58 protein-coding genes and 2 tRNA genes (2 of these 60 only partly in view) are annotated in these 54,420 nt (G+C 69.6%); 36 read left to right on the forward strand and 24 right to left on the reverse strand.

Going from position 1 to position 54,420, the window contains the following annotated elements; all coding sequences use genetic code 11:
• Together VLG41_RS08750 and VLG41_RS08755 are read left to right on the forward strand one after the other, a co-directional pair.
• A protein-coding gene (locus tag VLG41_RS08750) for a copper chaperone PCu(A)C (protein WP_325349006.1) crosses the window boundary here: on the forward strand, window positions 1-389 show its 3' portion. Its footprint begins 91 nt before the window's first position; the window shows 389 of its 480 coding nt (coding positions 92-480); its start codon lies off the left edge, out of view; it ends in the stop codon at window positions 387-389.
• 21 nt (window positions 390-410) lie between these two features.
• Complete coding sequence (locus VLG41_RS08755) at window positions 411-1,637, forward strand: PepSY domain-containing protein (protein WP_325349007.1); 1,227 nt, start codon at window positions 411-413, stop codon at window positions 1,635-1,637.
• 93 nt (window positions 1,638-1,730) lie between these two features.
• On the opposite strand, the gene VLG41_RS08760 is transcribed toward VLG41_RS08755, so the two are convergent.
• Complete coding sequence (locus VLG41_RS08760) at window positions 1,731-2,843, reverse strand: ABC transporter ATP-binding protein (RefSeq protein ID WP_325349008.1); 1,113 nt, start codon at window positions 2,841-2,843, stop codon at window positions 1,731-1,733.
• 86 nt (window positions 2,844-2,929) lie between these two features.
• Between VLG41_RS08760 and VLG41_RS08765 the strand changes: the two genes are divergently transcribed.
• From VLG41_RS08765 to VLG41_RS08785, 5 genes are all read left to right on the forward strand, one after another.
• Entirely contained in the window at window positions 2,930-4,537 is a 1,608-nt protein-coding gene (locus VLG41_RS08765) for an iron ABC transporter permease (RefSeq protein ID WP_325349009.1), read from the forward strand.
• A 115-nt stretch (window positions 4,538-4,652) separates the two neighbouring features.
• Complete coding sequence (locus VLG41_RS08770; protein WP_325349010.1) at window positions 4,653-4,910, forward strand: type II toxin-antitoxin system prevent-host-death family antitoxin; 258 nt, start codon at window positions 4,653-4,655, stop codon at window positions 4,908-4,910.
• A gap of 9 nt (window positions 4,911-4,919) precedes the next feature.
• Window positions 4,920-5,339, forward strand: coding sequence for a type II toxin-antitoxin system VapC family toxin (locus VLG41_RS08775; protein ID WP_325349011.1), 420 nt, complete (start codon window positions 4,920-4,922; stop codon window positions 5,337-5,339).
• 102 nt (window positions 5,340-5,441) lie between these two features.
• Window positions 5,442-5,903 carry a twin-arginine translocation signal domain-containing protein gene (locus VLG41_RS08780; protein ID WP_414652472.1) on the forward strand — a complete coding sequence of 154 codons (462 nt, stop codon included), beginning with the start codon at window positions 5,442-5,444 and terminating at the stop codon, window positions 5,901-5,903.
• Window positions 5,904-5,939: 36 nt separating this feature from the next.
• The gene (locus VLG41_RS08785; protein ID WP_325349012.1) at window positions 5,940-7,193 is read left to right on the forward strand and encodes a nucleoside recognition domain-containing protein; all 1,254 of its coding nucleotides are present in this window, start codon (window positions 5,940-5,942) and stop codon (window positions 7,191-7,193) included.
• Between the two features lie 30 nt (window positions 7,194-7,223).
• On the opposite strand, the gene VLG41_RS08790 is transcribed toward VLG41_RS08785, so the two are convergent.
• The 7 genes from VLG41_RS08790 to VLG41_RS08820 form a co-directional block, all read right to left on the reverse strand.
• Entirely contained in the window at window positions 7,224-7,652 is a 429-nt protein-coding gene (locus VLG41_RS08790) for a VOC family protein (RefSeq protein WP_325349013.1), read from the reverse strand.
• Between the two features lie 152 nt (window positions 7,653-7,804).
• Window positions 7,805-7,879, reverse strand: a tRNA-Arg gene (locus VLG41_RS08795).
• A 55-nt stretch (window positions 7,880-7,934) separates the two neighbouring features.
• On the reverse strand, window positions 7,935-12,005 hold the full coding sequence (locus VLG41_RS08800) for a translocation/assembly module TamB domain-containing protein (protein WP_325349014.1): 4,071 nt from the start codon (window positions 12,003-12,005) through the stop codon (window positions 7,935-7,937).
• Between the two features lie 67 nt (window positions 12,006-12,072).
• The gene (locus tag VLG41_RS08805) at window positions 12,073-14,016 is read right to left on the reverse strand and encodes an autotransporter assembly complex protein TamA (protein ID WP_325349015.1); all 1,944 of its coding nucleotides are present in this window, start codon (window positions 14,014-14,016) and stop codon (window positions 12,073-12,075) included.
• A gap of 76 nt (window positions 14,017-14,092) precedes the next feature.
• Window positions 14,093-15,280 carry a VWA domain-containing protein gene (locus tag VLG41_RS08810; RefSeq protein ID WP_325349016.1) on the reverse strand — a complete coding sequence of 396 codons (1,188 nt, stop codon included), beginning with the start codon at window positions 15,278-15,280 and terminating at the stop codon, window positions 14,093-14,095.
• A gap of 16 nt (window positions 15,281-15,296) precedes the next feature.
• A complete protein-coding gene (locus tag VLG41_RS08815) occupies window positions 15,297-15,890 on the reverse strand; it encodes a GNAT family protein (RefSeq protein WP_325349017.1) in 594 nt (197 codons plus the stop codon).
• A complete protein-coding gene (locus VLG41_RS08820; RefSeq protein WP_070397356.1) occupies window positions 15,887-16,729 on the reverse strand; it encodes an AAA family ATPase in 843 nt (280 codons plus the stop codon). Before VLG41_RS08820 ends, VLG41_RS08815 begins: the two co-directional genes overlap by 4 nt.
• Before the next feature lie 127 nt (window positions 16,730-16,856).
• On the opposite strand from VLG41_RS08820, the gene VLG41_RS08825 reads away from it, so the two are divergent.
• Window positions 16,857-17,525: a c-type cytochrome gene (locus VLG41_RS08825; RefSeq protein WP_325349018.1), complete on the forward strand. Its 669-nt coding sequence runs from the start codon at window positions 16,857-16,859 to the stop codon at window positions 17,523-17,525.
• A 55-nt stretch (window positions 17,526-17,580) separates the two neighbouring features.
• On the opposite strand, the gene VLG41_RS08830 is transcribed toward VLG41_RS08825, so the two are convergent.
• Both VLG41_RS08830 and VLG41_RS08835 read right to left on the reverse strand, forming a co-directional pair.
• Entirely contained in the window at window positions 17,581-18,015 is a 435-nt protein-coding gene (locus tag VLG41_RS08830) for a DUF1841 family protein (RefSeq protein WP_288254898.1), read from the reverse strand.
• A 20-nt stretch (window positions 18,016-18,035) separates the two neighbouring features.
• Complete coding sequence (locus VLG41_RS08835; RefSeq protein ID WP_325349019.1) at window positions 18,036-18,674, reverse strand: trimeric intracellular cation channel family protein; 639 nt, start codon at window positions 18,672-18,674, stop codon at window positions 18,036-18,038.
• Between the two features lie 16 nt (window positions 18,675-18,690).
• Here VLG41_RS08835 and VLG41_RS08840 point away from each other — a divergent pair, with 16 nt between their 5' ends.
• From VLG41_RS08840 to VLG41_RS08850, 3 genes are read left to right on the forward strand one after another with little or no spacing between them, the layout of a single operon-like run.
• On the forward strand, window positions 18,691-19,455 hold the full coding sequence (locus tag VLG41_RS08840; protein ID WP_325349020.1) for a sulfite exporter TauE/SafE family protein: 765 nt from the start codon (window positions 18,691-18,693) through the stop codon (window positions 19,453-19,455).
• Between the two features lie 49 nt (window positions 19,456-19,504).
• The gene (locus VLG41_RS08845) at window positions 19,505-20,113 is read left to right on the forward strand and encodes a ParA family protein (RefSeq protein ID WP_325349021.1); all 609 of its coding nucleotides are present in this window, start codon (window positions 19,505-19,507) and stop codon (window positions 20,111-20,113) included.
• A gap of 59 nt (window positions 20,114-20,172) precedes the next feature.
• A complete protein-coding gene (locus VLG41_RS08850) occupies window positions 20,173-20,628 on the forward strand; it encodes a MaoC family dehydratase (RefSeq protein ID WP_325349022.1) in 456 nt (151 codons plus the stop codon).
• 9 nt (window positions 20,629-20,637) lie between these two features.
• On the opposite strand, the gene VLG41_RS08855 is transcribed toward VLG41_RS08850, so the two are convergent.
• The 3 genes from VLG41_RS08855 to VLG41_RS08865 form a co-directional block, all read right to left on the reverse strand.
• Window positions 20,638-21,045 carry a hypothetical protein gene (locus tag VLG41_RS08855; RefSeq protein ID WP_325349023.1) on the reverse strand — a complete coding sequence of 136 codons (408 nt, stop codon included), beginning with the start codon at window positions 21,043-21,045 and terminating at the stop codon, window positions 20,638-20,640.
• Between the two features lie 65 nt (window positions 21,046-21,110).
• On the reverse strand, window positions 21,111-21,584 hold the full coding sequence (gene trmL, locus VLG41_RS08860) for a tRNA (uridine(34)/cytosine(34)/5-carboxymethylaminomethyluridine(34)-2'-O)-methyltransferase TrmL (RefSeq protein ID WP_325349024.1): 474 nt from the start codon (window positions 21,582-21,584) through the stop codon (window positions 21,111-21,113).
• A 27-nt stretch (window positions 21,585-21,611) separates the two neighbouring features.
• Window positions 21,612-22,151 carry a ComF family protein gene (locus VLG41_RS08865; RefSeq protein WP_325349025.1) on the reverse strand — a complete coding sequence of 180 codons (540 nt, stop codon included), beginning with the start codon at window positions 22,149-22,151 and terminating at the stop codon, window positions 21,612-21,614.
• A gap of 249 nt (window positions 22,152-22,400) precedes the next feature.
• On the opposite strand from VLG41_RS08865, the gene VLG41_RS08870 reads away from it, so the two are divergent.
• The 7 genes from VLG41_RS08870 to VLG41_RS08900 all read left to right on the forward strand — a co-directional run bounded on the left by VLG41_RS08870 (window position 22,401) and on the right by VLG41_RS08900 (window position 28,237).
• Window positions 22,401-23,309 (forward strand): biotin synthase, encoded by a 909-nt coding sequence (locus VLG41_RS08870; RefSeq protein WP_325349026.1) that lies wholly within the window; start codon window positions 22,401-22,403, stop codon window positions 23,307-23,309.
• Between the two features lie 238 nt (window positions 23,310-23,547).
• Complete coding sequence (gene coxB, locus VLG41_RS08875) at window positions 23,548-24,684, forward strand: cytochrome c oxidase subunit II (protein WP_325349060.1); 1,137 nt, start codon at window positions 23,548-23,550, stop codon at window positions 24,682-24,684.
• A 39-nt stretch (window positions 24,685-24,723) separates the two neighbouring features.
• The gene (ctaD, locus tag VLG41_RS08880; RefSeq protein WP_325349027.1) at window positions 24,724-26,343 is read left to right on the forward strand and encodes a cytochrome c oxidase subunit I; all 1,620 of its coding nucleotides are present in this window, start codon (window positions 24,724-24,726) and stop codon (window positions 26,341-26,343) included.
• A 19-nt stretch (window positions 26,344-26,362) separates the two neighbouring features.
• Entirely contained in the window at window positions 26,363-26,473 is a 111-nt protein-coding gene (locus VLG41_RS08885; RefSeq protein ID WP_325349028.1) for a cytochrome oxidase small assembly protein, read from the forward strand.
• A 15-nt stretch (window positions 26,474-26,488) separates the two neighbouring features.
• Complete coding sequence (locus VLG41_RS08890) at window positions 26,489-27,085, forward strand: cytochrome c oxidase assembly protein (protein WP_325349029.1); 597 nt, start codon at window positions 26,489-26,491, stop codon at window positions 27,083-27,085.
• Between the two features lie 5 nt (window positions 27,086-27,090).
• Complete coding sequence (locus VLG41_RS08895; protein ID WP_325349061.1) at window positions 27,091-27,291, forward strand: DUF2970 domain-containing protein; 201 nt, start codon at window positions 27,091-27,093, stop codon at window positions 27,289-27,291.
• A gap of 64 nt (window positions 27,292-27,355) precedes the next feature.
• Window positions 27,356-28,237, forward strand: a complete 882-nt coding sequence (locus VLG41_RS08900) for a cytochrome c oxidase subunit 3 (RefSeq protein WP_325349030.1) — start codon at window positions 27,356-27,358, stop codon at window positions 28,235-28,237.
• A gap of 76 nt (window positions 28,238-28,313) precedes the next feature.
• On the opposite strand, the gene VLG41_RS08905 is transcribed toward VLG41_RS08900, so the two are convergent.
• A complete protein-coding gene (locus tag VLG41_RS08905; RefSeq protein WP_325349031.1) occupies window positions 28,314-28,550 on the reverse strand; it encodes a twin transmembrane helix small protein in 237 nt (78 codons plus the stop codon).
• Window positions 28,551-28,613: 63 nt separating this feature from the next.
• On the opposite strand from VLG41_RS08905, the gene VLG41_RS08910 reads away from it, so the two are divergent.
• Genes VLG41_RS08910 through VLG41_RS08930 form a run of 5 tightly spaced genes read left to right on the forward strand, consistent with a single transcriptional unit; the run spans window position 28,614 to window position 32,651 of the window.
• Complete coding sequence (locus VLG41_RS08910; RefSeq protein ID WP_325349032.1) at window positions 28,614-29,351, forward strand: SURF1 family protein; 738 nt, start codon at window positions 28,614-28,616, stop codon at window positions 29,349-29,351.
• The gene (locus tag VLG41_RS08915) at window positions 29,332-30,009 is read left to right on the forward strand and encodes a hypothetical protein (protein ID WP_325349033.1); all 678 of its coding nucleotides are present in this window, start codon (window positions 29,332-29,334) and stop codon (window positions 30,007-30,009) included. Before VLG41_RS08910 ends, VLG41_RS08915 begins: the two co-directional genes overlap by 20 nt.
• A gap of 1 nt (window position 30,010) precedes the next feature.
• On the forward strand, window positions 30,011-31,162 hold the full coding sequence (locus VLG41_RS08920) for a COX15/CtaA family protein (RefSeq protein WP_325349034.1): 1,152 nt from the start codon (window positions 30,011-30,013) through the stop codon (window positions 31,160-31,162).
• Window positions 31,159-32,061 carry a heme o synthase gene (gene cyoE, locus VLG41_RS08925; protein ID WP_325349035.1) on the forward strand — a complete coding sequence of 301 codons (903 nt, stop codon included), beginning with the start codon at window positions 31,159-31,161 and terminating at the stop codon, window positions 32,059-32,061. Before VLG41_RS08920 ends, cyoE begins: the two co-directional genes overlap by 4 nt.
• Window positions 32,055-32,651, forward strand: coding sequence for an SCO family protein (locus VLG41_RS08930; RefSeq protein WP_325349036.1), 597 nt, complete (start codon window positions 32,055-32,057; stop codon window positions 32,649-32,651). The genes cyoE and VLG41_RS08930 overlap by 7 nt, the downstream gene beginning before the upstream one ends.
• 64 nt (window positions 32,652-32,715) lie before the next feature.
• Here the strand turns inward: VLG41_RS08930 and VLG41_RS08935 are convergent, their stop codons facing one another.
• Window positions 32,716-33,678, reverse strand: coding sequence for a tripartite tricarboxylate transporter substrate binding protein (locus tag VLG41_RS08935; protein WP_325349037.1), 963 nt, complete (start codon window positions 33,676-33,678; stop codon window positions 32,716-32,718).
• Between the two features lie 28 nt (window positions 33,679-33,706).
• Window positions 33,707-34,738: a CDP-6-deoxy-delta-3,4-glucoseen reductase gene (locus tag VLG41_RS08940; RefSeq protein WP_325349038.1), complete on the reverse strand. Its 1,032-nt coding sequence runs from the start codon at window positions 34,736-34,738 to the stop codon at window positions 33,707-33,709.
• Window positions 34,739-34,823: 85 nt separating this feature from the next.
• On the opposite strand from VLG41_RS08940, the gene VLG41_RS08945 reads away from it, so the two are divergent.
• The gene (locus VLG41_RS08945; RefSeq protein WP_325349039.1) at window positions 34,824-35,744 is read left to right on the forward strand and encodes an SDR family oxidoreductase; all 921 of its coding nucleotides are present in this window, start codon (window positions 34,824-34,826) and stop codon (window positions 35,742-35,744) included.
• 63 nt (window positions 35,745-35,807) lie between these two features.
• Here VLG41_RS08945 and VLG41_RS08950 read toward each other — a convergent pair.
• A tRNA-Leu gene (locus VLG41_RS08950) sits at window positions 35,808-35,892 on the reverse strand.
• Window positions 35,893-35,927: 35 nt separating this feature from the next.
• Between VLG41_RS08950 and cysM the strand changes: the two genes are divergently transcribed.
• Genes cysM through VLG41_RS08970 form a run of 4 tightly spaced genes read left to right on the forward strand, consistent with a single transcriptional unit; the run spans window position 35,928 to window position 38,702 of the window.
• The gene (gene cysM, locus VLG41_RS08955; RefSeq protein ID WP_325349040.1) at window positions 35,928-36,830 is read left to right on the forward strand and encodes a cysteine synthase CysM; all 903 of its coding nucleotides are present in this window, start codon (window positions 35,928-35,930) and stop codon (window positions 36,828-36,830) included.
• Between the two features lie 4 nt (window positions 36,831-36,834).
• The gene (locus VLG41_RS08960; protein ID WP_325349041.1) at window positions 36,835-37,380 is read left to right on the forward strand and encodes an NUDIX hydrolase; all 546 of its coding nucleotides are present in this window, start codon (window positions 36,835-36,837) and stop codon (window positions 37,378-37,380) included.
• Window positions 37,381-37,416: 36 nt separating this feature from the next.
• Entirely contained in the window at window positions 37,417-37,644 is a 228-nt protein-coding gene (locus tag VLG41_RS08965) for a sulfurtransferase TusA family protein (protein WP_325349062.1), read from the forward strand.
• An 11-nt stretch (window positions 37,645-37,655) separates the two neighbouring features.
• Window positions 37,656-38,702, forward strand: a complete 1,047-nt coding sequence (locus VLG41_RS08970) for an NAD(P)-dependent oxidoreductase (protein ID WP_325349042.1) — start codon at window positions 37,656-37,658, stop codon at window positions 38,700-38,702.
• An 81-nt stretch (window positions 38,703-38,783) separates the two neighbouring features.
• Here the strand turns inward: VLG41_RS08970 and VLG41_RS08975 are convergent, their stop codons facing one another.
• The 4 genes from VLG41_RS08975 to VLG41_RS08990 form a co-directional block, all read right to left on the reverse strand.
• The gene (locus VLG41_RS08975) at window positions 38,784-41,663 is read right to left on the reverse strand and encodes a valine--tRNA ligase (protein ID WP_325349043.1); all 2,880 of its coding nucleotides are present in this window, start codon (window positions 41,661-41,663) and stop codon (window positions 38,784-38,786) included.
• A 237-nt stretch (window positions 41,664-41,900) separates the two neighbouring features.
• On the reverse strand, window positions 41,901-42,086 hold the full coding sequence (locus VLG41_RS08980) for a DUF2783 domain-containing protein (RefSeq protein ID WP_325349044.1): 186 nt from the start codon (window positions 42,084-42,086) through the stop codon (window positions 41,901-41,903).
• Entirely contained in the window at window positions 42,083-43,822 is a 1,740-nt protein-coding gene (locus VLG41_RS08985) for an FAD-dependent oxidoreductase (protein ID WP_325349045.1), read from the reverse strand. Before VLG41_RS08985 ends, VLG41_RS08980 begins: the two co-directional genes overlap by 4 nt.
• A gap of 352 nt (window positions 43,823-44,174) precedes the next feature.
• A complete protein-coding gene (locus VLG41_RS08990; RefSeq protein ID WP_325349046.1) occupies window positions 44,175-44,795 on the reverse strand; it encodes a VOC family protein in 621 nt (206 codons plus the stop codon).
• A 160-nt stretch (window positions 44,796-44,955) separates the two neighbouring features.
• Here VLG41_RS08990 and yaaA point away from each other — a divergent pair, with 160 nt between their 5' ends.
• The 4 genes from yaaA to VLG41_RS09010 all read left to right on the forward strand — a co-directional run bounded on the left by yaaA (window position 44,956) and on the right by VLG41_RS09010 (window position 48,063).
• On the forward strand, window positions 44,956-45,732 hold the full coding sequence (gene yaaA / locus VLG41_RS08995) for a peroxide stress protein YaaA (RefSeq protein WP_325349047.1): 777 nt from the start codon (window positions 44,956-44,958) through the stop codon (window positions 45,730-45,732).
• Window positions 45,733-45,746: 14 nt separating this feature from the next.
• Complete coding sequence (locus VLG41_RS09000; protein ID WP_325349048.1) at window positions 45,747-46,637, forward strand: 2OG-Fe(II) oxygenase; 891 nt, start codon at window positions 45,747-45,749, stop codon at window positions 46,635-46,637.
• Entirely contained in the window at window positions 46,634-47,485 is an 852-nt protein-coding gene (queF, locus tag VLG41_RS09005; protein ID WP_325349049.1) for an NADPH-dependent 7-cyano-7-deazaguanine reductase QueF, read from the forward strand. Before VLG41_RS09000 ends, queF begins: the two co-directional genes overlap by 4 nt.
• A gap of 218 nt (window positions 47,486-47,703) precedes the next feature.
• The gene (locus VLG41_RS09010; RefSeq protein WP_325349050.1) at window positions 47,704-48,063 is read left to right on the forward strand and encodes an RNA-binding protein; all 360 of its coding nucleotides are present in this window, start codon (window positions 47,704-47,706) and stop codon (window positions 48,061-48,063) included.
• 57 nt (window positions 48,064-48,120) lie between these two features.
• Here VLG41_RS09010 and VLG41_RS09015 read toward each other — a convergent pair whose 3' ends face one another.
• Complete coding sequence (locus VLG41_RS09015) at window positions 48,121-48,909, reverse strand: anti-sigma factor (protein WP_325349051.1); 789 nt, start codon at window positions 48,907-48,909, stop codon at window positions 48,121-48,123.
• A 44-nt stretch (window positions 48,910-48,953) separates the two neighbouring features.
• Window positions 48,954-49,499 (reverse strand): RNA polymerase sigma factor, encoded by a 546-nt coding sequence (locus VLG41_RS09020; RefSeq protein ID WP_325349063.1) that lies wholly within the window; start codon window positions 49,497-49,499, stop codon window positions 48,954-48,956.
• A 276-nt stretch (window positions 49,500-49,775) separates the two neighbouring features.
• Between VLG41_RS09020 and VLG41_RS09025 the strand changes: the two genes are divergently transcribed.
• Together VLG41_RS09025 and VLG41_RS09030 are read left to right on the forward strand one after the other, a co-directional pair.
• A complete protein-coding gene (locus VLG41_RS09025; protein ID WP_325349052.1) occupies window positions 49,776-50,345 on the forward strand; it encodes a ferritin-like domain-containing protein in 570 nt (189 codons plus the stop codon).
• Window positions 50,346-50,420: 75 nt separating this feature from the next.
• Complete coding sequence (locus VLG41_RS09030) at window positions 50,421-50,969, forward strand: DUF3455 domain-containing protein (RefSeq protein ID WP_325349053.1); 549 nt, start codon at window positions 50,421-50,423, stop codon at window positions 50,967-50,969.
• A 106-nt stretch (window positions 50,970-51,075) separates the two neighbouring features.
• Here the strand turns inward: VLG41_RS09030 and VLG41_RS09035 are convergent, their stop codons facing one another.
• Complete coding sequence (locus VLG41_RS09035; protein WP_325349054.1) at window positions 51,076-52,137, reverse strand: histone deacetylase family protein; 1,062 nt, start codon at window positions 52,135-52,137, stop codon at window positions 51,076-51,078.
• Between the two features lie 350 nt (window positions 52,138-52,487).
• Here VLG41_RS09035 and VLG41_RS09040 point away from each other — a divergent pair, with 350 nt between their 5' ends.
• Window positions 52,488-54,170, forward strand: coding sequence for a hypothetical protein (locus VLG41_RS09040; protein ID WP_325349055.1), 1,683 nt, complete (start codon window positions 52,488-52,490; stop codon window positions 54,168-54,170).
• A gap of 29 nt (window positions 54,171-54,199) precedes the next feature.
• The coding region annotated (locus VLG41_RS09045; protein WP_325349056.1) for a porin crosses the window boundary (this coding region is incomplete at its 3' end): on the forward strand, window positions 54,200-54,420 show 221 of its 975 nt. Its footprint extends 754 nt past the window's final position.

Consider the following 54,420-nt stretch of genomic DNA (forward strand, 5'->3'; position numbering starts at 1 on the left):
CCACCGTCGGCGCGCAATCGGCCACCGGCGCCTTCATGAAGCTCACCGCGCCGCAGGCCACGCGCCTGGTCGAGGTGCGCTCGCCCGCCGCCGGCATCGTCGAGGTGCACGAAATGAAGCTCGACGGCGATGTGATGCGCATGCGCGCCGTTGACGCATTGCCGCTGGCCGCGGGCCAGACCGTGGAGCTCAAGCCCGGGGGCCTGCATGTGATGCTGATGGACCTGAAGGCGCCCGTGAAGGCCGGCGAGGCCGTGCCGCTCACGCTGGTGTTCGAAGGCGCGGACGGCCAGCGCCGGACGCAGGATGTGAAGGCCACGGCCCGCGCGCTGTCGGCCGCGCCGGCGCCGGCGGCCGGCGGCCACGGCGGCGGCCACGGCAAGCACTGATCCGCGCCCGCGAGGTTTCCCATGCCCTCTCTGCCCGACGCCCCGGGCGTGGGCGCGCCTGCGCGCGCCCGCGTCGACCTGCGCGCCATCGCCTGGCGCTGGCACGCCATCGCCGGTCTGCTGGTGATGCCCTTTCTGCTCACGCTCGCCCTCACCGGCGCGGTGATGGTCTTCTACACCGGCTTCCAGACGCGCCTGGGAGTCGATCCCCGCGTGGCGCCGCTGCCCATGGCTCAGCCAGTGAGCGCGCAGGCGCTGGCCGCGCTGGCCGATGTGCCCGACGGCAAGCTGCGCACCTACGTCGCACCGCGCGCGCCCGATCGCGCCGCGTGGTTCGTCATCGAGCGCGACGGCCAGACGCTCGCCGCCGCGGTCGATCCCTATCGCGGCACCGTGCTGCACTGGGTGGACAAGGAGAACACGCCCTTCGCCTGGGCCCAGCGCATCCACGGCACCCTGCTCATCGGCGATCTGGGCGATCGCCTCATCGAGATCGCCGCCTGGGCCACACTGGTGATGCTGCTCACCGGCCTGGTGTTGTGGTGGCCGCGCGGCGGCCTGGGTTGGCGCTCGCGCCTGTGGCCCGGCGCGCGCCGGCGCGGCCTGGCCTGGTGGCGCGCGCTGCACGGCAGCCTGGGCCTGTGCACGGGGGCGGTGCTGGTGGTGTTCCTGCTCAGCGGCCTCACCTGGACCGGGGTCACGGGTGGGAAGTGGTTGCAGGCCTGGGGCAGCTTCCCCGCCGGGACGTGGGACGCCGTGCCGCTGTCCAGCGAGCCCCACGCGGCGCTCAACACCGCCGGCCTGCAGGAGGTGCCCTGGGGCCTGGCGCAGACGCCGCTGCCGGCCTCGGGCTCGTCTCAAGGCGCCGATGGCCTGGCCACCGGCACGCCGGTGGACCTCGACAGCGTCGCCGCCTTTGCGAAGCGCATCGGCTTCCATGGCCAGCACCAGATCGCGCCGCCGCGCGACGAACGCGGCGTGTACACGGTCTCGGCCAACACCATGAGCGGCGACCTCGGCCAGCCCACGGGCGACCGCACCGTGCACGTGGACCGCTACAGCGGGCGCGTGCTGGCCGACATCGGTTTCGCCGACTACGGCGCCATGGCCAAGACGATGGCCGTCGGCATCGCCTTGCACCAGGGCGACATGGGCGTGTGGAACGCGCTGCTCAACCTCGCGGCCTGCGTGGCGGTGGTGCTGCTGTGCCTGGCCGGTGTGGTGATGTGGTGGCTGCGGAGGACGTGAATCGCCCCCGCCGCGCGGCGCGCGACCCCCTCAAGGGGGCGGTGCCTGCGGCCCGGCCAAGCCGGTTGCGCGGCACCTCCGGGTTGCGTCACGTCATGCGCCGCGTTGGGCCACGCCCGGCGCGGGCGGCGAGGAGGCCGAGCCGTTGCGCTCGAAGGTGACCACGTGGTCCACCTCGGCGCGGATGCCGATCCACTCGCCCACCGCGTGGTTGTGGTGCGAGGGCACGTGCGTCATCAGCGTCTCGCCGCTGGCCAGGCGCAGGGTGTAGAGGAACTCCGAACCCCGGAAGGCCTTGCGCACGATCTGCGCCTTCACCGGCGCGGCGTCGTCGTGCACGATGTCGTCGGCGCGCAGCAGCACGTCGCACAGCCCGGCCTCGTAGGCGCTGGGCAGCGGGCACTCCTCCACGTCCTGCAGCGGGCCCAGCGGCGTCTGCACGGCCACCTGGCCGCCGTTGTGCAGGATCTGCGCGGGCGCGAACACACCGTGGCCGATGAACTCGGCCACGAAGCGCGTGGCCGGGCGGTGGTACAGCGCATAGGCCTCGTCCCACTGGTGCAGCCGGCCCTCGTGCATCACGCCGATGCGGTCACCGATGGCGAAGGCCTCCAACTGGTCGTGCGTGACGAACAGCGCCGTGGCGTTGGCCGCCTTCAGGATGCCGCGCACCTCGTGCGCGAGCCGCTCGCGCAGGTCCACGTCGAGGTTGGAGAAGGGCTCGTCCAACAGCAGCAGGCGCGGGTTGGGCGCCAGCGCGCGCGCCAGCGCCACGCGCTGCTGCTGGCCACCCGAGAGTTCGTGCGGGTGGCGCGCGCGCAGGTGCTCCAGTCCCACCAGGCGCAGCACCTCACCCACGCGCGCCTCGCGCTGCGCGCGCGGCAAGGCGTGGATGCCGAAGGCCACGTTGGCGGCCACGTCCAGGTGGGGGAAGAGGGCGTAGTCCTGGAACACCATGCCGATGCGCCGCCGCTCCGGCGGCAGGTGCAGGCCCGGGCTGCTCACCGTCTCGCCGCCGAGCACGATCTCGCCGCCCTGCGCCCGCTCCAGGCCGGCCACCGCGCGCAGCAGCGTGGTCTTGCCGCAGCCCGAGGGGCCGATCAGCACGCCGATCTCGCCCGCCGCGAGCCCGAAGCTCACGCCATCGACGGCCGGGTGGGGCGCGCCGGCGTAGCGCACCTGGAGTTGCGAGACCTGCAGGAACATGCGGACCATTGTAGATATCTACAATTCTCATTTGCGTTGATGCGGTTGAAGGCCTGAGCCACCGCGCCCATAACAAAACCCGAACCATGCCGCGCTGGCCCGCTCAGGTGCTCTTGTTGTCGCTGGCCGCCGTGCTGGTGCTGCCGGTGTTCGCGCTCGCCGCGTCCTGGTTCGGCTTCGACGCCGCCGCGCAGGACGTGCTGCTGCAGATGGCGCAGACCGTGCTGCCCGACTACACGCTCACCTCCCTGGTGCTGTGCGCGAGCGTGGCGATTGGTGTGGCGCTGGTGGGCGTGCTCACCGCCAGCGCGGTCACGCTGTTCGACTTCCCCGGTCGCCGCGCCTTCGAATGGGCGCTGCTGCTGCCGCTGGCCATGCCGGCCTACGTGGTGGCCTACGCCTACACCGACTTCCTGCAGTTCAGCGGCCCGCTGCAGAACGGCTTGCGCGCGAGCTTCGGCCTGAGCGGGCGCCTGCTGCCCGAGGTGCGCAGCACCGGTGGCGCCGTCTGGGTGTTCACCTTCACGCTGTATCCCTACGTCTACCTGCTGGCGCGCACCGCGCTGGCCGAGCGCGCCGCGCAATTGATGGAGGCCGCGCGCCTGCTGGGTGCGCCGCTGGCCCGGCGCATCCGCACCGTGGCGCTGCCGCTGGCGCGCCCGGCGGTGGCGGCCGGCGTGGCGCTCGCCTTGATGGAAACCCTGGCCGATTTCGGCGTCGCCAGCTACTTCGGCATCCAGACCTTTACCGCCGGCGTCTACAAGGCCTGGCTGGTGATGGACAACCGCCTGGCCGCCGCGCAACTGGCCACGCTGCTGTTGTTGACCGTGGCCGCGCTGCTGTGGGTGGAGCAGCGCGCGCAGCGGCGCATGCGCTTTGCCACGCTGCGCGGCCAGCGCGCCGGCAGCGCCGAGGCGCAGCCCGTGCGGCTGCACGGCGCCCGCGCCGCGCTGGCGGTGCTGGCCTGCGCGCTGCCGGTGCTGTTTGGCTTCGTGCTGCCGGTGCTGTTCATGCTGCACCCGCTGATCGGCGGCTGGGACGTGCTGCCCTGGGGCCAGTTCCAGCAGTGGGCGCTCAACAGCGTGCGGCTGGCGGGCCTGTCGGCGGTGCTGGCGGTGCTGATCGCTCTGGCCCTGGGCTTCGCGGTGCGCGCGCGGCCAACGGGGCTCACGCGCGGCGTCTCGCAACTCGTGAGCCTGGGCTATGCCATCCCGGGCGCGGTCATCGTGGTGGGCCTGCTGCTGCCGGTGGGCTGGGTGCAGGAACGCTGGCCCGACGCTGGCGTGGGCTACTGGGTCACGGCCACGGCGCTGGGCATCGTATGGGCCTACTTGGTGCGCTTCTCGGCGGTGGCGCTGCAGTCGGTGCAGGCGGGTTACGCGCGCATCCCGGGCAGCCTGGACGACTCCGCCCGCATGCTCGGCACCACCGGCTCGGCGCTGGCCGCGCGCGTGCACTGGCCGCTGCTCAAACGCGCCACCGCGGCGGCGGCGCTGCTGGTGTTCGTGGACGTGATGAAGGAACTGCCCGCCACCCTGGTGCTGCGGCCCTTCAACAGCGACACCCTGGCCGTGGTCACCTACAACCTGGCGCGCGACGAGCGCCTGGGCGAGGCCGCGCTGCCCGCGCTGGCCCTGGTGCTGGTGGGGCTGGTCCCGGTGGTCCTGCTGAGCCGCACGCTGCGGCAGAAATAGCGGGCAAGCAAGACCCGCCATAGCGCAGGCGCCAGCGGTCGTTGGCCCACTTTGGCGTTGTCTTGTCGTAACATGCAGTCATTTCCGCGGCCGCCTGACATCGAAAGGAACGCCCGTGTCCATCCACACCGTACCCAGCCGGGACTTCGCGCGCGACGTGGGTCATGCGAAGCGCCTAGCCGCTGAAGGCCCTGTATTCATCACGGACCGGGGCCGTCCGGCGTTCGCGCTGCTGACGATCGAGGACTACTACGCCCTGACCCACACCCAACCGCAAAGCCTGTTGCAGGCCATGGACGCGATTCCCTGCGGCGATATCGCTTTCGAGCCACCCAGGATCGACGGTGATTTCAAGCCCGCCGAGTTGGACTGAAGGGGCGGCATGTACCTCCTCGACACCAACGTCATTTCTGAATTGCGAAGTGGCAAGGCCCAGCAATCGCAGACCGTGCGGGCTTGGGCCGCCGGGCAGGCGATCAATGAGCTCTATCTGTCGGCCATCACCGTGCTGGAACTGGAGATCGGTGTCCAGTTGATGCAACGGCGCGATGCCGTGCAAGGCGCCATCCTGCGTGCCTGGAGCGAGCAGGTCCTGCTCCAGTTCGAGGGGCGCGTGCTGGGCTTCACGGCGCACACGGCGAAGTGGTGCGCACCCCTGCATGTGCCAGACAAGAAGTCGTTTCGGGATTCAATGATCGCTGCCACCGCACTCGAGCATCGCTTTGCGGTGGTCACCCGCAACGTCAACGACTTCCAGGTGGCCGGCTTGAAGGTCGTCAACCCTTGGGCACCTGAGGCGTGAGGATGCTGTTGCCGCTGGTCCGGGCGCGGCGGCGCTGACACGCTGCGTAAGTTCTTGTTGCGGCCCTTGTGTGGGCGCACGGGCGCTGCTTCAATCCCGCGCATGGATCGCACACCCCCTCACCCCCTGAGCGACCGGCGCCAGCTGCTGACCCTGTGCGCCGCCACCGGCGCCGCCGCGCTCATGGCCGGCTGCTCCTTCCCCTCGCTGCCCATGCCGGGCCGCCAGGCCCCTGCGGCCGACCCGGCCTACCGCCGCGCGGCGGCCAGCCACCTCTACCGCCGCTACCCCGAGCGCATCTACCCGGGCCGCCTGCCGGCCATGCTCTACGCCATCGGCGTGTTGGAGGTGGTGGTCGAGGGCAGCGGGCGCGTGGGCTCGTTCAAGTGGCTGCGCGCGCCCAGCCACGCACCCGAGGTGGTGACGCAGATCGAGCGCCTGGTGCGCGACGCGGCGCCGTTTCCGTCGCCGGGCAGCCGCACCAGCTACGTCGACACCTGGCTGTGGGACCGCAGCGGGCGGTTTCAGCTCGACACGCTGACCGAGGGGCAACTTCAGGTGTAGCCGGGCCGCTCGCCGCAGGCCCTACCATCGCCCCCCATGGCGATGAACTGGGCCTGGATCGGTCTCTTCACGGTGGCCTTCGCCACCGCCCTGGTGCGCTGGGCCCTGGGCGAGGACGGCATCCTGCCCGCCTTGCTCAGCGCACTGTTCGACGGCGCGCGTTCCGGCTTCGAGATCTCGCTCGGCCTGGCCGGGGTGATGGCGCTGTGGCTGGGCCTCATGCGTGTGGGCGAGCGCGCCGGGATGATCGAGCTGTTGGCGCGCCTGGCGGGCCCGCTGCTGCGCCGCCTATTCCCCGAGGTGCCGCAGGGCCACCCCGCCCAGGGCGCCATGACCATGAACATCTCGGCCAACCTGCTGGGCCTGGACAACGCCGCCACGCCGCTGGGCCTGAAGGCCATGCGCGAGCTGCAGTCGCTCAACACCGAGCCCGCCGGCACCGCCAGCCACGCACAGATCATGTTCGTGGTGCTCAACACGGCGGGGCTCACGCTGATTCCCACCTCGGTCATCGCCATCCGCCAGAGCGTGGCGCTCAAGCAGGGCCTGGGCGCGGACTTCAACGCCGCCGACATCTTCCTGCCCACGCTGCTGGTCACCTTCATCGCGCTGCTGGCCGGCGTGCTGGCCGTGGCCGTGTGCCAGCGCCTGCCGCTGTGGCGTGCGCGCCTCCTGCTGCCGGTGCTGGCCGTGGGCGGGCTGCTGGCCGCCGCCGTGACGGCGCTGGCCCGCCTGCCAGCCGATCAGGCCGCGCGTTTCGCCGGCACCACGGGCGCGGCGGTGATATTGGGCGTGGTGATGCTGTTCGTGGTCGCGGGCGCGGTGCGCCGCGTGAACGTGTACGACGCCTTCATCGAAGGCGCGAAGGACGGCTTCGGCGTCGCGATCCAGATCGTGCCCTACCTGATCGCCATCCTCGTCGCCATCGGCCTGTTCCGCGCCGCGGGTTGCATGGACTTCCTGCTCGCGGGCATCGGCGCGCTGGTGTCGGCGCTGGGTTTCAACACCGATTTCCTGCCCGCGCTGCCCGTGGGCCTGATGAAGATCTTCTCGGGCGCGGGCGCGCGCGGGCTGATGATCGATGTGATGCAGGCGCACGGCGTGGACTCCTTCGCCGGGCGCCTGGCGGCCATCGTTCAGGGCTCCACCGAGACCACCTTCTACGTGCTCGCGGTGTACTTCGGCAGCATCGGCGTGCAGCGCACGCGCTATGCGCTGGTGTGCGCGCTGTTCGCCGACGTGGTAGGGCTGATTGCCGCCATCGGCATCGGCTACGCGATGCTGCGCTGATCCGCCCGGGGGCGGACCGGCGGCGGATCGTCAGCCTTTGGGCATTTCTTTGGGCCCGCCGTTGATGCCCCAGGGCGTGCCGAAGCGGTCGGTGACCATGCCGAAGGTCTTGGCCCAGAAGGTTTCTTCCAGTGGCATGGTGACGTTGCCGCCTTCGCTGAGCGCCTTGAACACGCGCTCAGCTTCGGCGGTGGTGTCGAAGGTGATGGCCATCATCGCGCCTTCGATGCCCTTGAACGCCATGCCGGGCGGCGTGTCGCCGGCCATGAGGGTGAAGCCCGGGTGCACCAGGTAGGCGTGCATGACCAGCTTTTCACCGCCGGGCGGGCAGGGCATCTGGTCCTTCAGGTCGCCATAGGTCAACAGCGCTTCGAGCTTCGCGCCGAACAGCTTGGCGTAGAAGCTCATGGCTTCGGCGCAGTTGCCGTTGTAGGACAGGTAGGGGCTGAGCGAGGTCATGCGGGGTCTCCATTGAAGGGATGAAGGTGAAGGCCGGCGCGATGGCGCTGGCTGGCTTCATGCCCACGACGGATGGACCCGGCGCGTTTCGACACCGGCGCGGGGCCGGGCGACGAACGGCGCAAAGGGGGAGGGCGGGGCGGAAAGAGGGGTGGCGCCCCCGGCAGGAATCGAACCTGCATCTAGCGCTTAGGAGGCGCTCGTTCTATCCATTGAACTACGGCGGCGCGGGGAGCGGCGATTGTATCGGCGGGGCTTCGTGCGCCCCGTCGGGCGCACGGCCTAGTCGTAGCGCAGCGTGAAGATCAGGTCGATCGCGTTTTCGCTGCCCGCGCGTGCGCGCACCGTCACGTGGCGCGAGACGTCATAGAACATGGACACGGTGCTCAGCGTGCCCGCCAGGCTGCGCTCGTAGCTCAGGTACAGGTTGTCGGCGATCTGCTTGCCCAGCATGACGGCGGCCGAGCTCTCGGTGCCGTCGCCGGTGCTGCTGGAGCTGGTGCCGGTGAAGCTGAGCGTGTCCAGGCCCAGGGCCTGGGCCAGGCCGCCGTCGAGCGGGCCGCCGTCGCTGCCGGCGAGCAGGGCCAGCGCGGCCTGTTGCAGCACGGCGGCCTCGGCGCCGGCACCGCTGGCCGGGCGGCCCAGCACCAGCCAGGCGAGCTTCTCGCTGTCGGGCATCTCGGGATCGGAGAACAGGCGCACGCGCGGCGCCTGTGCGGTGCCGGTGATCTGCACGCCCACGCGCTGGGTGGTGTTGGGGCGCACGGCGTCGATCTCCAGGGCGGGGTTGTCGTAGGCGCCGTTGAAGCGCAGCACGCCGGTCTCGATGGCGAGTTGCTGGCCGTAGGCGCGGTAGGTGCCGCGCACGGTGCGCACCTCGCCGACGATGCGCGGTGCCGGGTCGGGCGGGTTGGTGCGGATCTCCAGTTGGCCTTGCAGCCGGGTCTGCAGGCCCTGGCCGCGCAGTTCGAAGGCAGGACCCAGGTCGACGGTGATGCGCACGTCGGGGATGACGGGCACGCCGCCGCGCCGGTCGATGGGGTATTCGGTGCCGCGCACCACCACGTCGTTGCTGAGGCTGGGCGCGGCCTCGTCGGGCAGCACGATGAGGGCTTCGTCGGCGCGCAAGTTGCCGCGCAGTTGCAGGGCCGCGCCTTCCAGGCGCGCGCGCACCTGGCCGCTGACGGTGACGCGCCGGTCGGGGCGCGAGGAGGCGCGCAGCTTGTCGGCGCTGACCTCGAGTTCGATCAGGGGTTCGCGCACGGTGGCGCCGTCGCGCTGCACGCGGCGCCACTCGGCGCTGCCGGTGGCCTGCAGCACGCCGCCGCGCTCGGCGCCGCCACGGCCCTCCAGCCGGAAGCGCTCAATGACGATGCGTTCGCCCGCGAGCGTGGCGCGCAGTTCGCCGCCGCGAAAGACGATGCCGTCGACGAGGGAGCGCAGGGCCAGGTCCTTGGCTTCCAGCAGGCCGGTGAGCTGGGGTGCGGCGCGCGTGCCGGCCACGCCCACCTCGGCGGTCAAGGCGCCGCGCACGCGCCAGCCGGGGGGCGCCAGCACGCTCCACACGCCCACCTCGGGCAGGCTGGCGCGCACGCGGCCTGACAGCGGCGCGTTCTCGGGCCAGTGCCAGGCACCGTGCGTCGCATCCGGCGGGCTCAGCTCGCTGGCGAGGTCGGCGCTGGCCGTGCCGAAGCGCTCGCTGTCCCAGCGCAGGCGCGCGGCGACGCGCCGGCCTTCGGTGCTCAGCTCCAGTTCGGCGGTCTTCACGCCGGCCTGTACGCGGTGGGCGCTGGCGCGTGGGTCGTCGAAGGCGCCGAGGGTCTGCACGGCCAGGTCGCCGCCGCGCCGCTGCAACTGCGCGCTCAGGCGCGGCGGCTCGCTGGCCTGCGCGGGCAGGCTCAGGTCCCAGCGGCCATCGAAGACCAGATCGCCGCCCAGTCCCGCTTGCGCCAGTGCGCCGGTGGGCCGGGTCTCGCTGATGGTGAGCGCGTCGGCCCAGGCCAGGGGCAGGCCGTCGATGCGCCCGCGCGTCTGCAAGGCGCCGCCGCGCCAGATGAGTTGCTCCCAACTGATATTCACCGGCGCGAGCGCCGCACCACCAGCGCGGCGCGGCTGCACCTGCAGGCTGGCGCCGTCCAGTTCGGCGTCGACGGCGTCGCCGCGCGGCTGCCAGCGCGCGCGCAGGGGCGATGCGCTGCTCAGCGCCCAGGACACGGCGGCGCCGTTGTCGCCGGGGGCCGTGGTGCCATCGCCATCGCCATCGGTTTTGCCCGTGGGCGTGGCCGACAGGCTGAGCCGGCCCAGGGCCATTTGGCCGCGCCGCGCGTCCAGGGGCAGGCCGATGAAGCCGAGCTCGCCGGCGGTGTCCAGGTCGGCGCGCCAGCCCGAGGATTCGACGCGCGTGCGCAGCGCCACGGCCAGGGCCTCGGGCGGGCCCTGCACGCTCAGGAGCGTGCCGCCCAGGTCCAGCCGCAGGGGCGATTCGCCCGCGCGCTCCAGTTGCAGGCGCTCGGTGCTGAGCGCCAAGTCCAGGCGCGGCGCGGCGGCGCGCGCGTGCGGACCGGGGAAGCCGAAGGCGCCCAGGCCGCCTTGCCAGCGCAGGCGGGCCTGGGCCTGGCCCTCGGCCTGCCAGTCGGCCAGCGGCGCCAGGGCGGGCTTCACGTACGCACCCAGCACCGGCGCGTCGGCCAGTGCGCGCAGCCAGGCCAGCAGCCGCGCACCGTCGGCCAGGGCCAGGTCGAGGTCGCCCTGGCCCTGCGCCTGCGCGAGCAGGCCGCTCCATCGCGCGCGCGCGCCGGGTAGCGCGACGCTGGCCTCGCCTTCGATCTGCGGGCGCGCGGTGTCGATGCGGCCTTGGGCGTCCACCAGGCCGTCGAGCGCGTCGATGTGGGCCTTGCGCACGGTGAGCTGGCCGTGGCCGGGCGTGTCGCCTGGCTGCCAGCGGCCCTGCAGCAGCACCTCGCGCAGGCGCCAAGCCTCGGCCGCACTGCGCCGGGGCTGGCGGCCCGCGGGGGCCACGCGGGCGTCGATGTCGATGGCCGGGCGGGCGGCGTTGGGGTCCACGGCGCGGGCGTCCACGCGGGCGTCGAGTGCGGCCGGCGCCAGCGCGCTCCAGGCCAGCGCGGGGTTCAGGCCGCTGGCGCGCAGGCTGCCTTGCCAGTCGCCCAGGGCCGAGGCGGCGCCCTCGGCGGGCGGATCGCGCCGGCCCTGGGCCTGCACGCGGCCACCGGCCAGCGCAGCCTCCAGGCGCTCCAGCGTCCAGCGCGCGCCGCTTTGCAGCACCTCGGCCTCGATGGACTCGAGCGGCAGGCGGCGCTTGTCCGCCGGCCCGGGGGATTCGTTGGCCAGCGCCAGGCGCGCGCGCCAGTCGGCGCCGTCGGGCCGGGCCTGGGCGGTGCCGGTGAGCGCGGTGGTGGGCGCCTGCGGCCACAGCAGCGCCAGGTTCAGGCGGAACAGGCGCAGGTCGGCCTCGGCCAGGGGTTGCGGCGCCCAGGGCCGCAGGCGCGCGGTGCCGGCCAGGGTGGGCGTGGCCTCGGCGCGGCCCACGGGTTCGATCTGGGCGACCAGGTCGAGCTTGGCGTCGGCCCCGGCCAACTGGCCTTGCGCGGTGGCGCGCGCGCGCAGGTTCAGGCGGCCGCCTTCGGGGACTTCGGCGCTGAGTTCGCCCTGGGCCTGCAGGCGCAGCGGCATGGGCGCCTGCGCGCCCAGGGTGGCCTGTGCGGTGTAGCGGCCTTCGGCCCATTGCAAGGAGCGCAGCAGCAGGGTGTGCGCGTGCTCCGTGCCCAGGCCGGGCTCCGCACGGCCGTAGCGGTAGCGCGCCTGCAGGCCGCGCAGCGCCATGGGTTCCCGACCCGGCAGCAGCAACTCGTCCACCGAGACCGTGGCCTCGATGTCCACCGGCAGCACCAGCGACTGCAGCGGCTCGCCGGGGGAGGTGGGGGTGGGCGCTCGCTGGTCGACGATGCGCAGGCGGTCGACATGCAGCTCGCTCACCAGCAGGTCGCCGCGCAGCAGGCCGAGCCAGAACAAGCCGCCCAGGCGCAGGCGAACGCCCTCGGCCTGCACGGCCAGGCCGCTCTGGTCCCAGGCGAGGGTGCGAAGCTGGCCGCCGCCGATCAGGCTGCCCTCGACGCCATCGGCGCTGATCGTGCCGGCTTCGGGGGCGTTCTCCGCCTGCCAGGCCAGGCCCCAGCGCAGCGCCTGCGCCAGCGAGCCCTCGCTGCTGGCCCAGGCGCCCAGCAGCAGGGCCCCGGCGAGCCCGGCGCCAGCGATCGAGCCGAACAGCCACATCAGGGCGCGACCGGCGCCGCCGGCCATCCCGCGCCAGCGCGGCGCGGCGGCGGGCGGTGCCACGGGCGCCATCGGAGACGCGGCGGGGGCTGCGGGCGCGTGGGGCGGTGTCGGTTCGACCATCGCCGCCTCAGAACACGAAGCCCACGCTCAGGTGCAGGCGCAGCTTGCGCACCTCCAGGCCATAGGCCAGGTCCACCTGCAGCGGCCCCACCGGGCTGTTGTAGCGCAGGCCAGTGCCCACGCCCCATTGGAAATCGAGGTCCTGCACGCGGTTGGCCACCGCGCCGCCATCGACGAAGAGCACGTGCTCGAAGGGCGAGCGCGACACACCGTCGCCCCACACCGGGCGCTGCCACTCCAGGCTGACCACGGCCTTGTAGCGGCCGGCGAGCACGCTGCCGTCGGGCTGCACCACGCCGATGTCGCGCAGGCCGTAGCCGCGCACGGAGGTGTCGCCGCCGGCGTAGAAGAGCTGGGTGTCGGGCACGGGCGTGGTGTCTTCGGCGACGACGGCGCCGCCTTCGAGCCGCAGCGCCAGGCGGCCCAGGCGCGTGGGCGGGCGGGCGGTGGGGCGCTCACCCGGCACGGTGGAGGGCAGCTCGGCCTCGCGGTCGAGCGGGAAGTAGCCCAGCCAGCGCGCCTGCGTGCGGCCGAAGGGCTTGCGCGTGATGCCCAGCGTGGTGCCCAGGCCGAGCTCCACCGCCAGGGCGTGGCCGCGGTTGGGCGAGACCGGGTCGTCGAAGCGCTCGCGCGTCCAGGCGTAGTTGGCCGTGAGGGAGGATTCGATGCGGCCCCGCACGCCGCTCAGGCGCTCGCTGTCGGTGAGGGTGCGCGCGCGGTCGTATTGCAGGTAGATGCTGCGGTCGTATTCCACGCCCTCCTGCGCCTGGCCGAAGCGCGCGCGCTGGCTGGTGGTCTCCACCTGGTTGTTCTCCAGGCGCGCCATCTGCAGCAGCGAGATCCAGCGCCAGCCGTCGTTGTTGAGCGGCGAGGACCAGTCGGTGCTGGCCAGGCTGTCCTGGCGTTCGAAGCGCAGGGTGGACAGGGCGCGCCAGCCAATGCCCGGCAGCCGGTTGTGGATGTGCTCCAGCGACAGGCGCGCGCCGTTGTCGGTGCTGGCGCCGATGCCCAGCACGAGCTTCTGGCGCAGCGCTTCGCGCAGTTGCACCTTCACCGGCAGCGGCTCGCCGCCCGCGCCGGGCTCGACGTAGACGAAGGCGGCGTCGTAGTAGCCGCTGTCGAGCAGGCGCTGCTGGGCCTGCTGCAGCTTGGACAAGTCGTAGTCGCTGCCCGGCGTGAGGCCGGTGAGGCGCACGATGCGCGCACTCGTCTCTGCGTCGTAGCGCTGCGCGCCGTCGACCTCGATGCCTCCGAAGCGCCGGTGCGCGCCGGAGTCCAGTTCCACGTAGAGCCGCGCGCTGGACGTCGCGCCGTCCACGTCGGCCAGGCTGCCGCTGATGCGCCCGCCGGGGTAGCGTTGGGCGGTGAGGCGGCGCAGCGCAGCGGTCTTGGTGCGGTCCCATTGGTCCTGCGTGAAGCGCTGGCCGGCGAGCAGCGCGGCCTCGCGCTGGATCTCCTCGCGCTGCGCCTGGGCGTCCGCGCTGCTGGCGATGTCGCCGAGGAAACTGACCTGAACGCTCTGCACGGTGGTGGGCGGGCCGGGGTCCACCCGCACGGGAATGCGGCCCAGCGGCACGGGCCCTTCGCCGGCAGCGGCCACGGCCTCGGGCGTGGGGGGCAGGGTCTCGCCGATCTCGATGCGCGGCGAGAAGTAGCCGCGCGTGGCGGTGAGCTCGCGCGCGTTGGCGGGCAGCTCGCTCAGCAGGCGCTCGAGTTCGGCCGCGTCCAGGCTGCGCTGCTCACGAAAGCGCTGGATGTCCAGGTGCCGCAGCAGGAAGGCGTGCAACTCCTCGGGCGCGTCGAGCGCGATCTCGAAGCGCGGCGTGACGGGCGGGCGTGCAGCCCGCGCGGCGCGGCGGGCCGCAGCGTCGGGGGCGCGGGCGTCGTCCTCGTCCGCGCTGTCGGGCACCGGCGCGGGGGTGCCATCCACCTGCGCCCAGGCGGGCGCCATGCCACAGGCGAGCAGGAACGCAAGCCGACACGCGGCCCGGCGGGGGCGGGCCGGAAACAGGAAACGCATTCGCCGATTATTTCGACAGCATGCGCATCGTGTCTTCCAGGCCCTTCAGGGTGAGCGGGAACATGCGTTGCCCCATGAGCTGCTGGATGATGCTGATGCTCTGTCGATACTGCCAGACGCCGTGGGGTTCCGGGTTGATCCAAGCGAACTTGGGAAACGCATGCGTGAGGCGCTGCAGCCACTCGGCTCCGGCTTCCTCGTTGTTGTATTCCACGCTGCCGCCGGGCTGCAGGATCTCGTAGGGGCTCATCGTGGCGTCGCCCACGAAGATCAGCTTGTAGTCCTTGTTGTACTTGCGGATGATGTCCCAGGTCGGGAATTTCTCCGCGTAGCGGCGGCGGTTGTTCTTCCACATGAAGTCGTAGACGCAGTTGTGGAAGTAATAGAACTCGAGGTGCTTGAACTCGCTCTTGACGGCCGAGAACAACTCCTCGACGCGCTGGATGTGCTCGTCCATGGTGCCGCCCACATCCATCAGCAACAACACTTTCACGTTGTTGTGCCGTTCCGGGATCATCTTGATGTCCAGGTAGCCGGCGTTGGCGGCGGTGCTGCGGATGGTGTCGGGCAGATCGAGTTCCAGGTCGTTGCCCTCGCGCGCGAACTTGCGCAGGCGGCGCAGCGCGACCTTGATGTTGCGCGTGCCCAGTTCCTGCGTGTCGTCGTAGTCGCGGTAGCTGCGCTGCTCCCACACCTTCACGGCGCTTTTGCCGCCGCCCTTGCCGCCGATGCGCACGCCTTGCGGGTTGACGCCGCCATTGCCGAAGGGAGACGTGCCACCGGTGCCGATCCAGCGGCTGCCGCCTTCGTGGCGCTCTTTCTGCTCTTCGAGGCGCTTCCTCAGCGTCTCCATCAGCTCGTCCCAATCCATCTTCGGCGCGTTCGCCTTCTGCTCCTCGGACAGGATGCGCTCCATCTCCTGGCGCAGCCAGTCGGCGGGAATGGGCTTGGTGAAGTCCGCGATCATCTCCACGCCCTTGAAGTAGGCGGCGAAGGCGCGGTCGAACTTGTCGAAGTGCTTCTCGTCCTTCACCAGCGCGGTGCGTGAGAGGAAGTAGAAGTCGTCCATGCTGCAGGCGTCGGGGTTGGCGGGCCCGACCACGTCGGCCTTGAGCGCTTCCAGCAGCGTGAGGTACTCCTTCACCGACACGGGCAGCTTGGCCGAGCGCAGGGTGTAGAAGAAGTCGATCAGCATGGCGATCCCCTCGGGTTCAGTCGTGCCGGCCCCGCAGGTACAGCAACTGCGCACGCGCCTCGGGCCATTCGCCTGATCGCATGCTGTACATGACGGTGTCGCGAATGGTGCCGTCGCGGCGCAGGGCGTGGCCGCGGATGACGCCATCCTTCTTCGCGCCCAGGCGCTCGATGGCCTGCTGCGACGCGAAGTTGTAGTTGTCGGTGCGCCAGCCCACCACGTGGCAGCCCAGGGTGTCGAAGGCGTGGCCCATCATGAGCAGCTTGCAGGTGGTGTTGACGTGGCTGCGCTGCGCGCGTTTGGCGTACCAGGTGTAGCCGATCTCCACGCGCTTCACGGCGGGCAGGATGTCGTGGTAGCTGGTGCTGCCCAGCACGGTGTCGCTCGCCTCGTCGATCACCGCGAAGGCGAAGCGGTGGCCTTCCTCACGCATGCGCAGGGCGTCATCGATGTACTGGCGGGTCTGCGCGGGCTCGGGCACCGAGGTGATCCGCAGCTTCCAGAGCTCGCCGTCGGCCGCCGCCGCGCGCAGCCCGTCCTCGTGGTGCGGCGCCAGCGGCTCCAGGCGAACGCCGCGTTCGTTCAGGACGACGGGGCGCACGAACATCATCGGTTCCTCTGGTTCATGAACACCAGCTTCTCGAACAGCGTGGTGTCCTGCTCGTTCTTGAGCAGCGCGCCCACCAGCGGCGGGATGGCCACCTTGTCGTCGGCGCTCTGCAGGGCTTCGAGCGGAATGTCCTCGGCCATCAGCAGCTTGAGCCAGTCGAGCAGCTCGCTGGTGCTGGGCTTCTTCTTCAAGCCGGGCAGGTTGCGCACGTCGTAGAAGGTCTTCATCGCGACCTTCAGCAGGTCCTGCTTGAGTGTCGGGAAGTGCACGTCGACGATCTTGTGCATCGTCTCGGCGTCGGGGAACTTGATGTAGTGGAAGAAGCAGCGGCGCAGGAAGGCGTCGGGCAGTTCCTTTTCGTTGTTGGAGGTGATGAAGACCAGCGGGCGGTGCTTCGCCTTGATGAGCTCGTGCGTCTCGTAGCAGTAGAACTCCATGCGGTCGAGCTCGCGCAGCAGGTCGTTCGGGAATTCGATGTCGGCCTTGTCGATCTCGTCGATCAGCAGGGCCACCGGCTGGTCGGCCGTGAAGGCCTGCCACAGCACGCCCTTGACGATGTAGTTGTGGATGTCCTTCACCCGCTCGTCGCCCAGTTGCGAATCGCGCAGGCGGCTCACCGCGTCGTACTCGTACAGGCCCTGCTGGGCCTTGGTGGTGCTCTTGATGTGCCACTGCAGCAGCGGCATGTCCAGCGCCTGCGCCACCTCCTCGGCCAGCATGGTCTTGCCGGTGCCGGGCTCGCCCTTGACCAGCAGCGGGCGCTTGAGGGTGATGGCGGCGTTGACCGCCAGCATCAGGTCTTGCGTGGCGACGTAGTTCTGGGAACCCTGGAATTTCATGAAGGCGACCTCGGGATGGCGGCGCGGGCTGTCCGCGCGCGGGACTCGGGATGTGGCGGGGGGCGCGAAGACCGCTCCTATAATTCGCGGTTGATCTTTCCCGGCCGTTCTTCATTGTGCTAGCAAAATGACCCCACTGCTGAACCCGCTCGCCCGTACCCTTGTCGCCGCTGCGACGCTGTTCGTTGCTGCCACATCGGCCCAGGCGCAGGGCGTCACCGGTGACGTGGAAGCCGGCCACAAGAAGGCCGAGATGTGCATCGGCTGCCATGGCATCAAGGGCTACCAGAACAGCTTCCCCGAGATCCACAAGGTGCCCATGATCTCGGGCCAGTCGGCGCCCTACATCGTGTCGGCCCTCAAGGCCTACCAGAAGGGCGACCGCAAACACCCGTCCATGCGCGGCATCGCCGGCTCGCTCACCGAGCAGGACATGGCCGATCTCGCCGCCTTCTACGCGGGCCAGGCCGGTCCGGCCGCGCCGGAGACGGCGGCCACCGCAAGCGCCGACGTCGCCGCGCTGCTGACCAAGGGCGCCTGCGTGTCCTGCCACGGCGCCAACTTCAGCAAGCCCATCGACCCGAGCTACCCCAAGATCGGCGGCCAGCACGCCGACTACCTGTTCGTGGCGCTCAAGTCCTACACCGTCGAGGGCAACCACGTGATCGGCCGCAGCAACGGCATCATGGCCGGCATCGCCAAGCAGTACACCCCGGCCGAGATGCGCGCCATTGCCAAGTACCTGAGCACCGTCAATGGCGAACTCCAGACCGTGCCGCAGTCGCGCTTCCGCTGAACGACTCAGGAAGCCCAACCAACAAAAGGCCGCTCACTGAGCGGCTTTTTGTTTTTCAATCTTGTGTTGCCCGGCGCCGCACGGCGTCGATGTAGGCCTGGCCATCGGGCGGGCGCCCGGCGCGTTGGCTTTCCCACAGCATGGCGCCCAGGCACTCCATCACCTCGTGGTGCGCGGTGTGCAGGTCGCCCCGGCGCGCGGTGAGCAGTTCCACGGCCTGGCGGATGCCAGGCGGCTGGTCGATGCTGCACTGCTCGCTGATCGACAGGTGCATGGACAGGTGAAGGAAGGGGTTCTCGCGCGCGGCATCGGGCTGGCTCAGGCGCGCCACGGCGGCCTCGGCGTCGCCCAGTTCGGCGTGGTACTCGGGGTGCTCGGCGATCCACTGAGCGGCCAGTGTCTCCAGCGCGTCGAGGGGGGCCGCGTCGCGCCGTTTGGCGAAAGCGCCGCAGAAGAAGCGGCGCACGTCGGCTTGGGAGGGGTTGAACATGGGGCGATTGTCCTGCCGGATCAAAGCCGCCACGGCGGGAGTTGCCAATCGCGCCACAGCGCCAGGCCACGCAGCCCGGCCGTGACGCCCACGCAGGCCATCAGCGCCAGCCAGCCCGGCGCCGCCAGGGCCCACAGGCCCACGTAGACCCAGCCGCCCACGAAGGCGCACACCGCGTAGGGCCGGTGGTCGCTGAAGGCGCTGGGGATCTGGTTGCAGACCACGTCGCGCAGCACCCCGCCGGCCACGCCGGTGACGATGCCCATGAGCACGGCCACCAGCGCCGGCATCTCCAGCAGCAGCGCCTGGTGGGCGCCGGTGGCGGCAAACAGGCCCAGGCCCAGGGCGTCGGGCCATTGCATGGCGCGTTCGGTCACCTGGAAATGGCGCGTGCGCAGGAACAGCATGGCCAGCACGCTGAGGGCCAGCACGCCCCACAGCAGCTCCACGTGGCGCACCCAGAAGAAGGGGCGCTCGTCGAGCAGCAGGTCGCGCAGCGTGCCGCCGCCGAAGGCCGCCAGAAAGGCCACCACCACCACGCCCACGGCGTCGAGCCGCTGGCGCGCGCCGGCCAGGATGCCCGAGAGCGCGAAGGCCACGGTGGCGGCCAGCTCCACCAGGAGCCTGAGGGTTTCCCCCCACAATGTCACGTTTTGCATCGCCGGATTGTCTTGCGTGTCTTCGCTGCCCATCATCACCGACCCGTACTTCTACTTCGTCGCCGTGCCGGCCGTGCTGCTGCTGGGCATCAGCAAGAGCGGCTTCGGTGCCGGCTTCGGCTCACTGGCGGTGCCGCTGATGGCGCTGGCGGTGACGGTGCCACAGGCAGCGGCCATCCTGATGCCCGTGCTCCTGGTGATGGACCTGCTGGGCATGGCGGCCTTTCGCAAGAACGTGGACCGGCAACTGCTGAAGTTCCTGCTGCCGTGGGGCCTGGTGGGGGTGGTCATCGGCACGCTGCTGTTCCGCTCGCTCGACGCGCACCTGGTCGCGGGCATCGTGGGCGGCTTCACGCTGGTGTTCCTCGCCCAGCGCCTGCTCTTCCCGCCCAAGCCCGACAGCGCGCCGCCGCCGCGCTGGGTCGGCGCCATCCTCACCGCCACGTCCGGGTTCACCAGCTTCGTGGCGCACGCGGGCGGGCCACCCATCAATGCCTACGTGATCCCGATGCGCCTGCCGCCGGTGCTGTTCACGGGCACCATGGCCTTCTTCTTTTTCTTCGTGAACATGGCCAAGTGGGTGCCCTACGCCTGGCTCGGCCTGATCGACCTGCGCAACATGGCCACGTCGCTGGTGTTGCTGCCGCTGGCGCCGGTGGGGGTGTGGATCGGCGTTCGCATCGCGCACCGCATCCGCCCCGTGCTGTTCTACCGGCTCATTCACCTCGGCATGTTCCTCACGGGCTGCAAGCTGGTGTGGGACAGCCTCGGGCTAACATAGCGTTACCTGTGCCAGTACCGGCCCCGGCGGCCGAACTCAAGGAGACGACATGCCGATCGTGGTGGTTGCAAATCCGAAGGGGGGCGTCGGCAAGACCACGCTGTCAACCAATGTGGCCGGTTACTTCGCCAGCCAGGGCCATGGCGTCATGCTGGGCGACGCGGATCGCCAGCAGTCCTCGGCCCTGTGGTTGCGCCTGCGGCCGCCCACGGCCCGGCCGATCCACACCTGGGAGGTGTCGCACGACCAGATCGCGCGCCCGCCCAAGGATGTGACCCACGTGGTGCTGGACACGCCCGCCGGCCTGCACGGCAAGCGCTTCAAGGAAGTGCTCAAGCTGGCCAACAAGGTCATCGTGCCCCTGCAGCCCAGCATCTTCGACATCTACGCCACGCGCGATTTCCTCGACGAGCTGACCGAGACGCGCCGCGCCGCCGTGGGCATCGTGGGCATGCGGGTCGATCCGCGCACCATCGCGGCCGACAAGCTGGCCGAGTTCGTGGCCGGGCTGGACCTGCCGGTGCTGGGTTACCTGCGCGACACGCAGAACTACATCCACCTGGCCGCGCGCGGGCTCACGCTGTTCGACGTGGCGCCCTGGCGAGTGGAGAAGGACCTTCAGCAGTGGAAGGGCATCTGCGAGTGGCTGGACCACTGAGTCGGCGGCTTGTCGCGCGCCCGACATCGCATCGGGGCGCGGCTTTGTAGAGTGCGCCGATGCGCACATTCGACACCCTGGAAGAAATCGACGCGTTGGTGGGTCAGGCCGTGGCCACCAGCGACTGGGTCACCATCACGCAAGAGCAGGTGAACCGCTTCGCCGAGGCCACCGGCGACCACCAATGGATTCACGTGGACGTGGACCGGGCCAAGGCGGGGCCGTTCGGCGCGCCCATCGCGCATGGGTTTCTCACGCTGTCCCTCCTGCCGGTGTTCTTCGAATCGGCGATGCAGGTGCGCGCTTCGCGCATGGGGGTGAACTACGGCTTGAACCGGGTGCGCTTCACCTCGCCGGTGCCGGTGGGCAGCCGCCTGCGCGCGCACATGACGCTGCAGGCCTGCGAGCCCATCGACCAAGGCGGACGGCAGATGACCTGGGCGGTCACGGTGGAGCGCGAAGGCGTCGAGAAGCCGGTGTGCCTGGCCGAATCGCTGGTGCGCCACTACCCCTGAGCGCGGGGCTCAGCGGATGCGGGCAAGCTGCTTGGGGTCGAGCCAGTCCTCGAACAACTGGCGCAGGGCGTCGATGCGCTCGGCGGCCACGTGCTGGCTGTGGCGCTGGGCGATGATCTGGAAGGCGTCGTTGCGCAGCAGCCAGAGTTCCTGAGGGCTGCGCGCCTGTTCGATCTGGCGGCGCAGGCGCAGGGCCGGCACGGTGGTCACGCAGTCGGCGATGGTGCCCAGCAGGTGCTGGCGGATGGTGACGATGTCACGCAGGTGGGGCGTGCGCCGCGGGCGCGGCTGCGGCTGGATGGCGCCACCGAGCCAGCGCGCGATGAACGCGAGCACCACGCCCGCTTCCGTATGCGCCCCCCGGCCGGAACCGGTGGCGGTCAGCCGATGGGGATGGGGACTGATCGTGGTCTGCATGGGGCGCATGGTGGATCAGTTGCCCCAAATGGGGGATGTCATAAGGGTTCATCGTGTGATATGGATCACGCAAACCCGCCTTGAAAGCCGTTCTGGCGCCAGGCCTCGAAAACGGTGACGGCCACGGCGTTCGACAGGTTGAGGCTGCGCTGACCCGGCCGCATGGGCAGGCGCAGCCACTGGTCGCGGTCGATCGACTCCCGAATCGCCAGAGGCAGGCCGCTGGATTCGGAACCGAACACCAGCCAGTCGCCGGCTTGCCACGAGACCTCGTGCACGCCAAGCTGGCCGCGCGTGGTCAGGGCGAACAGCCGGCCCGGCTCGGGCTGGGCTTGTTGCAGAAAGGCAACCCAGTCGGGGTGGCGGCGCACGTCGGCGTATTCGTGGTAGTCGAGCCCGGCGCGCCGCATCAGCTTGTCGTCCATGGAAAAGCCCAGTGGCTCGATCAGGTGCAGCGTGCAGCCGGTGTTGGCGCACAGGCGGATCACGTTGCCGGTGTTCGGCGGAATTTCGGGGTGGACGAGGACGACATTGAACATGGTGGGCGGCGCATGATAGTGGCGGCCTCAGGTGACCCGTTCGTGGGGCGCGGGCGTGCGCGCGAAGACCAGGGCGACCACCCGGGCGGCGCCCGCGGCGCGCAGGGCCTGCGCGGCGGCGGCCAGGGTGGCGCCGGTGGTGGTCACGTCGTCCACCAGCAGGACACGGGCGCCCCGCAGCCGTGGCAGACCGTCGATGGGCACGGCGAAGGCGCCCTGCAGGTTGCGAAGGCGCTCCCTGCGGGCCAGCCGATGTTGGGCCAAGCCGTCGCTCAGGCGCACCAAGGTGTTCGCGAGCGCGGGGCGCGGGTGGAGGCGCGTAAGCGCCTTGACCAGTTCCCAGGGCGGGTGATGGCCGCGTTCGGTCAGGCGCGTGGGGGTCAGCGGCACCGGGGCGACCCAGTCGGCGCCGTCGAGCAGCGTGGTAGCGCCCGGCGCGTCGAGCATCAGGCCCGCAAAGGGCTGCGCCCAGCCCGGCTCTCCCTGGAACTTGAAGCGGGCGATCAGGTGGTCCCAGGGGTAGGCGTAGTCCACGGCCACCGAGCATGCGGCAAGCGCCGACTCCACGGGATGCGCCAGGCAAGGGCAGGGTGATGCGCCATCAAGGGGCGCCGCGCAGTGCGGGCAGCGTGGGCGGACCGGGGCGAAGCGCTGGCGGCAGGCGGTGCACAGTGGCTGGGCCGGCCACTGACCACACACGCGGCATTGACTGGGCCACGCCAGGCCCTGGCTCCACGCACTGAATCGCCCCATGCGGGCTCAATATACTGAGCGCCCTTCTTCGATACCGTGGCCGGTTCGCGCCGGCCCACTCCCTTGAGCCCTTCCCCTTCCGACGCCAGCGACGCCGTGCCCGGCCTCGACGCCGTGGCCTGCTCCCGCTGGCAGGGCCTGCCGCGCCGCAGCAGCCCCTGGCTGCATGAAGAGGTGGCGGGTCGCATGGCCGAGCGCTTGCAATGGTTCCGCGAACCACCCACCAGCTGGCTGCATTGGGAGCCCGTGCTCGGCGGCCTCCAGGCGCATGCGCGGCTGCGCGCGACCCTGCCCCAGGCCGAGTGCCAGGTGTGGTCGCGGGACCTGACGGGCGCCCTGGCGGCCACCCGGGAGCCCGCGCCCCGGTCGTGGAATCCCCTGCGCCGCTCGCGTCGGGTGGAGCCGCTCGCCGCCGATCCGCAGCGCCCGGTGCAGATGCTGTGGGCCAACATGGGCCTGCACGCCGAACCGCAGCCGCAGCGCCTGATCGCGCGTTGGCACTCGCACATCGCCACCGGCGGTTTCCTGATGTTCGCCTGCCTGGGGCCGGACAGCCTGCGGGAGTTGCGCACCGTCTGGGACGCCGAAGGCTGGCCCGCGCCGGCACACGATTTCACCGACATGCACGACTGGGGCGACATGCTTGTGCAGGGCGGTTTCGCCGAGCCCGTGATGGACATGGAACGGCTCGAACTCACGTACGGCAGTGCGGCGGGGCTGGTCGATGAACTGCGCGGTTTCGGGCGCAACCTGTCGGCCGGGCGTTTCGCGGCCCTTCGTGGCCGGGGCTGGCGCGAGCGCATGCTGGCGGCGATCGAGGCCCACGGTCCGCGCGCGGCCGATGGCCGCCTGCGCCTGACCATCGAGATCGTCTATGGTCACGCCTTCAAGGCCGCGCCCCGGCCAGCCCGTGGAGACGCCACGGTGCCGCTGGACGCGATGCGCGAGCAGTTGCGTCGGCGCCGCGGCTGAGCCGCGTGCACCCGCCGTCAACAGAACCCGACCGGGGCTCCCGGCTTGGTGCGAGGCGGCCCTATGGCGGCGGCTACAATCCCGCGGTTTGAGTCGATGGGCATTTTCCCTGTGCCGGCGCGTCGCCTTCGGATGGTGCGTCACCCTGGCTCAGTCGATATTTCTAATTGAGGCGCAACAAGTGAGTAAGACGACGAAGACGCTGCAAGCCCTACGTGCAGCGCGCAACGCGGCGGGACTGGCACTGCTGAGCGCCGGGGTCTGGACCTCGGTGGCCGCTCAAAAGGTCAATGATCTGCCGGGCGGGCCAGCGGTCAACCAGCTCAACTTTGCGCCGCCAGTCACCAAGATCGCCGAAGAGCAGCACTGGCTGCACTGGTTCATGATGGGCATCTGCGCCGTGATCTTCGTGATCGTCTTCGGCGTGATGTTCTATTCGATCGTCAAGCACCGCAAATCGGTGGGCCACAAGTCGCAGGCGCTGCCCGAGCCCATCTGGGTGGAACTCGGCTGGACCATCGTCCCCCTGCTGATCGTCATCGGCATGGCCTTGCCCGCCACCAAGGTGCTGGTCGCCCAGAAGGACACCACCAACGCCGACCTGACCATCAAGGCGGTGGGCATGCAGTGGAAATGGGGCTACGAGTACATCAAGGGTGAAGGCGAGGGCATCGACTTCCTCTCCACGCTCGACACCTCGCACCGTGTCATGTCCAACAGCGGTAAGCCCGAGGCCACCGACGACTACCTGCTCAAGGTGGACAACCCGCTCGTGGTGCCCGTGGGCAAGAAGATCCGCATCATCACCACCGCCAACGACGTGATCCACGCCTGGATGGTGCCGGCCTTCGGCGTCAAGCAGGACGCCATCCCCGGCTTCGTGCGCGACACCTGGTTCCGCGCCGAGAAAACCGGCGACTTCTACGGCCAGTGCGCCGAGCTGTGCGGCAAGGAGCACGCCTACATGCCCATCCACGTGAAGGTGGTGTCGGCCGAGGAGTACACCGCCTGGGTGGGCGAGAAGTACAAGGCCATTGCGGCCGCCGCCGACGACCCGAGCAAGGTCTGGACGCTGGCCGATCTGGTCCAGCGCGGTGAATCCGTCTACGCCGCCAACTGCGCGGCCTGCCACCAGGCCAACGGCAAGGGCGCCGGCCCCATCAAGCCGCTCGACGGCTCGCCGATCGTGCTTGATGCCGACAAGAACAAGGCCATGCAGGTGGTGCTCAACGGCGCCGCCGGCGGTGCCATGCCGGCCTGGAAGCAGCTCTCCGACACGGAAATCGCGGCGGTTCTCACCTACGCCAAGAACCACTGGAGCAACAAGACCGAGCAGATCGTGCAGCCCGCCGACGTGCAGGCTGCGCGCCAGTGATCCGCCCGCGCATCGAGATCGAGAACCTGAGGAACAGACATGAGTGCAGTGCTTGACCACCACGACGCGCACGGCCACGACCACGACCACCACGCCCCCACGGGCTGGCGCCGCTGGGTGTTCGCCACCAACCACAAGGACATCGGTACCCTGTACCTGCTGTTCTCGTTCACCATGCTGATGGTCGGGGGCGTGCTGGCCCTGGGCATCCGCGCCGAGCTGTTCCAGCCCGGCCTGCAGCTGGTGAACCCCGAGCTGTTCAACCAGCTCACCACCATGCACGGCCTGATCATGGTGTTCGGCGCCATCATGCCGGCCTTCGTGGGCTTCGCGAACTGGATGATCCCGCTGCAGATCGGCGCGTCCGACATGGCCTTCGCGCGGATGAACAACCTGAGCTTCTGGCTGCTGATCCCGGCGGCCATCATGCTCGTGGCCTCGTTCTTCATGCCCGGCGGCGCGCCCGCCGCGGGCTGGACGCTCTACGCGCCGCTGACGCTGCAGATGGGCCCCTCGATGGACGCCGGCATCTTCGCGATGCACATCATGGGCGCCTCCTCGATCATGGGCTCGATCAACATCATCGTGACCATCCTCAACATGCGCGCGCCCGGCATGACGCTCATGAAGATGTCCATGTTCTGCTGGACCTGGCTCATCACCGCCTACCTGCTGATCGCCGTGATGCCCGTGCTGGCCGGCGCGATCACCATGACGCTGACCGACCGCCACTTCGGCACCAGCTTCTTCAACCCCGCCGGCGGCGGCGACCCGGTGATGTACCAGCACATCTTCTGGTTCTTCGGCCACCCCGAGGTCTACATCATGATCCTGCCGGCCTTCGGCATCGTGAGCCAGGTCGTGCCCGCCTTCGCGCGCAAGAAGCTCTTCGGCTACGCCTCCATGGTGTACGCCACGGGCTCCATCGCCATCCTGTCCTTCGTCGTGTGGGCGCACCACATGTTCACCACCGGCATGCCGGTGACGGGCCAGCTCTTCTTCATGTACTCCACCATGTTGATCGCCGTGCCCACGGGCGTGAAGATCTTCAACTGGATCGCGACCATGTGGAAGGGCGAGATGACCTTCGAGACCCCGATGCTGTGGGCCGTGGGTTTCATCTTCGTGTTCACCATGGGCGGCTTCACCGGCCTGATCCTGTCGGTCGCGCCGATCGACATCCAGATGCAGGACACCTACTACGTGGTGGCGCACTTCCACTACGTGCTGGTGGCCGGTTCGCTGTTCGCCATGTTCGCTGGCATCTACTACTGGCTGCCCAAGTGGACGGGTGTGATGTACAGCGAGACCCGCGGCAAGATCCACTTCTGGTGGTCGATGATCTCGTTCAACGTCACCTTCTTCCCGATGCACTTCCTGGGTCTGGCCGGCATGCCCCGTCGCTACGCCGACTACCCGATGCAGTTCGCCGACTTCAACATGATCGCGTCCATCGGCGCCTTCGGTTTCGGTCTGGCGCAGGTGTACTTCTTCCTGGCCGTTGTCGTGCCCGCCATGCGCGGCCAGGGCGAGAAAGCCCCGCAGAAGCCCTGGGAAGCCGCCGAAGGCCTGGAGTGGGAAGTGCCGTCGCCTGCGCCGTTCCACACCTTCGAGAACCCGCCCAGGCTCGACGCCACCGCCACCAAGGTGATCGGCTGAATCCCGCGCACGCCTCGCCATGACGCCTGAACAGAAAAAGAGCAACGTCCGCCTGGGCCTGATCCTGGCCTCGGTGGCGGCGGTGTTCTTCCTCGGCTTTGTCGCCAAGTTCGTGCTGCTGAACGGCTGAAGCCCGGAGCTGTCGATGGGTCTGCGCCAGGAAAACCTCAAGATCGTGGGCAAGCTCTGCGTGATCGCGCTGGGCATGTTCGCGTTCGGTTACGCGCTGGTGCCCATCTACCGCCACATCTGCGACGCGCTGGGCATCAACGTGCTGGCGGTGTCGGAAACGCGCATCCCCGGCGCGGCCAAGCTGCCCGCCAACACGCAGGTGGACCTCAGCCGCACCATCACGGTCGAGTTCGACACCAACGTGCGCGGCCCCTGGAACTTCAAGCCCGCGGTGCGTTCGCTCCAGGTCCATCCGGGCGAGCTCACCACGGTGATGTACGAGTTCCAGAACATCCAGAACCGCAGCATGGCCGCGCAGGCCATTCCCAGCTACGCGCCCAAGCAGTCGGCCGCGCACTTCAACAAGCTCGAGTGCTTCTGCTTCACGCAGTACACGCTCGCGGCCGGTGAGAAGAAGGAGTGGCCGGTGGCTTTCGTGATCGACCCGCGCCTGCCCAAGGACGTCACCACCATCACTTTGTCGTACACCTTCTTCGAAGTGGGCGGCAAGACGCCGCCGGCGCCCGAGTCGGCCGCCCTGGCCCCTGCCGCGGCACAAGGTGGCGCGTGAACAGCATGACCACACCCTCGCGTTCCGGTTCGCTGCTGAGCACGATCAAGGCCGTGCTCTGGGGCTTTCTCGGCGTGCGCCAGCGGGCCGAATACGAAAAGGACATCAAGCGCCTCAATCCGCTGCATCTGGTGGCGGTGGGGATCGTGATGGCCTTCATCTTCGTCGGCGCGCTCATCGCGCTGGTGAACTGGATCGCCGGATGAGGGCGGCGGCCAGAACAACGAATCCATTGAAATCGACAGCGACAGCACAACAGGAGTGAGCAGCATGTCCGCAGCATCCCATGGCTCCACGCCGTACTACTTCGTCCCCGGACCCTCGCGCCATCCGGTCATGGCCGCCATCGGCCTTTTCTTCGTGATCCTCGGCGCCGGCCAGTGGGTCAACGGTGCGCAGTGGGGCGCGTACTCCGTGGCCTTTGGCATGGTCTTCTGGCTGTTCGTGCTGTTCCAGTGGTTCCGCGATGCCGTGCACGAGAGCGAGACCGGCATGTACGGCCGCAAGATCGACCTCTCGTTCCGCTGGAGCATGAGCTGGTTCATCTTCTCCGAGGTGATGTTCTTCGGCGCCTTCTTCACCGCCCTGTGGTGGGCGCGCGCGCACGCGCTGCCCAATCTGGGCAGCTTCGAGAACTCGCTCATCTGGCCCAACTTCTCTGCCGTGTGGCCCAGCGTGCAGGCTGGTGCCACCGCGTCGCCGGCCGGCATCGTCGAGCCCTTCCAGACCATGGGCCCGTTCTGGCTGCCCACCATCAACACGGCGCTGCTGCTCACCTCGGGCGTCACGCTCACCATCGCCCACCACGCCCTGCAGGCCGGCCAGCGCGCCAAGACCATCGGCTTCATGTGGGTCACGGTGCTGCTCGGCCTCGTGTTCCTGTTCGTGCAGGGCTACGAATACGCGCATGCCTACGCCGACCTGAACCTCAAGCTCAGCTCGGGCATCTTCGGCTCCACGTTCTTCATGCTCACGGGCTTTCACGGCTTCCACGTGCTGGTGGGCATGCTGATGCTGTTCTTCATCACGCTGCGCCTGCACAAGGGCCACTTCACCGCCGAGCGCCACTTCGGCTTCGAGGGCGCGGCCTGGTACTGGCACTTCGTGGACGTGGTGTGGCTGGGCCTGTACGTCCTCGTCTACTGGATGTGATGCCCCGTCAGGGACGATCGCCCCATGAAAAAAGCGCCGCGAGGCGCTTTTTTCTTTCAGTGCCCGCGCGGCGGGTTCAGCGCTGCAGGGGCAGGCCGGTCGGCTGGATCCAGCCCATGAAATACGCCACCAGCACCAGCACGAACAGCAGGACGGAAAAGCCCACGCGAAAGGCCAGCGCGCGCGCCATGTGGCGCCTGCGCGGTGCCTCACCGTCCTTGTCGTCGTGCACGCCGCCGCGCATCATGAACACCAGCGCCGCGGCCAGGCTGCCGATGATGGCCACGAAAGCCACGATCACGAAGTACTTCATGGACCGCATTATCCGAGCCCCGCTGAGAGGCGCTGTCGGACGGAGCCGCATCGGAGGTGGCGCGTGAGCCGCGCGCGCTTCGTCGTCGTCAGCGTGGCGGCCGCCCTGACCGTGGCGGCCACGGCCTCGCTCGGTCTGTGGCAGTTGGACCGCGCGGCGCAGAAGACCGCGCTGGAGGCCTCGATCCGTTCACGCGCCGATCTGCCCGCCTGGGACAACCGCGAGCTGCTCGCGCAAGCCGATCCGGCCTCGGGCGCGTACCGGCCGGTGCGCCTGCGAGGGCAATGGCTCGCGCAGCACAACGTGTTCCTCGACAACCGCCAGATGGACGGCCGTGTGGGGTTCTTCCTGGTCACGCCCCTGCGCCTGAGCGGCAGTGACCGCGCGGTGCTCGTGCAGCGCGGCTGGGTACCGCGCGATTTCAACGACCGCCTGCGCGTGCCGGAGGTGGCCACGCCCCCGGGCGAGGTGACCGTGAACGGGCGCTTGGCCCCGCCCCCCGGGCGCCTTTACCAGTTCGGCGAGACCGGCACCGGGCCCATCCGGCAAAATATCGACCCCGCTGCCTACCGGCTGGAGACCGGTCTGGCGCTGCTGGATCCATCGGTCCAGCAAACGGGCGACGACGAGGGCCCCTTGCGCCGCCATTGGCCGCTGCCGGCCACCGACGTGCAGAAGCACCATGGCTACGCCTTCCAGTGGTTCGCGCTGTGCGCCCTGGTCGCCGGCCTCTACCTCTGGTTCCAGATCATTCAACCCCGCCGCCAACGCGCCCGCCTCCATGGCCCAGACGCCCGATGAACCCCTGACGCTGACGGTGCACAGCCTGCCCACGCCCGATCGCGGCGACGCCGAGCGCGCCTCGGCCACGCGCAGCGGCCGCTGGAAGATGTTCGCCATCCTGCTCGTGTGCGCGGCGCCCGTCGTTGCCTCGTACTTCACCTATTACGTGATCCGGCCGGAAGGCCGGCGCAACTACGGCGAACTCGTCACCTCGCAGCCCACGCTGCCCGCGATCGACGCCACCGACACGCAAGGGCGGAGGGTGCCGCTGGCCTCGCTGCAGGGCCAGTGGCTGCTGGTGAGCGTGGCCGACAGCGCCTGCGACGCCGCCTGCGAGAAGCACCTCTATCTGCAGCGTCAGTTGCGCGAAACCCTGGGCCGTGAGAAGGACCGCCTCGACTGGGTCTGGCTGCGCACCGGCGCCACCGAGCTGCGCCAGCCGCTGCGTGAGGCCACTGCGGCGGCCACGGTGCTGCACGTCGACGCCGTGGCGTTGGCCCAATGGCTGCGGCCAGCCGAGGGCCGCCGCCTCGAGGACCACCTCTACGTGGTCGATCCGCAGGGCCACTGGATGATGCGTTTCCCCGCCGACATCGACGCCGCGCGCGCCAAGCGCGACCTCGACCGCCTGCTGCGGGCTTCGTCGTCCTGGGACAAGGCGGGCCGGGAACACTGAGATGGACGCCACCCAATCCCTGGTCGATCTCGCGCCCATCACGCGCATGATGCTGCTGGGCATCGTGATCGCCATTGGCCCGCTCGCGTGGATCTGGCTGAGGCACCGCCAGGCCAGCCCCGCGCAGCGCCTGCGCGTGCTCACGCTGGTCACGCTGTTCCTCACCTTCGACCTGGTGCTCTTCGGCGCTTTCACGCGCCTCACCGACTCCGGCCTGGGTTGCCCCGACTGGCCCGGCTGCTACGGTGCCGCCAGCCCGCTCGGCGCGCACGCCGACATCTCGGCCGCGCAGTCGGCCATGCCCACCGGCCCGGTCACCTTCTCCAAGGCATGGATCGAGATGATCCACCGCTACCTCGCCACCGGCGTGGGTGTGCTCATCATCGTGCTGGCCGTGGGCAGCTGGATCGAGCGCCGCCGCCTCCACGTGCACTGGGTGTGGCCCGTGGTCACGCTGGTGTGGGTCTGCCTGCAGGGCGCTTTCGGGGCGCTCACCGTGACCATGAAGCTCTTCCCCGCCATCGTCACCTTGCACCTGTTGGGCGGCCTCGTGCTGCTGGCGCTGCTGCGGGCGCAGTCGGTGGCCTATCGCCTGGGCGAGCCCGGTGGCGCCGGGCCGGTGCCGATCGGCGCCGCGCAGCGTGGGGCGCTGCTGCTGGCCTTTGGGCTGGTGTGGTTGCAGATTGCACTGGGGGGCTGGGTCAGCACCAACTACGCGGTGCTGGCCTGCCGTGACTTCCCCACCTGCCAAGGCAGCTGGTGGCCCGCCATGAACCTGAGCGAGGGCTTCACGCTCTGGCGCGAACTCGGTGCCAACCACGCGGGAGAGGCCATCACCTTCCCCGCGCTCACGGCCATCCACTACGTGCACCGGCTCACGGCCTACGCCGTGTTCGCCGTGCTGCTGGCGCTGGCCTGGGCGCTGTGGCGCGTGCCGGGGCTGGAGCGCTTCGCTCGCGTGCTGGTCGCGCTGTGCGCCTGGCAGTTCCTGTCGGGGTTGAGCAACGTGGTGCTCGACTGGCCGCTGCTCGCCGCCGTCAGCCACACCGGCGGCGCCGCCGCGCTGATCATCGCTTTCACCGGCGCCGTCGCGGCCACGCGCGGGCGCCACGCGCCGGCCGCCCGGTGGCGCTTCACGGAGGCCGCGCGATGAGCACGGACGCCCGCACCCTGTCCCTGCCGTCCACCTGGCGCCAGTTCCACGCGCTGACCAAGCCGCGCGTCATCCAGCTCATCGTGTTCTGCGCGCTCATCGGCATGGTGCTGGCCGTGCCCGGCCTGCCGAGCTGGCCGCAGGTGCGGCTCGCGGCCGTGGCGTGTGTCGGCATCTGGCTCGTGGCCGGCGCGGCCGCGGCCTTCAACTGCGTGGTCGAACAGAACATCGACGCGAAGATGAGGCGCACCGCCTGGCGCCCCACGGCCAAGGGCGAACTCACCAACTGGCAGACGCTCAGCTTCTCGGCCGCGCTGTGCGCGCTCGGCTCGGCCATTCTGTGGTTCTGGGTGAACCCGCTTACCATGTGGCTCACCTTCGCCACCTTCGTGGGCTACGCGGTCATCTACACCGTCATCCTCAAGCCGCTGACGCCGCAGAACATCGTGATCGGCGGCGCCTCGGGCGCCATGCCGCCGGTGCTGGGCTGGGCCGCGATGACAGGCACGGTCGCGCCCGAGGCGCTGGTGCTCTTCCTCATCATCTTCCTGTGGACGCCACCGCACTTCTGGGCGCTGGCGCTCTACCGCGTGGAGGACTACCGCAAGTCCGGCCTGCCCATGCTGCCGGTCACGCACGGCTCCGAGTTCACCCGCCTGCAGATCCTGCTCTACACCTTCGTGCTGCTGGCGGCCACGCTGCTGCCCTTCATGTTGCGCATGAGCGGCTGGTTCTACCTGGTGAGCGCGCTGCTGCTGGGCATCGGCTTCTGCGGCTACGCTTTCGCGCTGTGGCGGAACTATTCCGACGGCCTGGCTCGAAAGACCTTCCGCTTCTCGCTCATCCACCTGTCGCTGCTGTTCGCGGCGCTGCTCATCGACCACTACCTGCCATGGTGACCACCTTCTCGCGCCGCCGCCTGCTCGTGGCCGCCGCCGGCGCCGTTGCGCTGAGCGCGTGCTCGGATTCGCCACAGGCCTTCAAGGCCATCGACATCACCGGTGCCGACTACGCCACCGGCTTCTCCCTCACCGACCACAACGGCCAGAAGCGCACGCTGGACGACTTCAAGGGCAAGGCCGTGGTGATCTTCTTCGGCTTCACGCAATGCCCCGATGTGTGCCCGACCTCCATGACCGAGATGGCTGAGGCCAAGCGCCTGCTCGGCCCCGATGGCGAGCGTTTCCAGGGGCTGTTCCTCAGCGTCGACCCGGAGCGCGACACGCCCGAGGTGATGAAGCAGTACGTGACGAACTTCGACCCGAGCTTCCTCGCGCTGTACGCCGCGCCGGGGGAACTGGAGGCCGTGGCCAAGAGCTTCAAGGTCTACTACAAGAAGGTCGAAGGCAAGACGCCCACCAGCTACACCATGGACCACTCGGCCGGCAGCTACGTGTACGACCCGCAGGGTCGCATCCGCCTGTACCACCGCTATGGCAGCGGGGCGCAATCTCTCGCGGACGACCTCAAGCTGCTTCTGCAGGGCTGATCGGCAGTCCGGGCACAAAAGGAAAGGGCGCCCGAGGGCGCCCTTTGTGCGGGTGGTGCCAGGGTCAGCCCACCGTCGCGCCGCTGAGCTTGACCATGCGCTCGTACTTGGCGCGTTCGCGGTTCATGAAGTCGCCGAAGGCCTGCGGCGTGCTCGGCGCGGGCTCGGCCATCAGCGTGGCGAACTTGCCCTTCACGTCCGGCGACTGCAGGGCGGCGGTGAAGGCCGCGTTGAGCTTGGCCACCACGTCGGCGGGCGTGCCGGCCGGCGCCACCAGGCCCCACCAGGTGTCGATCTCGAAGCCCGGCAGGGTCTCGGCCACCGTGGGCACATCCGGCATCACGCTGCTGCGCTGCGCGGTGGTGACGGCCAGGGCCTTGAGCTTGCCCGAACGGATGTTGGCCGCCGCGGTGGCCAGGTTGTCGAAGTTGAAATCCACCTGGCCAGACAGCAGGCCCAGTTGGGCCGGGTTGCCGCCGTTGTAGGGGATGTGCACCGCGAACACGCCGGCCTGGTTCTTGAACAGCTCGCCCGCCAGGTGGCCTGCGCTGCCGCTGCCACCCGAGCCGTAGTTGAGCTTGCCCGGGTTGGTCTTGCCGTAGCGGATCAGGTCCGGCAGGCTGTTGATGTTCAGGCGCCTGGCGGCGTCGGCGTTCATCACCAGCACGTTGGGTACGCGCAGCATCTGCGTGACCGGCGCGAAGTCCTTCGCGGGGTCGTAGGGCAGTTGTTTGAACAGCCACGGGTTGATGCCGTGCGACGCGGTGGTGGCGATGCCCAGGGTGAGGCCGTCGGGCGCGGCCTTGGCGACCTGGCTCACGCCGATGTTGCCGCCCGCGCCGGGGCGGTTTTCCACGATCACCGTGCCCAGCGAGTCCTTCACCGCATCGGCCAGGATGCGCGCCGTCACGTCGATCGGGCCGCCGGCCGCGAAGGGCACCACGATGCGCGTGGTGCGCGTCTGGGCCCAGGCGGGCAGGGCGAGGGCGGAGGCGGTGAGGGCGATGGCGTGGCGGCGGGAAATCATGGTGTGTCTCCGGTGCTTGTTGCGGTGCTCAGACTTTATCGGCGGCGCTGGTGAACGAGTCGGCGAAGAAGAACTCTTCGGGCAGGCCGGCCTGTGCGACGTAGTCGCGCTTGGCCGATTCGACCACGATGGGCGCGCCACAGGCGTAGACCTCGAAGCCGCTGAGGTCGGCGTGGTCTTCCAGCACCGCGCGGTGCACGAAGCCGGTGCGGCCGGTCCAGGCGTCCTCGGGCTGGGCGTCGGACACCACGGGCACGTACTTCAGGTTCGGCATGGCGGCCAGTTGCGCTTCGATCCACTCGCTCTGGTACAGGTCGGCCGGGCGGCGGCCCCCCCAGTACAGCGTGGCCGGGCGGGTGATGCCCTTGAAGCGCATGTGCTCGACGATGGCCTTGATGGGCGCGAAGCCCGTGCCGGAGGCGAGCAGGACCATGGGCTTGTCGCTGTCCTCGCGCAGGAAGAAGCTGCCGAAGGGGCCTTCGATGCGCAGGATGTCCTTCTCCTTCATGGTGGAGAAGACCTGGTCGGTGAACTTGCCGCCGGGCATGTGGCGCAGGTGCAGCTCCAGGCCCGGGGCCTCGGCCTGCGTGTGCGGCGCGTTGGCCATGGAGTAGCTGCGGCGGTCGCCGTCGCGCAGGATGAACTCCACGTACTGGCCCGCGCGGTACTGGAAGGTGTCGCTCGCGGGCAGTTGCAGGCGCAGCACCATCACGTCGTGCGAGGCGCGCGTGAGGCTGTTGACGCGGGCCGGCATCTTCTTGATGGGGAAGGCGCCCAGCTCGGTGACCTGGCGCGATTCGATGACCACGTCGCTGTGCGCCACGCCGCAGCAGGTGAGCACGTAGCCCGCGGCTTCCTCGTCGGCGGACAGGGCCTTGGCCTGGTGCGGGCCGTGCACCACCGTACCCGACACCAGCTTGCACTTGCAGGAGCCGCAGGCCCCGTCCTTGCAGCCATAGGGCAGGCCGATGCCCTGGCGGATGCCCGCGGCGAGGATGGCCTCTTCGGGGTTGGCGGTGAAGGTGCGCCCGCTGGGCTGCACCGAGATCGTGAATGTCATACTCGCCGTCTTTCTGTCGAGGGGCCCGCTCCACTGGCGCGCCCCGTTCCAAGCAACCGCGCATTGTCGCAAAAACCCGTTTGGCATGAGTTTTCTTGGCGCCTTGCCCGCACGCTTCCGGCGTGAACGGGTGCTGATCGTGGGCTGTGGCGACGTGGGCCTGCGAACGGCCGGCGCGCTGGGCGCGGGGCGACGGGCGCGTCTGCTGGCGCTCACCTCCAGCCCCGAGCGGGCGCCCGTCCTGCGCGCGGCGGGCCTGGTGCCTTTGCAAGGCAATCTCGACGACCCGCGCAGCCTGCGCCGCCTGGCCGGCGTGGCCACGCGCGTGCTGCACCTGGCGCCGCCGCCCTCGCAGGACATGGCCGACTGGCGCATCGACCCTCGCACGCGCGCGCTGGTGCAGGCGCTCGCGCAACGCACGCCGCCGCTGGCACTGGCGTATGGCTCCACCACCGGCGTCTATGGGGACCGCGAAGGCGCCTGGACGAGCGAATCGCAGCCCGCGCAACCGCGCACACCGCGCGCCGCGCGCCGCGTGGACGCCGAAGACCGCGTGCGCTGGCTGGGCCGGGCGCTGGGCGTGCGCAGCAGCGTGCTGCGCATCCCGGGCATCTACGCGAACGACCGCGAAGGCGGCACGCCGCGCGAGCGCCTGCAGCGCGGCACGCCCGTGCTGCGCGCCGAGGACGACGTGTACACCAGCCACATCCACGCCGACGACCTGGCGCGCGCCTGTGCGCTGGCCCTGTGGCGCGGCCGCGCGCAGCGCGTGGTGAACGTGGTGGACGACAGCGAGCTCAGGATGGGCGACTACTTCGACCTTGCGGCGGATCTGTACGGCCTGCCGCGCCCGCCGCGTGTGGCGCGCGACACGGCGCAGGACCAGTTGCCGCTGGTGCTGTTGAGCTTCATGAGCGAGTCGCGCCGTTTGCGCAATGAGCGCATGAAGAGGGAGCTGGGCTTGCGGCTGCGCTACCCCACGGTGGCCGAGGGCCTGCGCGCCTGACATCGGCGGTCGGCCAACAAAAAGCCCGCGCGAGGCGGGCTGATGTGAAGGGTCTTGCCAGGGTGGTGCCGAAGGCCGGACTCGAACCGGCACACCTTGCGGCGGCGGATTTTGAATCCGCTGCGTCTACCGATTCCGCCACTTCGGCCCGAGCAAGGGCGCGGATTATGGCACAGTGGCGCCATGCAATACCCCACCATCGAAGACGCCATCGGCCGCACGCCGCTGGTGGCGCTGCAGCGCATCGGCGCTGCCGAGAACGGCCCGCGCGGCAACGTCATCCTCGCCAAGCTGGAAGGCAACAACCCCGCCGGTTCCGTGAAGGACCGGCCCGCCCTGTCCATGATCCGCCGGGCCGAGGAGCGCGGCGAAATCAAACCCGGCGACACGCTGATCGAGGCCACCTCGGGCAACACCGGCATCGCCTTGGCCATGGCCGCGGCCATCAGGGGCTACCGCATGGTGCTGATCATGCCGGAGGACCTCTCCATCGAACGCGCCCAGACCATGAAGGCCTTTGGCGCCGAACTGATCCTCACGCCCAAGAGCGGCGGCATGGAATCGGCGCGCGACCTGGCCGACAAGATGCAGGCCGAGGGCAAGGGCCTGGTGCTCGACCAGTTCGCCAACCCCGACAACCCGCGCATCCACTACGAGACCACCGGTCCCGAGCTGTGGGAGCAGACCGGCGGGCGCATCACCCATTTCGTGAGCGCCATGGGCACCACCGGCACCATCACCGGCGTGTCGCGCTTCATGAAGGAAAAGAACCCGGCCGTGCGCATCGTCGGCGCGCAACCCAGCGAAGGCTCGCGCATCCCCGGCATCCGAAAGTGGCCCGAGGAATACCTGCCGAAGATCTACGACCCGCGGGCGGTCGACGAGATGATCTACGTGTCGCAGGCCGATGCGGAAGACATGGCCCGGCGCATGGCGCGCGAGGAAGGCATCTTCGGCGGCATCTCCGCCGCCGGGGCGCTCTGGACGGCCCTGCAGGTCTCGCGCCAGGTCGAGAACGCCACCATCGTCTTCGTGGTGTGCGACCGCGGCGACCGGTATTTGTCCACCGGCGTCTTCCCCGCCTGACGCCGTGAGCGGCGACAGCGCCTTTCGCTACTGCCCGCAGTGCGCCACCGCGCTGCGCGAGATCGTGCAGGCCGAGGACGGGGGCGACAAGCGGCGCCTGCGCTGCCCGGCCTGCGACTACACCCACTGGAATAACCCCACGCCGGTGCTCGCGGCCATCGTCGAGCTCGACGGGCAGATCCTGCTGGCGCGCAACGCCGCCTGGCCGGGCCGCTTTTTCGGTCTGATCACCGGTTTCATGGAGGCCGGAGAAACGCCCGAGGACGGCATCCGCCGCGAGATCGCGGAGGAAACCTCGCTGGAGACCGAGGCCCTGAGCCTGGTGGCGGTGCACGACTTCCAGCGCATGAACCAGGTCATCATCAGCTACCACGCCCGCTGCCGGGGCACGGTGCGCCTGTCGCCCGAGCTGTCGGAGTACCGGCTGCTGGCGCCGGCCGCGGTGCGCTGTTGGCGTGCCGGCACGGGGCTGGCGCTGGCCCAGTGGCTTTTGTCACAGGGCCACCAGCCCCAATTCCTGGACGACACACCAAAGGCCGACGCGGCCTAAAATGCGCCGTTACTCTGACGGAGCCCTGCCTTCATGATCGCCGCTGACCGAGAACTCGACGCCCGGGGCCTGAACTGCCCGCTGCCCATCCTGAAGGCCAAGAAAGCCCTGGCCGAGATGCACAGCGGCCAGACCCTGAAGGTGGTGGCCACCGACGCCGGCTCGGTGCGCGATTTCCAGGCCTTCGCCAAGCAGACCGGCAACCTGCTCGTCCACCAGGAAACGGTGGGCGGCGATTTCGTCTCGGTGCTCAAGCGCCGCTGATGCCCACCCCCATGGACGTCCTGCTCGTTGATCCGCTGGTGCCCGAAGCCCTGGCGTGGCTGCAGGAACGCCATGACGTGGTCTACCTGCCCGAGCTGGCCGACGACCCGGCCGAGCTGCGCCGCGCGCTGGCCGACGCCCGCGCCGTGGTGCTGCCACCCCACGTGGTGGTCTCCCAGGAATTCCTCGACCATGCGCCGAACCTCATGATGGTCGCGCGCATGCAGATCTCCAGCGACAACACCGACCTCAATGCCTGCGCGCAGCGCCACGTGCGCGTGCTGCAGGCGCGCAGCGCCACGGTGCGCTCCAACGCCGAGTACCTGCTCTACGGCCTGCTCATGCTCTACCGCCGGGGCATGGTGAGCGCCCTGCTGGGCCGCAAGCTGGGTCAGGTGCGCATGGGCCGCGAACTCGCGGGCAGCACCGTCGGCCTGCTGGGCCTGGCACCCGTGGCGCACACCCTGGCGCCCATGCTGCGCAGCCTGGGCGTGCGCGTGCTGGGCTACGACCCGGCCGTGCACCACGCCGCCGAGCTGTGGGGCAAGCTGCACGTGGAACCCGTGCCCCTGCAGGAACTGCTCGAGCGCTCCGACGCCATCTCGCTGCAGATGGTTTACGCCTCGCGCTTCAAGGGTTGGATCAACGAGCGCCTGCTCAACCACTGCAAGGCGGGCCAGCTCTGGGTTGGCGTGAGCCGCAGCGCGCTGTTCGAGCCTGAGGCGCTGGCGCTGGCGCTGTGCGACGGCCGCATCGACGCCTGCCTGCTCGACGGCGCGAACGCCCAGTTCGCCGCGCCCGGCTCGCCGCTGTACGGCATTCCCAACCTGCACCTCACGCCGCGCCTGGGCTCGCACACGCGCGAGGCCAAGCTGCGCGCCAGCTGGTACCTGGCGCACCGCATCCACGAGACGCTGTCGCCCGATGACGCGCGCCGCGAGCCCGGCAGCAGCGACTTCGCCATGCTCGACAGCCTGGGATTCCCGGAGTCGGGCGATCCCCCGCAGTCGGCCTCACCGTCTCAGTGGGCCTCCCTGGCCGCGCTGACAAGAGACTGACCCCCGCCGCGCTGCGCGCGATCCCCTGAAAGGGGGCGGTGCCTGCGGCCCGGCAAAGCCGGTTCCGCGGCACCTCTGGGTTCAGCCCAGGCGCTCCAACTGGGCCTTCACCTTCTCCAGCGTGGCGCCGAAGTCGGCCAGGCGCTGCTTCTCCTGATCGATCACCGCCGCTGGCGCGCGCGCCACGAAGCCCTCGTTGCCAAGCTTGCCCTGGGCCTTGGCGATTTCACCCTGCAGGCGCGCGGCTTCCTTGCCCAGCCGGGCTTTTTCGGCGGCCACGTCGATTTCCATGAACAGGCACAGGTGGGCGCCGCCCACCACGGCCACGGGCGCAGCGCCCGCCGCCTGGGCCCAGGCGGCTTCGTCGTCGAACACGCGCACCTCGGCCAGCTTGGCCAGCGACTGCAGCACCGGCGCGGCGCCGCGCAGGAACTCGGCGTCGCCCACGGCGTACAGCGGCAGGCGCTGGGCCGGCGACACGCCCATTTCCCCCCGCAGGGTGCGGCAGGCGTCCACCAGTTGCTTCAGGCGCGCGACGTGGGCCTCGGCGGCCTCGTCGATGCGCTCGGGCTGGCTCACGGGGTAGGCGGCCAGGGCCACCGACTCGCCCGCGCGGCCGGCCACCGGCGCCACCTTCTGCCACAGCTCTTCGGTGATGAAGGGAATGATCGGGTGCGCCAGGCGCTGGATGGCTTCGAGCGTGCGGATCAGGGTGCGTCGCGTGGCGCGCTGCTGCGCGGCGTCGCCGGTCTGGATCTGTACCTTGGCGATCTCCAGGTACCAGTCGCAGAACTCGTTCCAGACGAAGTCGTAGATGGCGTTGGCGACGTTGTCCAGGCGGTACTCGGCGAAGCCCTGGGCCACGGCGGCCTCGGTGCGCTGCAGGGTCGAGCTGATCCAGCGGTCGGCCTGGCTGAAGCTCAGGTAGCCATGGAAGGGCTGCCCCACGGCGCACTCGGCCTTGGTGTGCTCTTCCAGACCGCAGTCCTGGCCTTCGCAGTTCATCAGCACGAAGCGCGTGGCGTTCCAGAGCTTGTTGCAGAAGTTGCGGTAACCCTCGCAGCGCTTGCTGTCGAAGTTGATGCTGCGGCCCAGCGAGGCCAGCGCCGCGAAGGTGAAGCGCAAGGCGTCGGCACCATAGGCGGGGATGCCCTCGGGGAATTCCTTCTCGGTGTCCTTGCGCACGCGCGGCGCGGTCTCGGGCTTGCGCAGGCCGGTGGTGCGCTTGTCCAGCAGCGGGGCCAGGGCGATGCCATCGATCAGGTCCACCGGGTCGAGCACGTTGCCTTCGCTCTTGCTCATCTTGCGGCCCTGCGCGTCGCGCACCAGGCCGTGGATGTACACGTGGCGGAAGGGCACGCGACCCGTGAAGTGGGTCGTCATCATGATCATGCGCGCGACCCAGAAGAAGATGATGTCGTAGCCCGTGACCAGCACGCTGCTGGGCAGGTAGACGTCGTAGTCCTCGGTGGGGCCGGCCTTCTGGTTGGGCCAGCCCATGGTGCTGAAGGGCACCAGGGCCGACGAGTACCAGGTGTCGAGCACGTCCGGGTCGCGCGTGAGGGTCTTGCCCGGGGCCTGAGCCTTCGCCTCGGCCTCGTTGCGGGCCACGTAGACGCGGCCGTCCTCGTCGTACCACGCGGGGATCTGGTGACCCCACCAGAGCTGGCGGCTGATGCACCAGTCCTGGATGTTCTTCATCCACTGGTCGTAGGTGTTGACCCAGTTCTCGGGCACGAACTTCACTTCGCCCGATTCCACGGCGTCGATCGCCTTCTGCGCGATGCTCTTGCCCGTGGGATCTTGCTCGCTGACCTTGGTCATGGCCACGAACCACTGGTCGGTGAGCATGGGCTCCACCACCTGGCCGGTGCGCGCGCAGCGCGGCACCATGAGCTTGTGCTTTTTCGTCTCGACCAGCAGCCCCAGGGCCTCGAGGTCGGCCACCACGGCCTTGCGGGCCACGAAGCGGTCGAGGCCGCGGTACTTTTCGGGGGCGTTGTCGTTGATCGCCGCGTCCAGCGTGAGCACGCCGATCTGCGGCAAGCCGTGGCGCTGGCCCACGGCGTAGTCGTTGTAGTCGTGCGCGGGCGTGACCTTCACCACCCCGGTGCCGAACTCCCGGTCGACGTAGGCGTCGGCGATCACGGGGATCTCGCGGTCGCACAGCGGCAGCTTCACCGTCTTGCCGACGATGGCGGCGTAGCGCTCGTCCTCGGGGTGCACCATCACGGCGCTGTCGCCGAGCATGGTTTCCGGGCGCGTGGTGGCCACCACCACGGAGCCGCTGCCATCGGCCAGCGGGTAGCGGATGTGCCAGAGGAAGCCGTCTTCCTCTTCGCTCTCCACTTCCAGGTCGCTCACCGCCGACTTGAGCACCGGATCCCAGTTGACCAGGCGCTTGCCGCGGTAGATGAGGCCCTGCTCGTACAGGCGAACGAAGGTCTCGGTGACCACGGACGACAGCTTGTCGTCCATGGTGAAGTACTCGCGCGACCAGTCCACGGTGTCGCCCATGCGGCGCATCTGCGTGGTGATGGTGTTGCCGCTCTTTTCCTTCCACTGCCAGACCTTCTGGGTGAAGGCCTCGCGGCCGAGCTCGTGGCGCTTGATGCCTTGCTCTTGCAGCTGACGCTCGACGACGATCTGCGTGGCGATGCCGGCGTGGTCGGTGCCCGGCACCCACAGGGTGTTCGCGCCCATCATGCGGTGGTAGCGCGTGAGGCTGTCCATGATGGTCTGGTTGAACGCGTGGCCCATGTGCAGGGTGCCGGTCACGTTCGGGGGCGGGAGCTGGATGCTGAACGAAGGCGCGCCGGCCTTGGCTTCGCCCGTGCCGCGAAAGCCCGCCTTGCCGACGCCGCGCTGCTCCCACCAGGGCCCCCAGCGGGCTTCGACGGGGGCGGGTTCGAAGGACTTGGCCAGCGAAGCCAGGCCGGGTTGCTGCACGGTGTCGGTCATGGGGTGCCAGTAATGGCAACGGCATCCCGTGGGATGCCGCTGGGTGGGACGGGGGAAGCTGGCATTCTAAATTTCTTCGTCGCGGCGCCGCTGCTTGGGGTCTGGCGTGGCTCCGCTCGCCGGCGCTCGGGGTACCCGGCTCCGCTCATGTCCCCCGCCAAGGGCTGCGCCCTTGGCGCCTCCTTTACTTCGCTGCGCCGGGCACCCCGATCACCGGCGAGCCCTCTGGCGTTCGCGTCAGAGGGCTTCCTGCGCGGCGGCGATGCACTCGGCGAGTACCTTGGCGTCGCCCACCTGGTTGGCCAGCAGCAGGATCAGGCGCGCGCTGAAGGCCTGCTGCTGTTCGAGCGACAGGTTCACCTGCGCGTCCAGCAGTTGCTCGTAGAAGGTGTCGGCGTCCTGCCAGTTGGGGGTGGTGATCATGCGTGCACTCCGGTGAGGCCCAGGGTAAGGCCGATGGCCTGCACCAGGCGGCCGTCGATGGTGTTGCCGCTGGCGGCGAGGTAGCCGTCGGGCCGCACCAGGGCCCAGGCGGGTTCGTCGCCTTCGGGCAGGCCGCAGGCGCCGCGCAGGTGGCCTTTCGGGTCGCGCACGTGCTCATCGGCCTGAGCGGGCTCGCGGCCGGTGGGCACCTGCACCGCGCGCAGCGGCGTGGTCGCCAGCACCTCGCGCAGGCGGCCCAAGGTTGCGGCGCTCAGCGGGCCGAAGCACAGCAGCAGCAGATCGCCGCCGGCCCAGTCCAGCAACTGGTTCATGCGGCCCGGGCGGCCATTGGCCCAGCGGAATTCGACGTTCTGCACGGACTGGCCCGCGGCGCTGCCCGGGGTGTACAGGCAGATGCGCGAGCGCGTGTACGGATTGGCCACGGCCATGCGGCCGGTGTTGACCAGGGCGCGCGCGAACGGATGCCGCTTGGCCAGCGCAATGGCGGCGTCGCGGTACACGCGCTCGATGCCGTCGGCCGGGCGCAGGAAGCGCGCGGTGCGGTTGGTCACGCGCACGTTCTCGCGCGCGGCTTCCAGGCGCTCGTCCTCGTAGCTGTCGAGCAGCGCGGGCGCGGCCTGGCCGCGCTGCACGGCGGCCAGCTTCCAGGCCAGGTTGTCGGCGTCGGCCACGCCGGTGTTGCCACCCCGAGCGCCAAAGGGGCTCACCACCTTGGCCGAATCGCCCATGAAGTACACGCGGCCGTTGCGCATGGAGTGCACGCATTCGCTGCGGTAGGCATAGGGGCCCACCCACACGATCTCGACCTCCACGCCGGGGCCGAACTGGCGCGCCAGGCGCTCGCGCACCACGTCCTCGCGGCTCACGTAGGCGGGGTCGGCGTTGGGCGCCATCTGGTAGTCGATGCGCCAGACGTCGTCGGCCATCAGGTGCTGCCAGACGGCGCGGTTTTCGTTGAAGGGCGCTTCGATCCAGGTGTGGCGTTCCGTGGGCGGGCGGGTGCTGAAGCGCACGTCGGCGATGCACCAGCGGTCGTCGCCGCGCTTGCTGTCGAAGGGCACGTTCAGCCACTTGCGCAGGGGGCTGCTGCTGCCGGTGGCGTCGATGACGTGTTCGGCTTCGATGCGGTACTCGCCCGCGGGCGTTTCCACGGTGAGCGTGGCGGTGCGCGCGTTCTGCTCGAAGCCGGTGAGCCGGTTGCGCCAGCGCAACTCGACGTGGCCGAGTTGCTGGATGCGGTCGACCAGAAAGGCCTCGATGTAGAACTGCTGGATGTTGATGAAGGGCGGCTGCTGGCTGAGGTTGAAGCTGCCTTGCTGGCGCAGGTCGAAGCTGTAGACCTCGTCGTCACCGGCGAAGGTGCGGCCCACGCTCCATTGCGTGCCTTTGGCGGCGATGTGTTCGTAGACGCCCAGGCGCTCGAAGATCTCCAGCGATTTCTGCGTGTAGCAGATGCCGCGCGATGAGGCGCCCTTGACGCCGACGGTGTCGTCCTCGTCGAGCAGGATGGCCTTGACGCCCAGGCGGGCGAGGGAGCAGGCGAGGGTGAGGCCGGTGATGCCGCCGCCGACGATGACGATGGGGTGTTTCGCGGGCGCTTTGTCGCCGAGTTCCGGTGGCGGAACGAAGGGGTAGCTGGGCAGTTCGTAGCCACCACCCTGGGTGAATTCGTAGCCGTTGGTGTGGGCTACGTCCTTGTATGTGTTCAGCGACATCTTCCGGTCCTCGTTGTCATCGGTTGTCGTTTCGTTCGTCGCGCTTCATTTCGTTCGTGACACCTCGCGGGCTCGCGGCCACTGGGTGCCTTGTTCCGCGAATGTCCCCCGGACCGGGCTACGCCCGGTCCTCCTCCTTTATTTCGCTACACAAGGCACCCAGCGTCCGCGAGCTACCAAGCAGTTGGCGTGCAGATCGCCCGAGTGCCAATGAGGGCGGTGGTGGACAGGGGGCAAGGGCGCAGCGAAATAAAGGAGGAGGACGGCGCAGCCGTCCGGGGGACATTCGCGGAGCCCTTGCCCCCTGGCCGCCATCGCCCGTTGCAGCCGGAGAAAAGGAGCCCCGGGAAAATCAGAGGGCCTTGGCCCCCACCTCCGGCCGATCGTTCTGCTGCGGCTTCAAGGGCGCACCGCCCTTGCCCTCGGCCCGCTCCTTGCGCCACTGCTCCTTGCGCGCATTCCACTCGCCCAGCCGCGCATGCGCCGTCTTGCTCTCCTGCAGCATCTGGAACTCGTCAGCCAACTGCGCCGTCAACTCCAGACGGATCCCGTTCGGGTCGAAGAAGTAGATGCTCTTGAAGATGTGGTGGTCCGTCACCCCCAGCACCTCGATCCCGTGCGCCTCCAGGCGCGCCTTGGTGTTCTCCAGCTCGGCGATGGTGTTCACCCGGAAACTGATGTGGTTCACCCACTTCGGCGTGTTCGGGCTCGGCAGCGCCGCCTCGTCGTCGCCCAGGTCAAAGAAGGCGATGAACGAGCCGTCCTGCAGGCGGAAGAAGAAGTGCGTGTACGGGCAGTACTCGCCCGTGCTCGGAACGTAGTCGCTCTGGATGATGTGGTACAGCGGCAGGCCCAGGATGTCCTCGTAGAAATGCCGCGTTTCCTCCGCGTCGCGCGCGCGGTAGGCGTAGTGGTGCAACTGCTGGATCGCGGCCGGCGCGGGCAGGTCGGCCTGGGGTTTCACGGGCGTCATGGCTGTCTCCTTGAACGGTCGTTGAAATTTACCATAGCGAAACGCATTTCTCCAAACGTAATTCGCTGGGTGGTCCGGAAGGCCCGGGATCGGGGTGCCGGAGCAGGGCTTCGCGATAATTGCGGTCCCCGTCGGTCCGGCCCGGTTCCACCATTCATCCATGCTATTCCTGATCTCGCCCGCCAAGGCGCTCGACTACGAGACGCCCGCCCATGTGAAGGCGCACACCCAGCCCCTCTTCGTCGAGCAGTCGACGGAACTGATCGAGGTGCTCAAGCGCAAGACGCCGCAGCAGATCGCCACGCTCATGGACCTGTCGGACAAGCTCGCCACGCTCAACGCCGCGCGCTACGAGGCCTGGAGCCCGAAGTTCACCGCGAAGAATTCCAAGCAGGCGGTGCTGGCCTTCGACGGCGACGTCTACGGCGGCCTGGACGCAAAAACCCTCTCGGCCGAGGAACTCGACTGGCTGCAGGCGCATCTGTGCATCCTCAGCGGCCTGTACGGCGTGCTGCGCCCGCTCGACTGGATGCAGCCCTACCGGCTGGAAATGGGCACCCGCCTGAAGACAAAGGGCGGCGCCAGCCTCTACGCCTTCTGGGGCAGCCGCATCGCGGAGTACCTGAACGAGCGCGCCCTGGCCGACAAGAGCCCGGTGGTCATCAACCTGGCCAGCGAGGAGTACTTCAAGGCCGTGGACCTGAAAGCGCTGCGCCCGCGCGTGGTGACTTGTGCATTCGAGGAGCGCAAGCCCGCGGGCTACAAGGTCATCAGCTTCATGGCCAAGCGCGCGCGCGGGCTGATGGTGCGTTGGGCCGTGCAGCACCGCGCCAGCACGCCCGAACAACTCAAGGCCTTCGACCTGGAAGGCTACCGTTTCACGGCCGACGCGTCCGGACCCGATCGCCTGGTGTTCCGGCGCGAGGCCAAGCCCTGAGAGGGGAGACCGCCATGTCCCAGACCGTCACGCCCGAACTGCGCCGCTGGATCATCGAACAGGCCAGCGCCGGCTGCACGCCCGAGTCCGTGCTCAAGTCCATGCTCGACGCCGGCTGGAACCCGGGCGTGGCCGAGGCCGCGCTCGAACGCACGCTGCTGGAGCACCTGTCCACCGTGTCGCCCGACGCGCTCTCGCAGGTCGCGCCCGAGGTGCGTGAGGCCGTGCAGGGTGCGCTGGGCCAGGGCTCGCCCGTGCCCGTGATCGACACCTCGGCTTCGCCGCGCCGCATCGACGCGGGCGACCGCTGGGTGGACATCATCACGCACATGAGCCACCCGCGCGTGGTGGTGCTGGGCAACCTGCTCAGCGCCGAGGAGTGCGACGCCATCATCGAATCGGCCAAGCCCAAGCTGGCGCGTTCGCTCACGGTGCAGACCGCCACCGGCGGCGAGGAGCTCAACCCCGACCGCACCAGCAGCGGCATGTTCTTCACGCGCGGGCAGACGCCCGAGGTGACGGCCGTGGAGCGGCGCATCGCGCGCCTGGTGGGCTGGCCGGTGGAAAACGGCGAGGGCCTGCAGGTGCTGCACTACCGCCCGGGCGCCGAGTACAAGCCGCACTACGACTACTTCGACCCCAAGGAAGCCGGCACGCCCACCATCCTCAAGCGCGGCGGCCAACGCGTGGCCACGCTGGTGATGTACCTCAACGAGCCCGCGCGCGGCGGCGGCACCACCTTCCCCGACGTCGGGCTGGAGGTCGCGCCCGTGAAGGGCTCCGCCGTCTTCTTCAGCTACGACCGCCCGCACCCCAGCACGCGCAGCCTGCACGGTGGCGCGCCGGTGCTCGAGGGCGAGAAGTGGGTTGCCACCAAGTGGCTGCGCGAGCGCGAATTCGCATGACACAGAACACCCCCGAACAATCCCAGCTCGGCAAGGCCTCGGCCTACGTCGACCGCTACGACCCCTCGCTGATCTTCCCGCTGCCGCGCGAGGCCAAGCGGCGCGAGATCGGCATCACCGGCAGCGTCCCCTTCATGGGCTGCGACCTGTGGACGGCTTACGAGCTGTCGTGGCTGAACCCGCGCGGCAAACCACAGGTGGCCATCGCGCACATCACCGTGCCCTGCGAGAGCACGCACATCGTCGAGAGCAAGTCCTTCAAGCTCTACCTCAACAGCTTCAACAACACGCCCTTCGACAGCGCCGAGGCCGTGCAGGCCCGGCTGCGCGCCGACCTGAGCACCGCCGTGTGGCACGGCGGGCCCATGCAGTCGGGCGTGGGCGTGAAGCTGCTGGCGCCCGAGCGCTTCGACGCCGAGCCCATCCACGAGCTCGATGGCCTGAACCTGGACCGGCTCGACGTGGAGTGCACGCGCTACCAGCCCGCGCCCGATCTGCTCACCGCCGCCTTCGACGAACAGCCGGTGAACGAGACCCTGGTGAGCCACCTGCTCAAGAGCAACTGCCTCGTCACCGGCCAGCCGGATTGGGGCAGCGTGCAGATCAGCTACAGCGGCCCGCAGATCGACCAGGCCGGGCTGCTGCAGTACCTGGTGAGCTTTCGCAACCACAACGAATTCCACGAGCAGTGCGTGGAGCGCATCTACATGGACGTGTGGACCCGCTGCAAGCCCGCGAAGCTGAGCGTCTACGCGCGCTACACGCGCCGTGGAGGACTGGACATCAACCCCTGGCGCAGCAGCCACCCGCAGCAGCCGCCGGCCAATACCCGCACCGCGCGGCAGTGAAACCCGCGCGTGGCGGTTGGGGACGGCGCACCGCGCGGCAGTGAAACCCGTGCGTGGCGTGCCTTACCGTTGGTCAGTCCAGGCGCGGAATCACCGAAAGCCTTAGGTGATTCGGGGCATCCCGCGTAGGATCGCCCGCTTCGCCACCATCGCGTGGCCGATCACTGACCGTTCGGTCCCTCGCGGGTTGGCGGTCTTCTCAGGTGGCCCACTTCCACGTGGCAACCACCCTCTCTCGCGGCGCTTGTGCCATTGCAGGCCGGCCCGCTTCTCTGAAAGGCTCAGTCATGAGCAGCAAACTGTACGTGGGCAACCTGCCCTACTCCGTCAATGACGACTCGCTTCGTCACAACTTCTCCGAATACGGCAACGTGGCCTCCGCCAAGGTCATGACCGACCGCGACAGCGGCCGCTCCAAGGGCTTCGGCTTCGTGGAAATGGCCTCCGAGGCCGAGGCGCAAGCCGCCATCAACGGCCTCAACGGCCAGTCGGTCGACGGCCGCCAGATCGTCGTCAACGTGTCGCGCCCGAAAGAAGGCGGCGGCGGTGGTTACCGCAGCAACGGTCCGCGCTACTGAGGCCTGACCGCTCCCTGAAGAAAGCCGGCGCCCGCGCCGGCTTTTTCTTTGGCCGCTTCAGATCTGCTTCTGGATCAGCGGCCCGTGGAACAGCACCGGCCCCGTGGGACCGCGCTCGCTGGGCACGCCGCCCAGGGGCTCCAGGCTGATCGCCAGCGCCGGCACCTCACGCACCGCGTTCTCGCTGGCCGCCAGTTGCAGCAGGCGCTCGGGCGTGAGCACGCCCAGCGAGCGCGGCGCCGCGCCCGGCGGCAGGGCCCACAACTGCAGCGAGCGGTCCGCCGCTTCCTGGTAGGCGCCCACGCGCTGCAGGCTCAGCCGGTTGTGCTTGGGGTCGAAGGTGATCAGCACGGCCGGCCTGGCCTGGTCGTCGTTGAGCACCGCCACGTAGCGCACGTCCGGCGTGGCCAGCAACTGGCGTTGCAGTTCGGCCACCTCGGCGCCGCGCCGCTCCAGTTCGCCACGCAGGGCGGGCAGCAGCACCAGCGCCGCCACCACGGCGCACAGGCCGGCCAGACCCGCGCCGCGCCACAAGGCCAGGCTGTGCCACCAGCCGCGCGCCGGCACCGTGGCCGCGCGCTCGCGCTGCCGTTCGATGGCGGCGCGCTCGCCGTCGGCGCGCACCAGGTTCTGGATGCGGGTCCACACCTGCGGCCCGGGCTCGGCGCTGGCCTGCAGTTCGTTCAGGCTGGCCACGCGGGTCTGCCATTCGATGGCCGCCGCGCGCACCACGGGTTGTTCGCGCGCGATGGTTTCGAACCGCCGGCGCGCGCCGCCGCGCAGCGTGCCCAGGGCGTAGGCGGCGGCCAGTCGCTGCAGGAGTTCAGGATGGTGCTGAATTCGCATGGGGTGTCACCGCAGGCAAGGCGTGCAACGCAAGCGTTGGCGTGTCACGCGTACCTCGCCATGCAATCGCGCAGCTTGTCCAGGCCGCGGCGGATCCAGGTCTTCACCGTGCCCAGCGGCAGCGCCAGGCGCTCGGCCAGTTCGCCATGGCTCAGGTCGCGCAGGTAGGCCAGGCTGATCACTTCGCGCTGCCTGTTCTCCAGTTGTCCCAGGCACTGGTGCAGGGCCCATGCCTGCTGGCTCGCCAGGCTGGTGTCCATGGGGTTCGGTGCGTCGCCTTCCAGCGTGTCGGACAGGGTTTCGTCGAGGTCCTGCGTCAGGTGCGAGCGCTCGGCCGCGCGACGGCGCAGGCTGTCCAGCGAGCGGCTGCGCACGATCAGCCCCAGCCAGGCCATGGGCGGCGAGAGCGTGGCGCGGTACTCGCCCGCGCTGCGCCAGACCTGCAGGAAGGTTTCCTGCAACACGTCCTCGGCCCGCTCGCGGGAGCCCACCACGCGCAGCGAGAGGCCATAGAGCTTGCGCGCCGTGAGGTCGTAGAGCGCCTTCAGCGCGGCCTCGTCGCGCCGGGCGATGCGGTCGATCAGGTCCATGAGGAGCTCGTCGGGTTCAGCGGGCAATGGAATCCTCCGCGCAAGGCGCTGCGATGCGAGCGCCTTGGGGCGGCCATGCGGCGCTCATGCGGCGCATTGTGGGGGGTCTTGTCTTCCCTCACTACGCCGGTGTCCCTCCTGTGGATTCAGCGCCACCGTGCGGATCCACACAACCCAGCAAAACAGTCGGATTCACTGAATCCGCGGCGGGGGCGGGCCGCGTATTCGCTTCGACGGCCGCCGCTCCCCCCAACAACTTTCACGAGAGACAAGACGATGAGCACCTCCCACGACCAACGCCGTGCCTTCCTGCGCGCCGGCACCACCTTGTCCGCCGTCGGCCTCGCGCTGCTCGCCGGGCGGCCCGCCCTGGCCCAGGGCATGAAAGGCGACGCCGCCAAGGACGTCGACATCCTCAACATCGCGCTCGGCCTCGAGCACGAGGCGATCAACGCCTACCAGCTCGGCGCCGGCAGCGGCCTGCTGCAAAAGCCCGTGCTGGACGTGGCGGTGCAGTTCCAGGGCCACCACAAGGCGCACCGCGACGCGCTGGCCGCCACCATCCGCAAGCTCGGTGGCCAACCCGTGGCGGAGAAGAAGCTCGACGAGTACGCCAAGGACCTCAAGGCCGACACGCTGAAGAACCAGGCCGACGTGCTCTCCCTGGCCACGCGCCTGGAGCTGGGCGCCACCAACGCCTACATCAGCGTGATCCCCGCGATGGGCGACCGCGAGCTGGCCAAGGTGGCCGCGCGCCTGGCCGCCGACGAGGCCATGCACTTCACCGTGCTCACCGGCGCGCTGGGGCGTCCGCTGCCCGCGAACGCGCTGTCTTTCGGCGCCTGAGTCCCATTCCAACACGGGTGGGCCATGCACCCACCCGGCCTTTCCTCTCCTTCAACCTTTGACCGGAGTCTTTCCATGATCCTCAAGACCACCCTGGCCGTTTCGGCCGTTCTCGCGATGACGGCCTGCGCTTCCTCGATGGGGGGCCAGCCGATGATGTATTCACAGGCCAGCCTGCCCGAGGCCGTGAAGGTCCCCGCCGGCCACCGCGTGGCCATGGAGACCGTGGGCGCGGGCGACATCACCTACGAGTGCCGCGCCAAGCAAGGCATGGCCGGGCAGTTCGAGTGGGTCTTTGCCGGCCCGGACGCCAAGCTGATGGACCGGGGCGGCAAGCCGGTCGGCAAGTACTACGGGCCGCCGGCCACCTGGGAGTCCATGGATGGCTCCAAGATCACCGGCACGCAACTGGCGGTGGCCCCGGGCGGCAACGGCAACATCCCGCTGCAGCTCGTCAAGGCCAACCCGGCCATGGGCATGGGCGCGATGCAGGGCGTGACCTACATCCAGCGCGTGGCCACCGTGGGCGGCGTGGCGCCGGCCATGGCCTGCGGCGCCGGCAACGTGGGCGCGAAGCAGATCGTGCAGTACCGCGCGGACTACATCTTCTACAAGGCGGGCTGATCGACGGCGCTCGCAGGGCCACTCGGGCGCCGGTTGATCGGTGCCCACCCCTTTTGCCCTGCGAACGGTGGATCGTCGCAGGGTGCTTTTTCTCGCGCGGCCGCGCTCAGGCCGCGCGCTCGAAGCCTTCGAGCAGGTTCACGGCGTTGATGCCGACCTCGGCCACCGCGTAGCCGCCCTCGAAGGTGAAGACCGTGGGCCGCTTCAGCGAGGCCAGCGCCGCGCCGATGCCCGCGTAGTCGGCCGAGCGCAGCTGGAAGCCGGCGATCGGGTCGCCTTCGAAGGTGTCCAGGCCCAGCGGCACCACCAATGCGGTGGCGCCGACGTCCGACACCGCCTGCAGGGCCTCGTCAAGCGCGCTGCGCCAGGGCGCCAGGGCCGTGCCGCGCGGCAGTGGCCAGTTGCGGTTGAAGCCTTCCCCGGCGCCGGCGCCGCGCTCGTCGGCGTGGCCCAGGAAGAAGGGGTACTCGGTGCGCGGGTCGCCGTGGACCGACAGCGTGAGCACGTCGGCGCGCTCGTAGAAGATGGTCTGCGTGCCGTTGCCGTGGTGGTAGTCCACGTCGAGCACGGCCACGCGCGCATGGCCACCGTCGCGCAGGGCCTGCGCGGCGATGGCCGCGTTGTTGAGGAAGCAATAGCCGCCGTAGAAGCCCGGGCCCGCGTGGTGGCCCGGCGGGCGCGTGAGCGCGAAGGCGCTGCGCTCACCGCCGAGCACGGCCTGTGCGGCGCTCAAGGCGCAGGCCGCGCCCGCGCGCGCGGCCACCCAGCTGCCGGCGGTGAGCGGCGTGCCTGAATCGAAGGCGAACTGGCCCAGTCGCGCGGCGATGTTCTGTGGCCAGCCATCCTGTCGGAAGCCGTGTCGGTTCGGCAGCGGCCAGACCGAGGGCAGGGCGTCGATGGCGGCGTTGGCCGGATCCAGCGCCACCCAGTCGTCCCAGGCGGATTGCAGGAAGTCGAGGTAGCGCACCTCGTGCACGGCCCGCAGCGCGGACATCAGCTCGTCATCGCCCACGGCCGGTTCGCGCAGCTCGCCCAGCGGGCGGCGGCGCAGTTCGGCGAGCACGTGCTCCACGCGCGCGGGGCTCTCGTGGCTGTCCACCAGGCGGCCGCGAAACATCTCGTGGCGGCCAATGTGGGCGCCATGCAGGGGGTTCAAAAAGGTGTGCATGTCGTGGACGCAGTGGTGGCCAACATGAAATGACCAAGGGCGGCCCGGCATTCTCTACTGCGACCGGAGCAGGGCACAAACGCCCATGCCTGCAGGGCTTGCCTTCATCGCCAGTGGACGAATGGCCGACAGATCGAATCGGAAGGAGCGCCTACGGTGGCGCCCGCAGCGCGCGGCTTTGCCGTGACGGCTGCGTGCGTTTCGAAGGAACTGTTATGCGTTTGTTGTCGATCGGGGGAGCACTGACCTGCCTCGTTCTCGCGGCCTGTGGAGGCCAACCCTGGTGCGATCCCGAGAGCACCGGCCCTGCAGCCGGTGGCCCTGGAGGTGGCGGTGCAGGTGGTGATCCGGTGCTCCTGCAGGCCCCGCAGCTCACCGTCGATGTGACCTACATCAAGACCTTCAGCTTTGCCTGGAGCGCCGTACCGGGTGCCACCGTCTACCGCCTGATCGAGGACATCGATGGCCCGGCAGGGCCGCAAGCCGGGCGGCTGATCGCGGAACTGCCCGCCGACCGGCTGAGCTTCTCGACCGAGGTCTTTCTGCCTGACCGGATCAACGCGAGCTATCAGGTGCAGGCCTGCAACGGGACGGGCTGCACGGCATCCGCTCCCACGTCGATTGCGCGCATCGACGATGGCATCGGCTTCTTCAAGCCATCGCGGGTGGCGCCAGAGGAGGGCTTTGGCGCGGGCCTGGCCATCTCCACCGATGGCCACCTGCTGGCCGTGGGTGTCCCTCGAGAGAGCGGCGAGAACGCCGGCATCGACTCGGCCTTCCTGGGCGGCGAAGGCGATGCGCTCACCGGCGCGGTGTACGTCTTCCACCGTGGCAGCAACGGCTGGGTGCAAGAGGCCTACATCAAGCCCGCTCAAATCCCGGTCGATGTCGCCGGGCAGTTCGGCACCTCCCTGGCCCTGGCGGGCGACGCCCAGGGCTACACGCTGCTGGTGGGTGCCCCCTTCAACGGCGCGGAGGAACAGGGCGTGGGCGGCGCCAACCCCGGCAGCGGCGTGGGGACCACGGAGAGCGGGGCTGCCTACGTGTTCGAGCGCGCCGCCAACGGCGCCTGGTCCCAGCACAGCTACATCAAGGCCGAACTGGTGGAGCCGGGCGCGAGGTTTGGCTGGTCGGTCAGCCTGTCGCAAGACCGGCAGTGGGCAGCGGTGGGACAACCGACCTCGCTCGACGGCGGATCGGTGGCGCTGTATCAGCGCCTGCCGGGCGGCTGGGCGTTCCGGCAATCGCTGCAGGGCGGCAATACCGAGGCGGACGACGCCTTTGGCACGGCCCTGCAACTCGATGCCAGCGGCGAGACCCTGGTGGTGGGGGCGCCGGGAGAAGCCGGGTCGACGCCGACGGCGGGCACCGCCGCCACCGATGACGATGGGGCACCAGGTGCGGGCGCCGTGTATGCGTTCCGGCGCACTGGCGCCGTATGGGAACAGTTCGCCTATCTGAAGGCCGCTCAGCGCGGGGCCTCCCAGGCCTTCGGCCAAGCGGTGGCCCTGTCCTCCGCCGGCAAGCTGCTCGTGGTGGGAGAGCCCTTCGCTGCCGTCGGCGCGGGGCCCAGCGTCGGCAAGGCCCATCTGTTCAATCTGACCGGATCGGACTGGGTCATCGAGCGCGATTTCATCTCGCCGCTGGGCCTGGCCGGCAACACCTTCGGCGCAGCGGTGTCGCTGGCGGCCGATGCCGATGGCGCGACGCTGGTCATTGGCGATCCGCTGGACAGCACGGCGGGTGCGGGGCTCACCCGTCCACCGCTGGCGGACGGCCAGACCGTCGCGTCGGGAACCGTCTTCGTGTACCGCCGCGACGGCACGGGGGCGTGGTCCGCGCCGGTGTCCGTCAAGGCACCCAACAACCGGTCCGACCTCCGGTTCGGCTTCCAACTGGCGTTGAGCGCCAGCCGGGGCGCTCTCGCCGTGTCGGGCCTGGACAGCAGCGGCTTCAGCGGGGTCGGCCGCGCGCCGGAGTCGGCCACCACGGACACGTCGGCCAGCAACTCCGGCGCTGTCTACCTCTATTGATCGACTCACCAACTTTTCTTTCAGTCAACATGAAACAGCACCTCCTGACCCTGGCCTTGTTGTCCGCCGTGGGCGTCGCCCAGGCGCAAAGCTACGTCATGCTTTATGGCGTCGCCGACATGGCCCTTGAACGCGTCGAGGGCGCCACGGCCACCACCCGCCTGACGTCGGGCCAGCAGTTCGGCTCGCGCCTGGGCATGCGCGGCGCCGAAGACCTGGGTGGCGGGCTGAGCGCGCAGTTCGTGATCGA

Source organism: Hydrogenophaga sp. (assembly GCF_035481345.1).
GTDB lineage: Bacteria > Pseudomonadota > Gammaproteobacteria > Burkholderiales > Burkholderiaceae_C > Hydrogenophaga.

Coding starts and splice junctions, on each gene's coding strand:
- VLG41_RS08755 (WP_325349007.1), top strand. CDS start 411: ATGCCCTCTCTGCCCGACGCCCCGGGCGTGGGCGCGCCTGCGCGCGCC.
- VLG41_RS08760 (WP_325349008.1), bottom strand. CDS start 2,843: ATGTTCCTGCAGGTCTCGCAACTCCAGGTGCGCTACGCCGGCGCGCCC.
- VLG41_RS08765 (WP_325349009.1), top strand. CDS start 2,930: ATGCCGCGCTGGCCCGCTCAGGTGCTCTTGTTGTCGCTGGCCGCCGTG.
- VLG41_RS08775 (WP_325349011.1), top strand. CDS start 4,920: ATGTACCTCCTCGACACCAACGTCATTTCTGAATTGCGAAGTGGCAAG.
- VLG41_RS08780 (WP_414652472.1), top strand. CDS start 5,442: ATGGATCGCACACCCCCTCACCCCCTGAGCGACCGGCGCCAGCTGCTG.
- VLG41_RS08785 (WP_325349012.1), top strand. CDS start 5,940: ATGGCGATGAACTGGGCCTGGATCGGTCTCTTCACGGTGGCCTTCGCC.
- VLG41_RS08790 (WP_325349013.1), bottom strand. CDS start 7,652: ATGACCTCGCTCAGCCCCTACCTGTCCTACAACGGCAACTGCGCCGAA.
- VLG41_RS08805 (WP_325349015.1), bottom strand. CDS start 14,016: ATGGCGCCCGCCTGGGCGCAGGTGGATGGCACCCCCGCGCCGGTGCCC.
- VLG41_RS08810 (WP_325349016.1), bottom strand. CDS start 15,280: ATGCTGATCGACTTCTTCTACACCCTGCGCTCGGCCAAGCTGCCCGTG.
- VLG41_RS08815 (WP_325349017.1), bottom strand. CDS start 15,890: ATGATGTTCGTGCGCCCCGTCGTCCTGAACGAACGCGGCGTTCGCCTG.
- VLG41_RS08820 (WP_070397356.1), bottom strand. CDS start 16,729: ATGAAATTCCAGGGTTCCCAGAACTACGTCGCCACGCAAGACCTGATG.
- VLG41_RS08825 (WP_325349018.1), top strand. CDS start 16,857: ATGACCCCACTGCTGAACCCGCTCGCCCGTACCCTTGTCGCCGCTGCG.
- VLG41_RS08830 (WP_288254898.1), bottom strand. CDS start 18,015: ATGTTCAACCCCTCCCAAGCCGACGTGCGCCGCTTCTTCTGCGGCGCT.
- VLG41_RS08835 (WP_325349019.1), bottom strand. CDS start 18,674: ATGCAAAACGTGACATTGTGGGGGGAAACCCTCAGGCTCCTGGTGGAG.
- VLG41_RS08845 (WP_325349021.1), top strand. CDS start 19,505: ATGCCGATCGTGGTGGTTGCAAATCCGAAGGGGGGCGTCGGCAAGACC.
- VLG41_RS08850 (WP_325349022.1), top strand. CDS start 20,173: ATGCGCACATTCGACACCCTGGAAGAAATCGACGCGTTGGTGGGTCAG.
- VLG41_RS08855 (WP_325349023.1), bottom strand. CDS start 21,045: ATGCAGACCACGATCAGTCCCCATCCCCATCGGCTGACCGCCACCGGT.
- trmL (WP_325349024.1), bottom strand. CDS start 21,584: ATGTTCAATGTCGTCCTCGTCCACCCCGAAATTCCGCCGAACACCGGC.
- ctaD (WP_325349027.1), top strand. CDS start 24,724: ATGAGTGCAGTGCTTGACCACCACGACGCGCACGGCCACGACCACGAC.
- VLG41_RS08885 (WP_325349028.1), top strand. CDS start 26,363: ATGACGCCTGAACAGAAAAAGAGCAACGTCCGCCTGGGCCTGATCCTG.
- VLG41_RS08890 (WP_325349029.1), top strand. CDS start 26,489: ATGGGTCTGCGCCAGGAAAACCTCAAGATCGTGGGCAAGCTCTGCGTG.
- VLG41_RS08895 (WP_325349061.1), top strand. CDS start 27,091: ATGACCACACCCTCGCGTTCCGGTTCGCTGCTGAGCACGATCAAGGCC.
- VLG41_RS08900 (WP_325349030.1), top strand. CDS start 27,356: ATGTCCGCAGCATCCCATGGCTCCACGCCGTACTACTTCGTCCCCGGA.
- VLG41_RS08905 (WP_325349031.1), bottom strand. CDS start 28,550: ATGAAGTACTTCGTGATCGTGGCTTTCGTGGCCATCATCGGCAGCCTG.
- VLG41_RS08915 (WP_325349033.1), top strand. CDS start 29,332: ATGGCCCAGACGCCCGATGAACCCCTGACGCTGACGGTGCACAGCCTG.
- VLG41_RS08920 (WP_325349034.1), top strand. CDS start 30,011: ATGGACGCCACCCAATCCCTGGTCGATCTCGCGCCCATCACGCGCATG.
- cyoE (WP_325349035.1), top strand. CDS start 31,159: ATGAGCACGGACGCCCGCACCCTGTCCCTGCCGTCCACCTGGCGCCAG.
- VLG41_RS08930 (WP_325349036.1), top strand. CDS start 32,055: ATGGTGACCACCTTCTCGCGCCGCCGCCTGCTCGTGGCCGCCGCCGGC.
- VLG41_RS08935 (WP_325349037.1), bottom strand. CDS start 33,678: ATGATTTCCCGCCGCCACGCCATCGCCCTCACCGCCTCCGCCCTCGCC.
- VLG41_RS08940 (WP_325349038.1), bottom strand. CDS start 34,738: ATGACATTCACGATCTCGGTGCAGCCCAGCGGGCGCACCTTCACCGCC.
- VLG41_RS08945 (WP_325349039.1), top strand. CDS start 34,824: ATGAGTTTTCTTGGCGCCTTGCCCGCACGCTTCCGGCGTGAACGGGTG.
- cysM (WP_325349040.1), top strand. CDS start 35,928: ATGCAATACCCCACCATCGAAGACGCCATCGGCCGCACGCCGCTGGTG.
- VLG41_RS08970 (WP_325349042.1), top strand. CDS start 37,656: ATGGACGTCCTGCTCGTTGATCCGCTGGTGCCCGAAGCCCTGGCGTGG.
- VLG41_RS08975 (WP_325349043.1), bottom strand. CDS start 41,663: ATGACCGACACCGTGCAGCAACCCGGCCTGGCTTCGCTGGCCAAGTCC.
- VLG41_RS08980 (WP_325349044.1), bottom strand. CDS start 42,086: ATGATCACCACCCCCAACTGGCAGGACGCCGACACCTTCTACGAGCAA.
- VLG41_RS08985 (WP_325349045.1), bottom strand. CDS start 43,822: ATGTCGCTGAACACATACAAGGACGTAGCCCACACCAACGGCTACGAA.
- VLG41_RS08990 (WP_325349046.1), bottom strand. CDS start 44,795: ATGACGCCCGTGAAACCCCAGGCCGACCTGCCCGCGCCGGCCGCGATC.
- yaaA (WP_325349047.1), top strand. CDS start 44,956: ATGCTATTCCTGATCTCGCCCGCCAAGGCGCTCGACTACGAGACGCCC.
- VLG41_RS09000 (WP_325349048.1), top strand. CDS start 45,747: ATGTCCCAGACCGTCACGCCCGAACTGCGCCGCTGGATCATCGAACAG.
- queF (WP_325349049.1), top strand. CDS start 46,634: ATGACACAGAACACCCCCGAACAATCCCAGCTCGGCAAGGCCTCGGCC.
- VLG41_RS09015 (WP_325349051.1), bottom strand. CDS start 48,909: ATGCGAATTCAGCACCATCCTGAACTCCTGCAGCGACTGGCCGCCGCC.
- VLG41_RS09020 (WP_325349063.1), bottom strand. CDS start 49,499: ATGGACCTGATCGACCGCATCGCCCGGCGCGACGAGGCCGCGCTGAAG.
- VLG41_RS09025 (WP_325349052.1), top strand. CDS start 49,776: ATGAGCACCTCCCACGACCAACGCCGTGCCTTCCTGCGCGCCGGCACC.
- VLG41_RS09030 (WP_325349053.1), top strand. CDS start 50,421: ATGATCCTCAAGACCACCCTGGCCGTTTCGGCCGTTCTCGCGATGACG.
- VLG41_RS09035 (WP_325349054.1), bottom strand. CDS start 52,137: ATGCACACCTTTTTGAACCCCCTGCATGGCGCCCACATTGGCCGCCAC.